50 protein-coding genes (1 of these 50 running past the window's edge) are annotated in these 57,671 nt (G+C 39.2%); 26 read left to right on the top strand and 24 right to left on the bottom strand.

Features of this window, described 5'->3' with window-relative positions; all coding sequences use genetic code 11:
* Positions 1 to 33: 33 nt before the first annotated feature.
* On the top strand, positions 34 to 201 hold the full coding sequence (locus KCTC52924_RS10790) for a DUF6747 family protein (protein WP_353057502.1): 168 nt from the start codon (positions 34 to 36) through the stop codon (positions 199 to 201).
* A 109-nt stretch (positions 202 to 310) separates the two neighbouring features.
* On the opposite strand, the gene KCTC52924_RS10785 is transcribed toward KCTC52924_RS10790, so the two are convergent.
* On the bottom strand, positions 311 to 706 hold the full coding sequence (locus KCTC52924_RS10785; protein WP_251808232.1) for an ankyrin repeat domain-containing protein: 396 nt from the start codon (positions 704 to 706) through the stop codon (positions 311 to 313).
* Positions 707 to 933: 227 nt separating this feature from the next.
* Here KCTC52924_RS10785 and gpmI point away from each other — a divergent pair, with 227 nt between their 5' ends.
* The 3 genes from gpmI to KCTC52924_RS10770 all read left to right on the top strand — a co-directional run bounded on the left by gpmI (position 934) and on the right by KCTC52924_RS10770 (position 4,285).
* Positions 934 to 2,451 carry a 2,3-bisphosphoglycerate-independent phosphoglycerate mutase gene (gene gpmI / locus KCTC52924_RS10780; protein WP_251808231.1) on the top strand — a complete coding sequence of 506 codons (1,518 nt, stop codon included), beginning with the start codon at positions 934 to 936 and terminating at the stop codon, positions 2,449 to 2,451.
* A 78-nt stretch (positions 2,452 to 2,529) separates the two neighbouring features.
* A complete protein-coding gene (gene map, locus KCTC52924_RS10775) occupies positions 2,530 to 3,348 on the top strand; it encodes a type I methionyl aminopeptidase (RefSeq protein ID WP_251808230.1) in 819 nt (272 codons plus the stop codon).
* Positions 3,349 to 3,517: 169 nt separating this feature from the next.
* Positions 3,518 to 4,285, top strand: coding sequence for a class I SAM-dependent methyltransferase (locus KCTC52924_RS10770; protein WP_251808241.1), 768 nt, complete (start codon positions 3,518 to 3,520; stop codon positions 4,283 to 4,285).
* Here the strand turns inward: KCTC52924_RS10770 and KCTC52924_RS10765 are convergent, their stop codons facing one another.
* The 8 genes from KCTC52924_RS10765 to KCTC52924_RS10730 all read right to left on the bottom strand — a co-directional run bounded on the left by KCTC52924_RS10765 (position 4,286) and on the right by KCTC52924_RS10730 (position 11,864).
* Positions 4,286 to 5,317, bottom strand: a complete 1,032-nt coding sequence (locus tag KCTC52924_RS10765) for an FAD:protein FMN transferase (protein WP_251808229.1) — start codon at positions 5,315 to 5,317, stop codon at positions 4,286 to 4,288.
* Positions 5,295 to 5,654: a Na(+)-translocating NADH-quinone reductase subunit F gene (locus KCTC52924_RS10760; protein ID WP_251808228.1), complete on the bottom strand. Its 360-nt coding sequence runs from the start codon at positions 5,652 to 5,654 to the stop codon at positions 5,295 to 5,297. The genes KCTC52924_RS10765 and KCTC52924_RS10760 overlap by 23 nt, the downstream gene beginning before the upstream one ends.
* Before the next feature lie 105 nt (positions 5,655 to 5,759).
* The gene (gene nqrF, locus KCTC52924_RS10755) at positions 5,760 to 7,067 is read right to left on the bottom strand and encodes an NADH:ubiquinone reductase (Na(+)-transporting) subunit F (RefSeq protein WP_251808227.1); all 1,308 of its coding nucleotides are present in this window, start codon (positions 7,065 to 7,067) and stop codon (positions 5,760 to 5,762) included.
* Between the two features lie 2 nt (positions 7,068 to 7,069).
* The gene (gene nqrE, locus KCTC52924_RS10750) at positions 7,070 to 7,810 is read right to left on the bottom strand and encodes an NADH:ubiquinone reductase (Na(+)-transporting) subunit E (protein WP_251808226.1); all 741 of its coding nucleotides are present in this window, start codon (positions 7,808 to 7,810) and stop codon (positions 7,070 to 7,072) included.
* A 24-nt stretch (positions 7,811 to 7,834) separates the two neighbouring features.
* Positions 7,835 to 8,482: an NADH:ubiquinone reductase (Na(+)-transporting) subunit D gene (locus tag KCTC52924_RS10745; RefSeq protein WP_251808225.1), complete on the bottom strand. Its 648-nt coding sequence runs from the start codon at positions 8,480 to 8,482 to the stop codon at positions 7,835 to 7,837.
* A 3-nt stretch (positions 8,483 to 8,485) separates the two neighbouring features.
* Positions 8,486 to 9,238, bottom strand: a complete 753-nt coding sequence (locus tag KCTC52924_RS10740; RefSeq protein ID WP_251808224.1) for a Na(+)-translocating NADH-quinone reductase subunit C — start codon at positions 9,236 to 9,238, stop codon at positions 8,486 to 8,488.
* 2 nt (positions 9,239 to 9,240) lie between these two features.
* On the bottom strand, positions 9,241 to 10,509 hold the full coding sequence (locus KCTC52924_RS10735; protein ID WP_251808223.1) for an NADH:ubiquinone reductase (Na(+)-transporting) subunit B: 1,269 nt from the start codon (positions 10,507 to 10,509) through the stop codon (positions 9,241 to 9,243).
* A gap of 2 nt (positions 10,510 to 10,511) precedes the next feature.
* Positions 10,512 to 11,864, bottom strand: coding sequence for a Na(+)-translocating NADH-quinone reductase subunit A (locus tag KCTC52924_RS10730; RefSeq protein WP_251808222.1), 1,353 nt, complete (start codon positions 11,862 to 11,864; stop codon positions 10,512 to 10,514).
* Positions 11,865 to 12,013: 149 nt separating this feature from the next.
* Between KCTC52924_RS10730 and KCTC52924_RS10725 the strand changes: the two genes are divergently transcribed.
* The 4 genes from KCTC52924_RS10725 (at position 12,014) to KCTC52924_RS10710 (ending at position 16,180) form a co-directional block, all read left to right on the top strand.
* Positions 12,014 to 13,258, top strand: coding sequence for a DUF5103 domain-containing protein (locus KCTC52924_RS10725; protein ID WP_251808221.1), 1,245 nt, complete (start codon positions 12,014 to 12,016; stop codon positions 13,256 to 13,258).
* A gap of 415 nt (positions 13,259 to 13,673) precedes the next feature.
* On the top strand, positions 13,674 to 14,060 hold the full coding sequence (apaG, locus tag KCTC52924_RS10720; RefSeq protein WP_251808220.1) for a Co2+/Mg2+ efflux protein ApaG: 387 nt from the start codon (positions 13,674 to 13,676) through the stop codon (positions 14,058 to 14,060).
* 193 nt (positions 14,061 to 14,253) lie between these two features.
* A complete protein-coding gene (pruA, locus tag KCTC52924_RS10715; protein WP_251808219.1) occupies positions 14,254 to 15,882 on the top strand; it encodes an L-glutamate gamma-semialdehyde dehydrogenase in 1,629 nt (542 codons plus the stop codon).
* A gap of 169 nt (positions 15,883 to 16,051) precedes the next feature.
* Positions 16,052 to 16,180: a hypothetical protein gene (locus tag KCTC52924_RS10710; protein WP_285903393.1), complete on the top strand. Its 129-nt coding sequence runs from the start codon at positions 16,052 to 16,054 to the stop codon at positions 16,178 to 16,180.
* Here KCTC52924_RS10710 and rsmG read toward each other — a convergent pair.
* Complete coding sequence (gene rsmG / locus KCTC52924_RS10705; protein ID WP_251808240.1) at positions 16,177 to 16,812, bottom strand: 16S rRNA (guanine(527)-N(7))-methyltransferase RsmG; 636 nt, start codon at positions 16,810 to 16,812, stop codon at positions 16,177 to 16,179. The genes KCTC52924_RS10710 and rsmG overlap by 4 nt on opposite strands.
* Before the next feature lie 116 nt (positions 16,813 to 16,928).
* On the opposite strand from rsmG, the gene KCTC52924_RS10700 reads away from it, so the two are divergent.
* Together KCTC52924_RS10700 and KCTC52924_RS10695 are read left to right on the top strand one after the other, a co-directional pair.
* Entirely contained in the window at positions 16,929 to 18,032 is a 1,104-nt protein-coding gene (locus tag KCTC52924_RS10700; RefSeq protein ID WP_251808218.1) for an acyl-CoA desaturase, read from the top strand.
* A 13-nt stretch (positions 18,033 to 18,045) separates the two neighbouring features.
* Positions 18,046 to 19,230 carry a pyridoxal phosphate-dependent aminotransferase gene (locus tag KCTC52924_RS10695; protein WP_251808217.1) on the top strand — a complete coding sequence of 395 codons (1,185 nt, stop codon included), beginning with the start codon at positions 18,046 to 18,048 and terminating at the stop codon, positions 19,228 to 19,230.
* 129 nt (positions 19,231 to 19,359) lie between these two features.
* Here the strand turns inward: KCTC52924_RS10695 and KCTC52924_RS10690 are convergent, their stop codons facing one another.
* Both KCTC52924_RS10690 and trkA read right to left on the bottom strand, forming a co-directional pair.
* Positions 19,360 to 20,850, bottom strand: a complete 1,491-nt coding sequence (locus KCTC52924_RS10690) for a TrkH family potassium uptake protein (RefSeq protein ID WP_251808216.1) — start codon at positions 20,848 to 20,850, stop codon at positions 19,360 to 19,362.
* 1 nt (position 20,851) lies between these two features.
* Positions 20,852 to 22,201: a Trk system potassium transporter TrkA gene (gene trkA, locus KCTC52924_RS10685; RefSeq protein ID WP_251808215.1), complete on the bottom strand. Its 1,350-nt coding sequence runs from the start codon at positions 22,199 to 22,201 to the stop codon at positions 20,852 to 20,854.
* A gap of 324 nt (positions 22,202 to 22,525) precedes the next feature.
* On the opposite strand from trkA, the gene ubiE reads away from it, so the two are divergent.
* Together ubiE and KCTC52924_RS10675 are read left to right on the top strand one after the other, a co-directional pair.
* Complete coding sequence (ubiE, locus tag KCTC52924_RS10680) at positions 22,526 to 23,254, top strand: bifunctional demethylmenaquinone methyltransferase/2-methoxy-6-polyprenyl-1,4-benzoquinol methylase UbiE (protein ID WP_251808214.1); 729 nt, start codon at positions 22,526 to 22,528, stop codon at positions 23,252 to 23,254.
* Positions 23,255 to 23,351: 97 nt separating this feature from the next.
* Positions 23,352 to 24,053 carry a porin family protein gene (locus KCTC52924_RS10675; RefSeq protein ID WP_251808213.1) on the top strand — a complete coding sequence of 234 codons (702 nt, stop codon included), beginning with the start codon at positions 23,352 to 23,354 and terminating at the stop codon, positions 24,051 to 24,053.
* Here KCTC52924_RS10675 and KCTC52924_RS10670 read toward each other — a convergent pair.
* Positions 24,027 to 24,782 (bottom strand): RNA methyltransferase, encoded by a 756-nt coding sequence (locus KCTC52924_RS10670; protein ID WP_251808212.1) that lies wholly within the window; start codon positions 24,780 to 24,782, stop codon positions 24,027 to 24,029. The genes KCTC52924_RS10675 and KCTC52924_RS10670 overlap by 27 nt on opposite strands.
* Positions 24,783 to 24,857: 75 nt before the next feature.
* Between KCTC52924_RS10670 and KCTC52924_RS10665 the strand changes: the two genes are divergently transcribed.
* The 10 genes from KCTC52924_RS10665 (at position 24,858) to KCTC52924_RS10620 (ending at position 37,747) form a co-directional block, all read left to right on the top strand.
* Positions 24,858 to 27,401, top strand: a complete 2,544-nt coding sequence (locus KCTC52924_RS10665; protein WP_353057501.1) for a BamA/TamA family outer membrane protein — start codon at positions 24,858 to 24,860, stop codon at positions 27,399 to 27,401.
* 60 nt (positions 27,402 to 27,461) lie between these two features.
* A complete protein-coding gene (gene fbaA / locus KCTC52924_RS10660; protein WP_251808210.1) occupies positions 27,462 to 28,529 on the top strand; it encodes a class II fructose-bisphosphate aldolase in 1,068 nt (355 codons plus the stop codon).
* A 23-nt stretch (positions 28,530 to 28,552) separates the two neighbouring features.
* Entirely contained in the window at positions 28,553 to 29,413 is an 861-nt protein-coding gene (gene accD, locus KCTC52924_RS10655; protein WP_251808209.1) for an acetyl-CoA carboxylase, carboxyltransferase subunit beta, read from the top strand.
* A gap of 95 nt (positions 29,414 to 29,508) precedes the next feature.
* A complete protein-coding gene (gene rpsO, locus KCTC52924_RS10650) occupies positions 29,509 to 29,778 on the top strand; it encodes a 30S ribosomal protein S15 (protein ID WP_251808208.1) in 270 nt (89 codons plus the stop codon).
* A 230-nt stretch (positions 29,779 to 30,008) separates the two neighbouring features.
* The gene (locus KCTC52924_RS10645) at positions 30,009 to 32,228 is read left to right on the top strand and encodes a polyribonucleotide nucleotidyltransferase (RefSeq protein ID WP_251808207.1); all 2,220 of its coding nucleotides are present in this window, start codon (positions 30,009 to 30,011) and stop codon (positions 32,226 to 32,228) included.
* A 184-nt stretch (positions 32,229 to 32,412) separates the two neighbouring features.
* Entirely contained in the window at positions 32,413 to 33,276 is an 864-nt protein-coding gene (locus tag KCTC52924_RS10640; protein ID WP_103440424.1) for an RNA polymerase sigma factor RpoD/SigA, read from the top strand.
* Between the two features lie 630 nt (positions 33,277 to 33,906).
* Positions 33,907 to 35,142, top strand: a complete 1,236-nt coding sequence (locus KCTC52924_RS10635; protein WP_251808206.1) for a DEAD/DEAH box helicase — start codon at positions 33,907 to 33,909, stop codon at positions 35,140 to 35,142.
* A gap of 139 nt (positions 35,143 to 35,281) precedes the next feature.
* Positions 35,282 to 35,941, top strand: a complete 660-nt coding sequence (gene rpe, locus KCTC52924_RS10630; RefSeq protein WP_251808205.1) for a ribulose-phosphate 3-epimerase — start codon at positions 35,282 to 35,284, stop codon at positions 35,939 to 35,941.
* On the top strand, positions 35,941 to 36,933 hold the full coding sequence (locus KCTC52924_RS10625; protein ID WP_251808204.1) for a YpdA family putative bacillithiol disulfide reductase: 993 nt from the start codon (positions 35,941 to 35,943) through the stop codon (positions 36,931 to 36,933). Before rpe ends, KCTC52924_RS10625 begins: the two co-directional genes overlap by 1 nt.
* Positions 36,934 to 37,180: 247 nt before the next feature.
* Positions 37,181 to 37,747 carry a hypothetical protein gene (locus KCTC52924_RS10620; RefSeq protein WP_251808203.1) on the top strand — a complete coding sequence of 189 codons (567 nt, stop codon included), beginning with the start codon at positions 37,181 to 37,183 and terminating at the stop codon, positions 37,745 to 37,747.
* A 66-nt stretch (positions 37,748 to 37,813) separates the two neighbouring features.
* On the opposite strand, the gene KCTC52924_RS10615 is transcribed toward KCTC52924_RS10620, so the two are convergent.
* Both KCTC52924_RS10615 and KCTC52924_RS10610 read right to left on the bottom strand, forming a co-directional pair.
* Complete coding sequence (locus tag KCTC52924_RS10615; RefSeq protein WP_251808202.1) at positions 37,814 to 39,340, bottom strand: GH3 auxin-responsive promoter family protein; 1,527 nt, start codon at positions 39,338 to 39,340, stop codon at positions 37,814 to 37,816.
* 231 nt (positions 39,341 to 39,571) lie between these two features.
* Positions 39,572 to 40,321 (bottom strand): glycerophosphodiester phosphodiesterase, encoded by a 750-nt coding sequence (locus KCTC52924_RS10610; RefSeq protein ID WP_251808201.1) that lies wholly within the window; start codon positions 40,319 to 40,321, stop codon positions 39,572 to 39,574.
* A 42-nt stretch (positions 40,322 to 40,363) separates the two neighbouring features.
* Between KCTC52924_RS10610 and KCTC52924_RS10605 the strand changes: the two genes are divergently transcribed.
* Positions 40,364 to 41,335 (top strand): glycerophosphodiester phosphodiesterase family protein, encoded by a 972-nt coding sequence (locus KCTC52924_RS10605; protein WP_251808200.1) that lies wholly within the window; start codon positions 40,364 to 40,366, stop codon positions 41,333 to 41,335.
* Between the two features lie 57 nt (positions 41,336 to 41,392).
* Here the strand turns inward: KCTC52924_RS10605 and KCTC52924_RS10600 are convergent, their stop codons facing one another.
* On the bottom strand, positions 41,393 to 42,847 hold the full coding sequence (locus tag KCTC52924_RS10600) for a PHP domain-containing protein (RefSeq protein WP_251808199.1): 1,455 nt from the start codon (positions 42,845 to 42,847) through the stop codon (positions 41,393 to 41,395).
* A 107-nt stretch (positions 42,848 to 42,954) separates the two neighbouring features.
* Positions 42,955 to 43,878 (bottom strand): dihydrodipicolinate synthase family protein, encoded by a 924-nt coding sequence (locus KCTC52924_RS10595; RefSeq protein ID WP_251808198.1) that lies wholly within the window; start codon positions 43,876 to 43,878, stop codon positions 42,955 to 42,957.
* A 234-nt stretch (positions 43,879 to 44,112) separates the two neighbouring features.
* On the opposite strand from KCTC52924_RS10595, the gene KCTC52924_RS10590 reads away from it, so the two are divergent.
* Complete coding sequence (locus KCTC52924_RS10590) at positions 44,113 to 44,961, top strand: AraC family transcriptional regulator (RefSeq protein ID WP_251808197.1); 849 nt, start codon at positions 44,113 to 44,115, stop codon at positions 44,959 to 44,961.
* Positions 44,962 to 45,007: 46 nt separating this feature from the next.
* On the opposite strand, the gene KCTC52924_RS10585 is transcribed toward KCTC52924_RS10590, so the two are convergent.
* From KCTC52924_RS10585 to KCTC52924_RS10555, 7 genes are all read right to left on the bottom strand, one after another.
* A complete protein-coding gene (locus KCTC52924_RS10585) occupies positions 45,008 to 45,646 on the bottom strand; it encodes a hypothetical protein (protein ID WP_251808196.1) in 639 nt (212 codons plus the stop codon).
* Between the two features lie 4 nt (positions 45,647 to 45,650).
* Positions 45,651 to 46,922 carry a hypothetical protein gene (locus KCTC52924_RS10580; protein ID WP_251808195.1) on the bottom strand — a complete coding sequence of 424 codons (1,272 nt, stop codon included), beginning with the start codon at positions 46,920 to 46,922 and terminating at the stop codon, positions 45,651 to 45,653.
* A 187-nt stretch (positions 46,923 to 47,109) separates the two neighbouring features.
* Entirely contained in the window at positions 47,110 to 48,231 is a 1,122-nt protein-coding gene (locus tag KCTC52924_RS10575; protein WP_251808194.1) for a metallophosphoesterase, read from the bottom strand.
* Positions 48,232 to 48,298: 67 nt separating this feature from the next.
* Positions 48,299 to 49,504 carry an exo-alpha-sialidase gene (locus KCTC52924_RS10570; RefSeq protein ID WP_251808193.1) on the bottom strand — a complete coding sequence of 402 codons (1,206 nt, stop codon included), beginning with the start codon at positions 49,502 to 49,504 and terminating at the stop codon, positions 48,299 to 48,301.
* A gap of 351 nt (positions 49,505 to 49,855) precedes the next feature.
* Positions 49,856 to 51,508 (bottom strand): SusD/RagB family nutrient-binding outer membrane lipoprotein, encoded by a 1,653-nt coding sequence (locus tag KCTC52924_RS10565; protein WP_251808192.1) that lies wholly within the window; start codon positions 51,506 to 51,508, stop codon positions 49,856 to 49,858.
* 18 nt (positions 51,509 to 51,526) lie between these two features.
* Positions 51,527 to 54,919: a SusC/RagA family TonB-linked outer membrane protein gene (locus KCTC52924_RS10560; protein WP_251808191.1), complete on the bottom strand. Its 3,393-nt coding sequence runs from the start codon at positions 54,917 to 54,919 to the stop codon at positions 51,527 to 51,529.
* A gap of 62 nt (positions 54,920 to 54,981) precedes the next feature.
* Positions 54,982 to 55,932, bottom strand: a complete 951-nt coding sequence (locus KCTC52924_RS10555) for a PKD domain-containing protein (RefSeq protein ID WP_251808190.1) — start codon at positions 55,930 to 55,932, stop codon at positions 54,982 to 54,984.
* 305 nt (positions 55,933 to 56,237) lie between these two features.
* Here KCTC52924_RS10555 and KCTC52924_RS10550 point away from each other — a divergent pair, with 305 nt between their 5' ends.
* Together KCTC52924_RS10550 and KCTC52924_RS10545 are read left to right on the top strand one after the other, a co-directional pair.
* Positions 56,238 to 57,554, top strand: a complete 1,317-nt coding sequence (locus tag KCTC52924_RS10550; protein ID WP_251808189.1) for a hypothetical protein — start codon at positions 56,238 to 56,240, stop codon at positions 57,552 to 57,554.
* Between the two features lie 11 nt (positions 57,555 to 57,565).
* Positions 57,566 to 57,671: the 5' portion of a PhoPQ-activated pathogenicity-related family protein gene (locus KCTC52924_RS10545; RefSeq protein WP_251808188.1), read on the top strand. Its footprint extends 1,277 nt past the window's final position; 106 of the gene's 1,383 nt are visible here — the first part of the coding sequence; its start codon is at positions 57,566 to 57,568; its stop codon lies off the right edge, out of view.

Below are 57,671 nucleotides of genomic sequence, written 5' to 3'. Positions count from 1 at the left end.
AGCTTTGATTACTATTAATCTAAACAAGACTATATGGCAACACTATTACATTTTAAACACATTTACTTAGAAGCATTTGAAAATTGCAAACCGGAAATTGTCGTTTTTCTTTTAAAGATATATTCCGTTTTTTGTTTGGTAATGCTGTCTATGACACTTTATGCTTTTTTGTATAGGGTCTTTACTGGATTTGATTTTTAAAAAAAGTAAATCGGTCCTTCTCCTAGACCTGAACACTATGGTAGAAAACAATATTACAAACCTATCGAGTTTAGCTCGATAGGTTTTTGATTTTTAAATCAGGGGTCAACTATTTACTGAGGTAGGCATTGATCACTGCCAATGCCTCATTGGCATGGGAAAGTTCTGCATGCCTTTTTGGAGTGAAACCACTGTCACATCTTATGGTAAGATCTGCACCATTATCCAACAATAGCGATAAAATGTCAGCCTTATTGTAACGCGCGGCAAAAATTACTGGAGTTTTTCCCAAGGATTTTTCATTTACATCCTCCCCCAATTCTATTAATCGCTTTACAGTTTCGATATCCCCTTTTACAATTGCCTTGCAAAAAGAATTTAATACGCGAGCGTCTTTCATAAATAGGGCCTTTTCTGCCATATTATTGTCAATTAATTTTTCGGCACTAAAGCCAGAAGCCATGGATAAAAATCCAATGGCAACGATTAAAATTGTTTTTCTCATGATGAATAAGATTTAATTAATGAATTTTTGATTGTACTTAACAGACCCACTAATTCCTGTTTTGTTTCATGATTAGCTGTTAAATAACATAACTTTAACAGTATGGGCCTCCAGAGTTTTATTCTAATCATCCTTTAAATGGAATGAGAATTTTTTAAAATTCCTCTTGCAAATCTTAGCAATCCATAGGCAATAGTTTTATTTTTGACATCTACAACAATAACATTATGAACAAAAAAGTAATCCTCATGATTTTGGATGGCTGGGGAAAATCCCCTGACCCCAAAGTATCTGCAATAGAAAATGCCAATACTCCATTTATAGATTCCCTTTACACCCAATATGCCAATGCCAATTTATTGACTGACGGTATGAATGTAGGCTTGCCTGAAGGGCAGATGGGAAACAGTGAGGTAGGGCATATGAATTTAGGTGCCGGAAGAATTGTTTATCAGGATCTGGCAAAAATTAACCTTGCTATAGAACAGGACACTCTAAAGGACGAACCCACTTTAAAAGAGGCGCTATTACACGCCAAAACCAACAATAAACCAGTACATTTTTTAGGGTTGTTGAGCGATGGAGGTGTACATAGTCACACTTCCCATTTAAGGGGCCTTATAGATGCCTGCGAAAGCTACGATATTAAGAATAGCTTTATTCACGCATTTACTGACGGCAGGGACGTAGACCCTAAAAGCGGCATTGGATACTTAACTGATTTAAATGAATACTGCGCCGATAAAAATGCGAAATTAGCTAGTGTTATAGGGCGCTATTATGCCATGGACCGCGATAAAAGATGGGAGCGAGTAAAAATGGCTTACGATCTTTTAGTGAATGGGACAGGTACAAAGACACAGGACATAGAAGCATCCGTATTAAATAGTTATGAAGCAGGAATAACCGACGAATTCTTAAAACCCTTGTTGATTACCGATGAACATGAAGTTCCACTTTCTACCATAAAAAATGGAGACGTAGTCATATTTTTCAACTTTAGGACTGATCGAGGTCGGGAATTAACCCAAGTATTGAGTCAGGTAGACATGCACGAACACAATATGCACAAACTTGATCTTTACTATGTAACCATGACCAATTATGACGACTCCTATACCGGGGTAAAAGTAATATACGACAAGGACAACATTGAAGAGACTTTGGGAGAAACCTTGGCCAATGCCCATAAGACACAGATTCGTATCGCAGAAACCGAAAAATACCCACATGTTACCTTCTTTTTCAATGGCGGTAGGGAGATTCCTTTTGATGGCGAACGAAGAATTCTTTGTCCTTCGCCAAAAGTGGCCACCTACGATTTAAAACCGGAAATGAGCGCCTATGAAATACGGGACGCCATAATTCCAGAGTTGGAAAAGGGGGAGGTAGACTTTGTATGTCTAAATTTTGCTAATCCAGATATGGTAGGCCATACAGGAGACATGCAAGCGGCTATTAAGGCCTGTGAAACGGTGGATAGTTGTGCCAATTCGGTTATTTCAGCCGGACTAAAAAATGGGTACACCACTTTGGTAATTGCAGATCATGGAAATTGTGAAACCATGATGAACCCAGATGGCAGCCCCAATACCGCACATACTACCAACCCTGTTCCCTTAATTTTAGTGGACAAGGAATTAAAAAATATTAAGGATGGGGTACTGGGTGATATCGCACCTACCATCTTAACCCTATTAAATATACCCCAGCCAAAAGCCATGACAGGAAAAAGCTTGGTATAGATAGAAATTATTAGGGAAGTATAAAATCTAATAAGACGTATTCCCAGTTTTAAATGTATTGTTTTACCTTTGTAGACTATGATTATAACTAAAACACCAGAACAGATAGAATTAATGCGCGAAAGTGCATTAATCGTTAGCAAGACCTTAGGAATGCTGGCCAGCGAAGTGAAACCTGGAGTAACGACCTTGCAATTGGATAAATTGGCAGAAGCTTTTATTCGAGATCATGGGGGAGTACCAGGATTTCTTGGTTTATACGATTTTCCAAATTCACTGTGTATGAGTCCGAACGCACAGGTGGTTCATGGAATCCCGAACGATACTCCCTTACTAGAAGGGGATATTATATCGATCGATTGTGGAGTATTAAAAAATGATTTTTATGGAGATCATGCCTATACCTTTGCAGTGGGCGAAGTTTCCACGGAAGTGAAAAAACTATTGGAGGTAACGAAAGAATCACTTTATATAGGAATTAGAGAGTTTAAGGTCGGCAATCGTGTGGGCGATGTAGGATTTGCAATTCAAAAATTCACTGAAGACCACGGGTATGGTGTAGTACGGGAATTAGTTGGCCACGGTTTAGGTCGTAAAATGCACGAAGACCCAGAAATGCCCAATTATGGAAAACGCGGTAGGGGCAAGAAATTTATAGAGGGAATGGTGGTGGCCATAGAACCAATGACCAATTTGGGAACACGTCATATCAACCAATTAAATGACGGGTGGACCATATTGACCAAAGATGGTAAGCCAAGTGCCCATTTTGAGCACAATGTAGCCATTGTAAATGGCAAACCTGAAATACTATCTACCTTTGCCTATATATATGAAGCCTTAGGCATTACCAGTGATGAAGAGAATGAATTCCGGCAAAAGGAATTGGTACTATAACAAACACTAACCTCCCTTTTAATTAAAAAGGGGGGTTTTTAATTTTAAAACAGTTTATTGCGGATCATGCAAATCCGTTTACAGCTAATTAACGTATACCCTATATATCGGTGCACAACACAAATGCTCCACACCTTTTTATTAGCGCATCCAAATAGCAGTTATGGCATTGAAAAATATATTTAAACTAGTTCTTAACACCATCCCAAGGCCACTGCTTATAAAATTGAGCTATGTTGCCAGGCCTATATTAGCATTTACTATGCGAGGTGATCGTTACACTGACCCTATAGATGGTAAAACGTTTAAACAATTCCTTCCTTATGGTTATGAGCGTCCTCGGGAAAATGTACTGTCCCCCTCTACCTTATCTTTAGAGCGACATAGATTGTTGTGGTTATACCTACAAAACGAGACAAATTTCTTTAAAAAGCGACTTAAAGTTTTACATTTCGCTCCAGAACAAGCATTTTATAAACGCTTCGGGGCACTGGAAAATTTGGATTACACTACTACCGATTTAAATTCTCCCTTGGCCGACGTTACCGCGGACATTTGCGAGCTACCCTTCCAAGACAATACCTACGATGTAATATTCTGTAATCATGTGTTAGAGCATATCCCAGATGACACCAAAGCCATGCAAGAGCTGTTCCGAATCCTGAAACCCGGGGGTTGGGGTGTTTTTCAGATTCCACAGGATTTAAACAGGCCCAATACTTTTGAGGACAATAGTATAACCGATAAAAAGGAAAGAGCAAAAATATTCGGTCAATACGACCACGTTCGTATTTATGGTAGGGACTATTTTGAAAAACTCCGGAAAATTGGATTTAAGGTTACGGAAGTGGATTACACCAATACAAAATTATCTCCTGAAGAAGTAGACCGGTATCGCTTAGCCCCTGGAGAACTAATTCCCTTGGTGTCCAAATAGCTATTGTAGCAATATCATTTTAAATCCATCCGTCATATATTCCATTACGTTACCGGCATCATCCAGATATATAATATACCCCTCCAAAATTAAATTTGAATTTAGGATTTCTTGAGAGTGCCCCAAGTCCATCGCCATGAAAGCGGTAGCATAGGCATCCGCAGTGGCACAGTCATTAGCCACCACTGTTACGGCAAGAATATTGGAAGTTTTGGTAAATCCGGTTAAGGGATCTATGGTATGTACATATTTGGCTCCTGTTTCTGGGTCTATCTTAAATTTCCTGTAGTTACCAGAAGACGCCATTGCATTATCTTTCAGGTTAACGGTCCGTTTTGAGGTCCTTTCCCCATCCATTTGCGGATCATCTATAGCTACTACCCACCGTTTTTCCTTGATCTTATTTTCACCTTTTGCCACAAGCTCTCCCCCTACTTCAATTAAGTAATCCCCAATTCCTTTAGCATCTAAGAAGACCCCAATTCGATCTACCGAGTATCCTTTGGCAATGGCATTAAAATCGAAATAGATATTGGGATCCGATTTTATTATTCTATTATCTGGGGTGATCTTTACTTTATTAAAACCAACATACTGCAAAAGACTATCCACGCGCCCTTTGTTCATCTCCAACTCCTTTCCGGGACCAAATCCCCATGCGTTGACCAAAATCCCCACAGTAGGGTCAAAATAGCCCTGAGTGGCATTGTATATCTCGTTAGATAACTGAAACACGTCCCTAAACATATGATCTACAACCACAGTAGAATCTCCTCGGTTTATTCTAGAGATATCGGAGTTAGGAATATAAGTGGACATAGACTGGTTAATGCCCTTAAAAATAGAATCTATCTCTGGTTGATAGTCTAATTCATTTTCCGACAAATAGATAATGCTATAGGAAGTACCTAACGCCTCACCTACATTGACATTCTTAATCCATTTGTCATTCTTTTCTCCACATCCGAAAACCAATGCGAAAAGCAAAAGGACTACTAATTGCGAGTAATTAAATCTTAACAAGTCCTTCATACTCCAATATATAATCTTCATTTAAATAAATAGGAAAGCTTCTATCCACTGCGTTATACAGCCCTACTCCTGCATAATAGGCTTCTGCTTCGTGTTTCTGCGCGTGATCTTTCATCTTTTGCATGAATTCCTCATCATACGCTTTAGGATCCAATGGATAGGGAACATTCCGCACTACAATAAAATGTAATTTCTTATCCTTTAAGCATACAAACTGTGGGTTCTTTTTAGGTTTGCTGTTGATCCCCATAAATTCGTAGCCTTGGGCCTCCAGTTCTTTCCCAACAATATTCATCGCTAGATTATGCAATTCCTGACTGGTTAATTCTTTGCTCATTCTTAAAATAGTAAAGTAAAAATATAATACAAAAAAAAATAGACCTGTCTTGTTTTGGAAACAGGACAGGTCTATTAAATAACTTAGATTAAAATCAACCTCGGTTTATCCACCAAAATCATCAAATCTAATATGCTCATCCGGGATACCAAAATCTTCACCCATTTTTTGTACCGCCTTGTTCATCAAAGGAGGTCCACAGAAATAAAGTTCAATATCTTCTGGAGATTCGTGATGATCTAGATAGTTTTCAATAACACAATTGTGTATAAATCCAACAAAACCGTCACCTGGCGCATCTATGTTTTCCTTTACTTTCCAGTTATCTTCTGGTAAAGGCTCAGAAAGTGCCAAGTAAAATTTAAAGTTCGGGAATTCTTTCTCTAAACTATAGAAATGGTCTAGATAGAACAACTCACGTTTAGACCTACCACCATACCAATAAGTAACCTTTCTGTTGGTTTTCAGGGTATTGAAGAGGTGATACAAATGCGAACGCATTGGGGCCATCCCGGCACCACCACCAACATATAACATCTCAGACTCCGACTCATTGATAAAGAATTCGCCGTAAGGTCCTGAAATAACACACTTATCGCCTTTCTTCAAATTAAAGATATAAGATGATGCAATTCCTGGGTTTACATCCATCCAACCGTTCTTAGCCCTATCCCATGGCGGGGTGGCAATACGAACGTTCAACATAATCTCTTTTCCTTCTGCAGGATAGGAGGCCATTGAATAGGCTCTTTCTACCGTTTCTGCGTTCTTCATCACTAAAGGCCACAGATTAAATTTATCCCATTCTGCCTGAAACTTATCTGGAGTGTCATGCTCTTCCGGATGCGCGGTAATATCCATCTCAGAAAATTTGATCTCACATTGAGGAATCTCAATCTGGATGTATCCTCCGGCCTTATAACCCATATCTTCCGGAATCTCTACTACAAATTCCTTAATAAACGAAGCCACGTTATAATTACGGACAACCACTGCATCCCATTTCTTAATTCCAAAGACCTCTTCAGGAATGGTAATCACCATATTCTGCTTTACCTTTACCTGACAAGACAAACGCATCCCCTCACTTAATTCCTTTCTAGAGAAATGTGGCGTTTCTGTAGGTAAGGCTTCCCCTCCTCCAGAAAGGACATGGCATTCACATTGAATACAGGTCCCACCTCCACCACAGGCCGAGGGTAGAAATATTTTCTGACTACTTAAAGTTGTCAATAAGGAATTTCCGGATCCCACTTCAATTTCTCTTTCTCCATTTATTGTAATGGTCACAGGTCCTGACGGGGAAAGTTTTTCTTTGGTGAACAGCAAAAGTGCCACCAACAATAACAACAGTATTAAAAACGCAATTACTGTTATCAGAATAGTTCCAAGTGTGCTTGTAGCTAATATCATCTCTAGTTGTTGTTTTTTATTGCGTTGTTAAAGGAAACGGTATTGTCTTTAGCCTCTTCCGAAATTTTATCTACATTCTCTTTTTGGACGGTAGTCTTTACCTCTTCTGCAGGAACTTCATCCCCACCGGTCAACATACCACCAAAGCTCATAAACCCAATAGCCATAAGACCTGTGATTATAAAGGTAATACCAAGCCCACGTAAAGGTGCCGGCACATTAGAATATCTAATTTTCTCTCTAATGGCAGCAATAGCCAAAATAGCAAGGAACCATCCTATTCCGGAACTTAGTCCATAATTAAAGGCCAATCCCAAGGTTTGGATATCCCTAGATTGCATAAACAAAGACCCTCCTAAGATGGCACAGTTCACTGCAATAAGGGGTAAAAATATCCCCAAAGAATTGTATAAGGCCGGGGAGAATTTCTCTACAACGATCTCTACCAATTGCACCATAGTCGCTATTGTAGCGATAAAGAGTATAAAGGAAAGAAATCCAAGGTTATAGTCTGCATACTCCGGTCCCAACCATGCCAATGCCCCATCCCTTAGGATGTACTGGTCCAATAACCAGTTTAAAGGAACCGTTACAGCCAAAACAAAGATTACTGCAGCTCCAAGACCTACCGCTGTTGCAACCCTTTTGGATACCGCAAGATAGGAACACATTCCCAAGAAGGTGGCAAATACCATATTATCTATAAATATGGATTTAAAAAATAACTCTACATGTTCTAACATAACATTCTATTATTTTGGTAACTACTAGTTTTCTTCTATTAAGGCTTTGTTTCTGGAACGTTGCACCCAAATAATGAGTCCAACCACAATCAACGCCATTGGTGACAACAACATAAATCCATTGTTCTCATACCCTATTGCATAAAGTCCGGTTTTGGTGATGGGATCCCCCAACACTTTATAGCCCAGCAAAGTCCCGGAGCCCAAAAGCTCTCTAAAGAATCCAATGATAATTAGAATAACGCCATATCCGGCGGCATTTCCAATTCCATCTAAGAAGGACCTCCAAGTTCCGTTAGCCAAAGCAAAAGCCTCAAAACGTCCCATGATTATACAGTTGGTAATGATAAGCCCCACGAAAACGGATAGGGTTTTACTCAGTTCGTAGGCAAACGCCTTTAACACCTGATCTACCATAATTACTAGGGCCGCCACAACGATTAATTGTACTATAATTCTAATCTTTGAGGGTATAATGTTACGCATAAGGGAAATAACAACGTTCCCCATTCCCATAACGAACAGTACCGAAATCGCCATCACAATCGAGGCCTTTAATTCGGCTGTAATTGCCAAGGCAGAACATATTCCCAAAACCTGAATAGTAATGGGGTTATTATCCGCTAGCGGATCTAATATTAGATTCGTATCTTTTTTTGAAAGTAGTGCCATAGTTTATTTTTTAGCTCTTATGGTTTCCAAGTAGGGTTTATATAGATTGACGGTTTGACGGATCATTGCCGAAACACCATCACCAGTAATAGTAGCACCGGCCAATGCATCAACAGCGTTATCGTCTTTCCTTTCATTGATTGGATCGTTGTTTCCTTTTGCAACGCTGATACCGACATACCTATTATTGTCTAGGATAGATTCTCCTGTAAAATCATCCATAAAATAACGTTGGTTGATGTTGGCGCCCAAACCTGGGGTCTCCCCCTTATGGTCAAAGAAAACTCCTTGAACTACCATATTATCATCTAAGGCCATAAAGCCCCAAACAGCATCCCAAAGACCTTTACCTCTCATTGGAATGATATAGTAGGTTTTCCCATCTTTCTCACCAACAAACAAAGGAAGTTTTCTCACATTTCCTGCCTTAGCTTCGGTTTCCTGCTTTTTAAGATCAATTAAATAAGCATTGTCATCCTTGGTGATCTTGTCGCCTTGAATAACCAATTGCTCCTTAATATATTTTTCAAATTCAGCGGCTACCTTATCGGTTGAGACAAAATTCACACTTCCTTCATCAACATTCTCATTAACCCCCATGGCATAGAGAATATTCTGCTGTTTCTCCAATCTTTGGTTTTCGCCAATCTTTTCACTTAACGATGATGCTATAAATGCCAAAAGCGACCCAACGATTACCACCATAATGGCAGCAAAAATAACCGTGTAACTATTCTTTTCTGTATTAATTGCCATGACTAAATTGTTTCTGCTTTTAATTCTTTTGCTTTACCTTCACTATCCGTAGGTAAAACCGTTGCGTTCTTAGCTCGCTTCAACCTTCTGTTTATATTTCCTTTAACCACATAATGATCAATTGTTGGCGCAAATACGTTCATCAACAAAATGGCTAAGAAAACGCCTTCTGGATATGCTGGGTTAAACACCCTAATCAAAACGGAGATAAATCCGATAAAAAATCCATAAATCCATTTCCCGCGATTGGTCTGCGACCCCGTTACCGGATCCGTGGCCATATACACAATACCGAAGGCCAATCCGCCGACGATTAAATGTTTCCAATATTCAAAACTCATCAATCCATAAAACGAACTGGTTTCCGTTATCCATCCTGCGGCCACGGTAGCGTTAAACATAATTCCCATAATTAAAGAACCTGCTACAGCACTGACCATAATCCTCCAACTGGCAATTTTACTGAATATCAGAAATAAACCACCTAATAGAATTAGCAAGGTAGAGGTCTCCCCTACCGAACCAGGTATAAAACCGAAAAACATATCCGAAACCGAGTATGATATTTCAGCCCCTTTCCCTTGGGCTAAAAATCCCAAAACTGTTTCTCCAGAAATAGCATCTGGACCACCAGCTCTTTCAACCGCTTGGTGCACCCAAACTTTATCACCACTCATCCATGTAGGATAGGCAAAGAACAAAAACGCTCTAATGGTAAGAGCCGGGTTTAGAATATTCATACCTGTACCACCAAATACCTCTTTTCCAATAACCACCCCAAAAACAACGGCTACTGCCAACATCCATAATGGAGTATCTATAGGAACAATCAACGGCACTAACATTCCTGTTACCAAGTACCCTTCTTCTACCTCATGTCCTTTTATAACGGCAAAAATGAATTCTACTGCGAGTCCAACCCCGTAAGAAATTATCACCAATGGCAGCACTGTCCAGGCTCCCATGATAAAATTCTCCCAAGTTATAAAGTTCCCGAACAGGGAAGCTTCCCTAATTACCCCATTTGCTGCATCTACAGCGGCATAATGCTGATAACCCGCGTTGAAGATTCCAAAGAACAATACGGGAACCAACGCCATAATCACCGTATTCATGGTCCGTTTTAAATCGTCCACCGCACGTATGTGCGAACCGGAATGGGTAGTTTCATTGGGCGAGTACAAAAAAGTATGTAACGCGTTAAACGCGGGGGCCATCTTTTTGCCCTTATACTTTTCCTTTAGTTTGTGTAAATTATTTTTTAAGCTCATCTTTATCCTATTTCTTTATATAATAAATCCAACCCTTCCCTAATAATCTGCTGGTGGGGCTGTTTAGAGACACAAATAAATTCAGTAAGTGAAAAATCTTCCGGAGCCACTTCGTAGAGACCTAATTGCTCCATCTCGTCAATATCTTTGATCATACAAGCTTTTAAAAGCTGTAACGGATAAATATCCATTGGAAATACCTCCTCATAAAAACCTGTAAGCACGAAGTTTCTATGCTCCCCATTCGTATTCGTATTTAAATCGTACTTCTTCTGAGGTTGCAACCACGAAAAGGTAAGGGATCTGGTAGAAGAAATTTTATCAAAAACCGGTTTATTCCAACCAAATAACTCATAATCGTCTCCTTCTGGGATTGCGGTCACGGTATTGTTATAATACCCTAAATGCCCCTCTGGCTTAGTTTTGACACCTGTAAGCACATCGCCATTTATAACCCTAAAATTTTCTGAATTCACGCCACTGGCATAAAGAAAGGTAGCAACCTCAGCCCCTATTTTAGTCGTATAATATTTAGGCGCCTTCACTGATGAACCCACCAAAGCAATAACTCGCTCAGCATTAAATTTGCCCGTAAGCAACAACTCCCCGATTATCACCAAATCGTGAGGAGCAAGGGTCCATACAACCTCGCCTTTATTAATAGGATCTATTTTATTGATCTGCGTCCCCACCAAACCTGCTGGATGCGGACCAGATACACTGTGTTTTTCAATTCCATCCATACCCGAGAAAAAGGACTCTCCGCTCTTAGCAATAGAAACATGCACCTTTCCAGGAGTCAATTTACTCAAAGCAGTCAATGCAGCCTGAATTTCTTTATCCTTACCTCTAAGGGAATAATTCAAATCTGCCGATAACGGGCTGGTTACATAGGCCGAAATAAAAATAGCCTTGGGCGTTTGCTGCGGATTCGCAATAACGTCATAAGGTCTTTGCTTGACAAAAGGCCAGCAACCCGACTTTAAAAGCAATGTTTTTATCTCCTCTGCCGAAGCATTACCCAATGAAATCACAGGATGCTCAATGCTTTCTTGGCTTTTATCGGCTAAAATTTTCAGCGACAATATTTTTCTTCTCGCACCTCTTACCACCTCTATTAATTCACCGCTAACTGGTGAGACAAAAAGCATATCCTCCATGTTTTTATTATAAAACAATGGTTCTCCTGCCTTTACCTCAGCACCCGGCTTAACTAACATCTTGGGAGTGATTCCGTGAAAATCCTGAAGATTGATTGCATAAACATTACTCAGTGCCGCTTTGGAAGTAGTCTTCTCCGCTTCGCCAATAAGTTTAATGTTCAAGCCTTTCTTTATTCGAATGTCTTTTGACATATTTAGTAGACCTTAAGTTATCAAAATTTCGTGCAAAATTAACACTAAATAGAAAGTTTTCATAATAAATACCTATAAATTTAGTGTTTCGACGTCACCCCTTATATCAGGGCGGCTTTTTGTTTACCTTTACCTGAAAAATCGGTCAGATGCGAAGTAGTATCAGCATTGCTTTCTTTATCATTCTCTCCCTTACTGGTGAAGCCCAAGTACAGGAGGAAATTAACCCTCCCAGCAATATTAAATCCATTATATTTAAAGGCAACACGGACGATCAATTCCCAGTAGTTACTTTGGGTGAACCCATTTTCCTGGAATTTGATGACCTATTTGCCAACGAACAGGATTACTACTACAAAATAGTACACTGCGATTACGACTGGACACCTTCGTCCCTATTAAAATCGCAGTATTTACAGGGAATGGACAATGAGCGGATCATGGATTACCAAAACAGCTATTCCACCCTTCAGGCCTATTCTAATTATAGACTAAGTATCCCCAATGAAAATACGAAGTTAAAGGTCAGTGGCAATTATGTTTTGGAAATTTATAATAATTATAATGAAATTCAGTTTTCTAGAAGATTTGTCGTTTATCAGGATCAGGTAAAAGTAGGTGGAGTTGTAAAACGCTCTAGGGATTTTAATTTTATCAACGAAAAACAAGTAGTCCACTTCAACATCAACACCACTAATTTCCCATTAACAAATCCAAACAGGGAAGTTAAAATAGCCATCATACAAAATTATCAATGGCCAACTGCCATAACCAACATAACCCCACAATTTATCCTTGGCAATGAACTGGTTTACAAATACGACAAGGAAACCAGTTTTTTTGGCGGCAACGAATACTTTAATTTCGACACCAAGGACCTAAGAGCTCCCAGCTCCTCTATATCAAGAATATCATTGACCGATCTTTACAACCACTACCTATTTACGGATTATTTTAGAGATGACAGACCTTACACTTTTTACCCAGACATTAATGGGGATTTCGTGATTAGGACCCTTCAAGGGGAGGATTCTTCTAGGGAAGCTGAATACACTTATGTGCATTTTACACTGCCGTATACGGAGAAAATAGGACTGAATGAGATCTATGTATATGGAAAATACAATAATTACGCCTTAAACGAAGACAACCAGATGACCTACAATGAGGAAACAGGCTATATGGAGGCAACCCTTAAAATAAAACAAGGCTTTTACAATTACAAATATGTAATGGTACAACAAGATGGTACCATAGACAAGAATGCAGTATCTGGAGATTTTCACTTCACCGAAAATAATTATTTAATTTTGGTGTATTATAGGAATTTCGGTGACCAGCACGATAGCATCATAGGCGTGGGGTCGGCAAACTCTAGAGATATCACCAACTAGACCCTAGAAAAAACCTCAAGATTCCGCTTAAACCTAAGCACACACTACCAAGTCTGAAATACTGTTTACAGCACCCGCCCTATTTCGATCCTTAATACCACTCCTGTGACCCACATCTTATGATGTTATAATTACACCGATTATTTGTTAATTAACTTTCAAATTTATTATATGTTAATTATCTTGCTGTTTTATAGCTATTTTCGAGATACCATTTACACACTTGACCATACCGCGATTTTATTTTGTATTTTTGCCGACTGATTGGCTTTAAAACGAAGAAAAAAAATGATGTGACAACCCTCCTTAAAATTACAAAAGAGCTATATCAATTTGATTTAAATTTAGACAAAGACACACTATAGTTTTGCCAACAATGCAAAGCTTAATTACAAATTAGTTTGAAGAAAATCCTATGATAACACAAGTAACCAAGGGCATTAAAATATCGGTAAACACTAGTTTTGAAGGAACCTTTTTCAAGAACTATAAGATGCACTTTGCCTTCGGGTATACTATTACGATAGAAAACCAAAGCAAAGCCCCAGTTCAACTTACTTCCCGTCACTGGCAAATTTACGATTCCTTAAACGATTTGGAAATTTTGGACGGTGAAGGCGTCATTGGAAAAAAACCAGTCATTAAACCTGGAGATTCACACACCTATAGCTCTGGTTGCTTACTAACTTCCACTATTGGTGCCATGAAGGGCCATTACAATATGGTAACCCTTACCAATTCCGAAAAGTTTAGGGTCTATATTCCAACCTTCAAATTTAGCGCACCTTTTGCACTGAACTAAGATCCAATTAGTTACACCTATTTCCCCTCTATACATGGCTTTGACCAAGTATAGGATCTTTTGCACCATACTTTTTGTTTTATCCCCTTAGACTTGTACTACCCAACTATCATATTGAAGCCCTTCAAGGTTTTATTATCGCAGATGCTTTTAGTACCTTTGTCTGGATTTTAATTTAATAAAACATATAATCATGGGTAAAGGTTTTTTTCAAGTCCCCACAGCATATAACGAACCTATAAAAGGTTACACACCCGGGTCTCCCGAGCGGGAAGAGGTATTAATACAATACAACAGCTACTTCACTAGCTCCATAGACGTCCCAATGTATATTGGAAACAAAGAAGTAAGAACTGGCAACACCAAGCCAATGTCTCCCCCACATGACCATAAGCATATTGTTGGTCATTACCACCTTGCAGAGAAGGAACATGTGTCCGACGCCATTTCGAACGCCTTGGAATCTAGGGAAAAATGGGCCAATTTACCTTGGGAACAACGTGCCGCTATTTTCTTAAAAGCTGCGGAATTAATCGCAGGACCGTATCGTGCCAAGATCAATGCAGCAACCATGATCGCCCAATCCAAGACCATACACCAAGCAGAAATTGATGCCGCCTGTGAATTTATAGACTTCCTTCGATTTAACGTGGAATATATGTCTCAGATCTATCAGGAGCAACCAGATTCCGCTGAAGGTATCTGGAACCGTGTAGAGTACAGACCTTTGGAAGGCTTTGTTTACGCCGTAACTCCATTCAACTTCACCGCCATTGCAGGAAATCTTCCCTCCAGTGCCGCCATGATGGGCAATGTTGTTCTATGGAAACCAAGTGACAGTCAAATATACTCAGCAAAGGTTATTGTTGACATTTTTAAAGAGGCAGGCCTCCCTGACGGCGTAATAAATGTAGTTTACGGCGATCCGGCTATGATCACAAAAATAGCCCTAGAAAGCCCTGACTTTGCAGGTATTCACTACACAGGATCTACACATGTATTTAAAGAACTTTGGAAACAGATAGGAAACAATATCCATAATTATAAGACGTATCCTAGGATAGTAGGCGAAACGGGGGGTAAGGATTTTATAATTGCGCATCCTACCGCAAACCCAAAACAGGTTTCCACTGCCATTGTAAGGGGAGCATTTGAATTTCAGGGTCAAAAATGTAGTGCCGCTTCCAGAGTATATCTTCCAAAATCTATTTCCAACGAAATATTGGAATTTGTAAAAGCAGATCTGGAATCCATTAACAAACCTGGTTCTCCAGAAAATATGGAGAATTTTGTAACGGCTGTTATCCACGAAGCATCTTTTGATAAATTGGCCAAGTATATAGATCAAGCCAAAAAAGACAAAAATGCAGAAATCTTCGCAGGTGGAAATTATGACAAAACCAAGGGATATTTTATTGAGCCTACGGTAATTGTCACTACAGATCCTAAGTACACCACTATGGAAACAGAACTTTTTGGTCCTGTAGTTACCATTTATGTGTATGAAGACAAGGACTGGTCCACGACCTTGAAATTAATAGATAGCACTTCGGAATACGCCCTTACAGGAGCCGTTATTTCTGGAGACCGTTATGCCATAGACGAAGCTACGAAAGCGCTACAAAACTGCGCCGGAAACTTCTATATCAATGACAAACCTACTGGCGCCGTTGTAGGGCAACAACCTTTTGGAGGAGCTAGGGCTTCGGGCACCAATGACAAAGCAGGCTCGGCCCAAAACTTATTGCGATGGGTATCCCCAAGATTGATTAAGGAAACTTTTGTAACCCCTGTGGATTATAGATATCCATTTTTAGGATAAATTAAATTACATTCTAGACAAAAGCCCGTATTGCCAATTGCAATACGGGCTTTTTATTTTTACAAAACAGCTCAAAACTGCCACATTCCGCTCCCTTAACGCAATATTACTGCAACTTTAACGTTACAATGCGAAGCCTATCCACAAGAAACTTTAAATCAATAGCATAATGAAAGCACCGACAAACAATAATAGAGCAAGCTTAGGAATGAATACTTGGAAAGTAAATTTCCCGAAACTACTTAAGGAATATGCCAAACGATGTAGAGAATCCTATTACTCCATGCAAAATCTTTAACCCTTAAATTTCACAGGCAGGTAAACCAATTTTTTGGTCTCAAAAAACTCCTCCTCAAAGAAATCCGACAGCGGATATACCTCTACGGTACGGTACTCTTTTAGCTCTTCCTCTAAATCGCCCCCTTTAAGATAAAGGATGCCATTTCTTCTGTCGTGAACTGAGTTCTTTTTTATCCTACCCTTTACCCAATGCACAAAAGTAGGCATGGCGGCTACAGCGCGACTGACAATAAAATCGAATTGCTGATCTATTTCCTCTACACGGGAATGGATGGCCGTAACATTAGTGATCCCCAAACCGTCTACCACCTCTTGTACCACCTTAATTTTCTTGCCAATAGCATCTACCAAGACAAATTGTGTCTCTGGAAAAATAATAGCTAGTGGAATCCCTGGAAATCCACCCCCAGTACCTACATCCAAAACGGTAGTCCCTGGAGCAAACTGCTGAAATTTAGCGATTCCTAACGAGTGCAATACATGACGAAGATACAACTCATCTATATCCCTTCTGGAAACGACATTAATCTTCATATTCCAATCTTGGTATAACTCTTGCAACATTATAAATTGTTCCTTTTGCAGATCCGTTAGATCGGGAAAGTATTTATAGATAATAGAAAGGTCCATATGTTTCATTAAATTATTGGCAAAAATAGCACTTTCACGGCCATTGGCTAAGTTTTAACTAGACGTATATTATAAAATAAGTGGCGTTTTGCCGTATATTTACAAAAAATTAAATCATGGACAATAAAACCATTAGATTTTCAAGAAAAGATTCAGCTCAGTTTTTTAAAATATTAAATAAAAGGGTCAACGATTATTTCAAGGAAAACAACTTAAAGAAAACAGGAAACTGGAAATTACACGTAAAGACAGCCATTATGTTTGCGCTGTTTTTAGCCCCCTATTTCCTCATATTAACCCTAGGCTTACCCAATTGGGCAAATTTACTCCTTACCATTGTTATGGGAATAGGTATGGCAGGCGTAGGCATGAATGTAATGCATGATGGTAACCACGGATCTTACTCCAATAAAAAATGGGTAAACAAAATTATGGGTGGCAGTATTTACATCCTCGCTGGGAATGTTTACAATTGGCAGGTGCAGCATAACGTACTTCACCACACCTACACCAATATACACGAACACGATGAAGATTTGGAAGCAGGAAGAATACTAAGGTTCTCCAAACATGCCAAATGGCATAAATTTCATAAATTCCAACATTTTTATTCTATACTCCTTTACGGTCTTTTAACCTTTAACTGGGCAATTACCACCGATTTCCAACAAATGTACCGTTACACTAAAAGAAAATTATCCTACGGTAAATTCCCAAGTCCAGCTTTAAACTGGAGCATGCTTGTGGTTACCAAACTTATTTACCTAACTATATGGATCGTTATTCCTATGGCATTCCTTAGCATTGCTTGGTGGAAAATTTTAATAGGATTCTTTATCATGCATTATGTTGCCGGAGTTATTTTAAGCGTTGTTTTTCAATTAGCACATGTGGTAGATGCTGCAGACACGCCCTTACCGGCAGAAGATGGCTCCATGAAAAACACTTGGGCCATTCACCAATTGTTCACCACCGTGAATTTCGGCACCAAAAACCGAATTGTAAACTGGTTCACTGGCGGACTTAATCATCAGGTGGAGCACCATATCTTCCCTAACATAAGCCATATTCATTACACAAATATTGCCAAAATTGTTAAAGAGACAGCAAATGAGTTTAATTTGCCATACCATGAATATAAAACTACGAGAAAAGCTATAATTTCGCACTTCAAACATTTGAAAAAGTTGGGCCAAAATCCAGAAGTACAATATCAGTAAACCTAATACAGAAATGAAGAACCACTTATCCGATAGGATTAACTCCATGTCCACTTCGGCCACTTTAGCTATGGCCGCAAAAGCAAGAGAATTAAAAAGCGAAGGCAAAGACATTATTGGCCTTAGCCTGGGAGAACCAGATTTCAACATTCCAGAATTCATTAAAGAGGCAGCGAAAGAAGCTATAGACCAGAACTACAGTAGCTACTCCCCGGTAGACGGGTACGTAGATCTGAAGCAAGCCGTAGCCAATAAGTTTAAAAGAGACAATGGCCTTACCTACGCGCTGAATCAGATAGTAGTATCTACAGGCGCTAAGCAATCTTTGGCCAACATTGCCATGGTAATGTTGAACCACGGTGACGAGGTTATTCTCCCAGCACCTTATTGGGTAAGTTATAGCGATATTGTAAAATTAGCGGAAGGAGTTCCTGTTGAAGTGCCAACGAGCATAGATACCGATTTTAAAATGACTCCTGAACAGTTAGAAAAAGCTATCACTCCAAAAACTAAAATGATGTGGTTTAGCTCCCCTTGTAATCCAAGTGGATCTGTATACAGTAAAGAGGAATTGGAAGGCTTGGCAGAAGTATTGCGCAAGCACCCGAATATTTTTGTGGTTTCTGACGAAATATATGAGCATATCAACTTTAGGGGAACCCACGTAAGTATTGCCAATATAGAAGGTATGTACGATCGTACGGTAACCGTAAACGGAGTATCTAAAGCGTTTGCCATGACTGGCTGGCGTATTGGATATATTGGCGGACCAGAGTGGATAGCAAAGGCCTGCAACAAATTTCAAGGACAAATTACCAGTGGTGCCAACTCAATTGCACAACGCGCCACTATTGCCGCTTTAAACGCCCCAGTATCATCTATAAAATTCATGATCGATGAATTTCACAAAAGACGTGACCTAGTTCTGGAACTGTTGGGCGAAATAAAAGGATTCAACTTAAACATACCAGAAGGCGCATTTTATGTATTCCCAGATATTTCCAGCTTCTTTGGGAAAACACTTAATGGGACCAAGATCAATACCGCCTCTGATTTCTCACTATACCTATTGGAAAAGGCCAATGTAGCCACCGTAACCGGCGAAGCCTTTGGAAATGACAATTGCATTAGAATTTCCTATGCAGCTTCCGAAAAGGAATTAAGGGAAGCAATAGCAAGGATAAAAGCGGTTTTATAAAACCTATCCAAAAGCAGAAAAAACAAAATGGACATCTAACCGATGTCCATTTTTTTATGTTTTAATAGTTTTATAGTATCCTTAGCAGATCTAATCCCTAACATCTATCGAATACCCCTACAGCTGACCTTAAACCTTTTTCCAAAAATAGGGAGTTATCAAAATCAGCACTGTAAAAAGTTCCAATCTTCCCAACAACATTAAGATCCCGCACCACCATTTCCCAAAAGCAGGTAAACTATTATAATTACTTAATGGATTTAGATCTCCAAAAGCAGGTCCCACATTTCCTAAGGAGGAAGCAGCACCACCTATAGCACTCACAAAATCGAGCCCAAGCGCTCCCAAGCCCAAAGAACCAATAATGAACAACAACATATAAAGGACAAAAAAGGCAATAACATTGTAGACTATATTTTCTTGAACGGTCTTATTGTTATAACGGACGGGAATAATAGCATTGATATGCATGGTGCGTTTAAATTCTAACAGCCCATTCTTAATGATCAGAATATGCCTCATCACTTTTATACCTCCTGAAGTAGACCCAGCAGATCCTCCTAAAAACATTAAGCCAAAGAATAAGATAGTCAAGAATGGGGTCCATGAAGTGAAATCTGCAGTAACGAATCCCGTGGTAGTTATTACCGATACTACCTGAAACAACGCATGTCTAAATACACTTTCAGCCTCCCCGAAAACCATCGGATCAATGTCCGAAACAATGACATTTGCCTTTAGGTAAATCACCAATGCAGCAATAAGGGCAAAACAAATCACGGAAATGGAGTAAAACTTAAACTCTTCGTCCTTAATAACTTTTTGGACCTTCCCCTTAAAGGCATAATAGCTCAACACAAAGTTGGTACCCGCCAGGAACATAAATAAAATAACTATATACTGTATCAACGGCTGGTCGTTCCAATACGCCATACTGGCATTTTTAGTAGAAAACCCACCTGTGGAAAGGGTTGCCATGGAATGATTAATCGCGTCAAAAAAGTTCATCCCTGCTAATTTCAACAAGAGGGTTTCGGCTAGGGTATACGTGACATAGATTAACCACAGCCTTTTAGCGGTATCTGTAATTCTAGGATGTAATTTATCTCCGCTTGGACCAGGTGCTTCCGCAGCAAACAATTGCATTCCCCCAATTCCTAAAAGCGGCAAAATTGCAATTGCCAATACTATGATCCCCATTCCACCTATCCAATGCGTTAGGCTTCTCCAAAAAAGAATTCCCTCTGGCAGAGCCTCAATATCATCTACTATGGACGCCCCAGTGGTAGTATAGCCCGACATAGTTTCAAAAAAAGCATTGGTCACACCAGGGATGGCATCGGAAAAAAGATAGGGCAACATTCCCGAAACCGACATTACGAGCCAACCAAAGGTAACTATGATATAGCCTTCGCGCCGCTTCACCTCTTTTTTATGTTCCCGGGTATAAAACATGGACAACACCCCAGTTAACATGGTAACGATTGCCGCAAGCGCTATATCCAAGGTTACACCATCATCGTAAATTCCACTAACTATGGCCGCTAAAATCATAAAACCACCATTGCACAGCAATAGAAGTCCCATAAGGTGAAAAATGATTTTCGAATTTAATCCCATGTTACAGGAAGAGCTTTTCTATTTTACGGATAGCACTTGGCAAACAACATACCACTACCCTATCACCTTCAGTGATCTTAAATCCGCCTAAGGCAATTATTCCTTTATCACCCCTAATGACCCCTCCAATGGTAGCTTCTTTTGGGAATTGAAGTTCTCTAATAAATTTACCATTAACTTCTGAGGTAGGTGTTACATTAAACTCCAAAATCTCTGCATTTAAATTATTTAATCTGGTCATCGCTACTACTTCCCCTTTCCGGACATGCCTGAAAATATGGTTAGCGGCAAGCAGTTTTTTATTGAGAAGTGTATCTATTCCAATAGAGTGCGATAATTGAAAATAGTCCATATTTTCTACCAGAGCAATGGTTTTCTTTACATTTTTAGATTTAGCGACCAAACAGGACATAATATTGGTTTCAGAATTTCCGGTCACTGCTACAAAGGCATCCATAGACTCCAAATTCTCCTCATCTAGAAGTTCAACATTTCTTCCATCCCCATTAATGATTAATGCATTGGGTAAATCGTCCGCTAAATCAAAGGCCCTTTCCTTGTTCTTTTCTATAAGTTTTACATTAAACTTATTATTACAAAGATCACGTGCAGTCTTAAAACCTACATTACTACCGCCAAGAATCATTACATTTTTTATTTGTTTTTTAACCTTCCCAGTAAGTTTGTAAAGATCATCCATTCCCTCCTTGTTGATCACAAAATAGACTTGATCCTTCTCTTTAAAAACGGTATCACCTCTTGGAACAATGGTAAATTGAGTCCCCATCCTTTGGATTGCAATGGGCATAAAATGAAGCTCAGGGAAGATCTTAGCAGCTTCTTGCACAGATTTACCCACAAAAGGTGCTGCCGCTGGAAGAGATACCCCAACCATTATCAACAAGCCTTCCTCAAACTCGTAAGTGTTATTAAATGCAGATTGATTTAACAATAATTGTATTTCCGTTGCCGCTAAGGCTTCGGGGGAAATAAGCTCATCTATACCTAATTCCGAAAAATTAATAAGTCCATTATTATTTATGAATTCTGCGTTGGAGATTCGAGCAATGGTACGTTTACAACCCAATTGCTTAGCCAACATGCACAAGGTTATATTAGTCGTCTCCGAGGAAGTTACCCCTATCATAAGATCGGAACGTTCCACATGAGCATCCCTCAATACGGAAATTGAAGTAGCATCACCCTTTAAAACCCTGATATCCAAATGACTATCTGCATAGGAAAGACTATCTTTATTACAATCTATTAGGGTGATATCCTGAGATTCGTAAGATAGCAATTTGGCCAAATGAAAACCTACTTCACCAGCACCTGCAATAATAATTTTCATTGGTTTATTAAATTAATTAACGACGATTCAAAGGTAGTCTAAATATCTGCCAACCTATAAAATTACGGTCCACCTATTACCCTTAAACTTACCGAATTATCCTTCCCCTTGCGTAAAAAACAAATTATTATTCAATCATAATCTTAACGTACATAGTAAGATGAATTTAATTTAATTACACTTAAAGCGTAGCAAAACTACATAATATTATCCGGCTGCCTTCCATATTCACCAACTTAAGGAAGACTTCGGAGGACGAATACAAAAAAAATTAAACCCATAACTTTCTCACGATATAGTATATTTACCAAAAATTTCACAATTATGAATAAGAAAGTTACCCCATACAAAGATTCCAATCTTGGAAAAAAGGAGCAGGTAACAAAGATGTTCGATACCATTTCAGGTAAGTACGACGACTTGAATAGAATTATCTCTTTTGGAATCGATATAAAGTGGCGGAAACGCGTGGTAGCCATCATCGGCAAAAAAAATCCTGAATCTATTTTAGATATCGCGACAGGCACTGGGGACCTAGCCATAAACATGGTAGAGACCGGGGCCAAAGAAATTATTGGATTGGACATTTCTCCAGGGATGTTGGAGGTAGGGCGTAAGAAAATTGCGGCGAAAAAAATGGGAAATACTATCAAAATGATAGTCGGAGATAGTGAAAATCTGCCTTTTGAAGACAATTCCTTTGATGCCATCACAGTAGCCTTTGGAGTTAGAAACTTTGATAATCTTGAAAAGGGCCTTTCCGAAATACATAGGGTCCTTAAACAAAACGGCACCTTTGTTATTTTGGAGACTTCCAACCCCACCAAAACACCTTACAAACAAGGCTATAAAATTTACACCAAATATATTTTACCCGCCATAGGAAGACTATTTTCTAAAGACCGAAGTGCCTATACTTATCTTTCAGAATCTGCATCTGTTTTCCCCCATGGAGAAGAGTTCAACAATATTTTGAAAAAAATTGGGTTTATAGATATAGAGAATAGACCCCAAACCTTTGGAGTAGCATCTATATACATTGCATCCAAATAATCAACAAGTGCAACCATAGGTCTTTTCTTTATCACAATCTCAAATAATAGATACGCAACTAATTGTGGATTTACAATAACCCTACATTGCTAAGCTGATGAAAAAAAATCTTATCCTAATTATAGGTTTTATGCTTATGGGCAACACAATGTCCGCACAATTTAATGAAAGTCCCGTTCTAAATTTAGAAAACGAGGATAAGCCCCTACTTAATTGGGGTTATTTCTTAGGCTTTAACCAATACGACTTCAAATTTAAATACCACGATAACGTAGATAATACGGATATTTTAGTTGACAAAACTTTTGGCTTTAATGTAGGATTAATTAGCGAACTGCGCATCAACAACCATTTAGACCTTCGTTTTGAACCAGGCCTGCATTACAATCAAAGAAATATGGGATTTCCTGGTTTGAACAATGAAAGGGATGCCATGAGGGAAGTAAAATCGACCTATATTAATTTCCCTTTACTTCTAAAAGTAAGTGCCAAGCGATTGGGGAACTGGAAACCATTTATTATTGGTGGGGCGTCTACTTCCTTAAACCTGGGCAGCAACGAACAAAGTTTGGACGATAATAGCAGTGGCAAGTTTCGGATGAAAAAAAACACCTATTATTATGAAATGGGTTTTGGGATCGATTTTTACTTGGAATATTTTAAGTTTTCCCCATCTATACGAGGGGTTTTTGCCATTAACGATGAACTGGTTCGTGACAAGGACCCCAACAGCCCTTGGACGGGTAATATTGATGCAATGATGACACGGGGACTATTTGTCAATTTCACGTTTGAATAAATCCATACCCGATCTTCTCACTTCGCTCAATAGGATTGCTGTAGCTGTTGCCACATTTAAACTATCGGTTGTTTTTTGCCCAAATTGGGGGATACTAATCCGCTTATCTACTATAGTTTCAATTTCCTTGGAAATTCCGTTAGCCTCGTTGCCCATAATCAGTACGCCAGACTTTGGTAAAGGCGAGCTATATACCACCTCACCATCCATAAAGGTACCGTAAACAGGGGATTTAGATTCCCTAACAACCGTCATAAGCTCTTTATATACAATATTCACTCGGCTGATAGACCCCATGGTTGCTTGGAGGGTTTTAGGATTATAACAATCCACCGTATTAGGAGAGCAGATCAGGTCCGATATACCAAACCAATCACACAATCTAATTATAGTACCTAAATTACCGGGATCGCGAACATCGTCCAACGCAATTACCCATCCAGAATAGTCTATTGCCTTGGTCTCTGGAAAATGGAAGACCCCCAACGCCTTGTTAGGCGTGGCCAATCCACTCATTTTCTTTAAGTCCACTTCACTTATCACTTCCACATCCCTTGGATTCCCCGCAAAAATAGAGGCATCTGTAACATACACTTTGTGACATATAAGGGAAGAAGCTAATAGTTCTGTAACTGTTTTAATCCCCTCCGCCACAAATAAGCGATTTTGGGATCGGTGTTTTTTTTGCTGTAAACTTTTTATAAATTTTATTTGGCTTTTAACAACCATACAAATAATGTATTTTTGACCTCCATGGGGACGCTATCGTGTATAAATAAAAACGTTACGAAAATAAGCTTATTATTGCTAGCAATTGCTATCACCTCGTGCAACGCATTAAAAAGAGTGGGCGACAATGAGCTACTGCTCACCAAAAACATGGTTTTTGCAGACAGTGTGAAGGTTTCCAACGAGGATGTCCATAGCCTAATTTTCCAAAAACCCAACAGTACTCTTTTGGGCTATCCACTGCGACTGAACCTATATAACCTTGCCAAGAAGGATCCAGATTCCTCTTATAGGGCATGGCTTCACAAAAAAGATAAACGAGAGCAACGACTTATAAATTTACTATCCAAAAAACAGGTAGCAAGGTTGGGCGAATCCTTTATAGTAAAGGGGTCCAGCGTTTGGCTTAAAAATATTGGGGAGCCCCCTGTGGTAATTGATACATTAAAGGCCAGAAGATCGCTTCAAAGATTAAGTGCATACTACAAAAGCAAGGGCTATTTCAACAACAACACCACCTACGTTTTAGACAGTAATAGACGCAAACAAAGGGCTGCTATTAATTATAGAGTAGCGCTAGGTAAGCCCTACAAGATAGACTCACTACAGAAAAGCATAAGCTCTCCTCAACTAGACTCCATTCACCAATTAAACCTAACGGACTCCTTTTTAAAGTCTGGAAATCAGATAATCCTTCAAGATTTAAATGACGAAAGGGAACGGTTGACCGAACTATTTAGAAATACAGGAGTCTACAATTTCCAGGAGAGCTCCATATCGTTTGACTTAATTGGCGACACCACCAAAATTGGGACCAATCAAAAATTGGACATCCTTTTAAACATAGAGGATTTAAAGAAAAGAACGGACAATGCCCTTACCACTTCGGAATACAACGTGCATTCCTTTAAAAAAATTAACATCTATACCGACTATAACTTTAACAATGGAAATGACAGTCTAAAATCTGTTGACTACAAGAATTTCACCATTTATTACAAAAACAAATTACGCTTTAAACCCAAGGCGATAACCGATGCGATTTTCCTAAAAAAGGATAGTATTTACCGAGAATTGGACCGAATTAGGACCTACCGTCAAATTAATAACCTCAACACCTTTAAATATCCCAATATTGAATTTGTAGAGGACAGTACCAAGTCTAAATTAACCACCAATATATACCTGACGCCTCGCCCAAAATATTCTTTGGGAACCGATTTTGATATAACGCATTCCAATATCCAATTCTTGGGCCTGGCTTTTAGCCCATCGTTACAGGCAAGAAATTTATTTAAAGGTGCAGAAAACTTAAGTATTTCAGGAAGAATTAATCTGGGAGCTTCAAAGGACCCAAGCATAGCTGACAATCGGTTTTTCAATATCCTAGAATTTGGAGGGGACATCAACCTAAATTTACCGCGAATTTGGATGCCCCTATTCAGCACATCCAAGCTGATTCCCAACTATATGCTCCCACAAACCAAAATATCCATGGGAACCAGTTTTCAACAAAACATTGGTCTGGACAAAGAAACTTTTAATGCCATATTGGGCTATAATTGGTCGCCTACAGATTTTAAAAAGAATACGATCGAACTACTAAATGTCCAGTTTGTACGGAACGTTAATCCCAATAGATTTTTCACGGTCTACCAAAACACTTACAATAAACTGGACAGGATAGCCAACAACTATCAAAACAATACCGCGCTATCTGAGTTTTATGAAATCCCTGGGGGAAGCACGGAGCCCAAACTAATTATTCCCGAGGGAACAACAGGTTTTACAAATGCCATTTTAGCTAGAGAGGTCCCCGTCACCACTTTTGATTATAACGAAATAAGCAGTATTGAGGAACGCAGGAAACGACTTTCAGAGAACAACCTGATCTTTACAAGCAATTATACCTACAACAAAAACAACAAAATAGGTCTCACCGACAACGATTTTTATCAATTCCGGTTTAAATTGGAAAGTGCGGGTAACCTCCTGTCTGGCGCTTCCAATATCATCAATTTTAATAAGAGCGATAACAATAGGAAATTGGTGTTTGGGGTACCCTACTCCCAATATATAAAAACAGAATTCGACTATATACAGCATTGGAGTTTTTCCAGAACTACGGTGCTGGCCTTTAGAAGTTTTTTCGGAATCGCCATACCTTATGGGAACTCGGACAACATCCCCTTTGCCAGAAGTTACTTTGCAGGAGGATCTAACGACAACCGCGCCTGGCTCCCTTATTCTTTGGGACCTGGGCGTACCCAGGACGTGAACGATTTTAACGAGGCAAACTTAAAAATAGCCTTAAATGTAGAATACCGTTTTCCCATTTTGGGGAATATTAAAGGCGCCCTATTTGCCGATGCAGGAAATATATGGAATGCACTGGATAATGTTAATGATGAGAAGGCCACTTTTAACAATTTTGGCTCCCTTGCCGATATAGCATTAGGCACCGGCTTAGGAATACGTTACGATTTTTCGTATTTCGTTTTCCGATTAGATATGGGCTTTAAAACCTACAATCCGGCCGAAGAAACCTCCAAAAGATGGTTCAGAGACTACAATTTAGCGAACGGGGTATTCAACATCGGTATAAATTATCCTTTTTAAGCCTGATAATTTTATTTACTTTTGTACCATATTTTTTAATCAATTACACAACATAAGATTATGGCACACAATATTAAACCAGGAGTTGCAACTGGCGATGACGTTCAGAAAATTTTTAATTACGCAAAGGAGAAAGGCTTTGCACTACCTGCTGTCAATGTTATTGGTTCTGACACAATAAACGGAGTTTTGGAAACGGCGGCAAGTCTTAACGCCCCAGTAATTATTCAATTCTCTAATGGTGGCGCTCAATTTAACGCGGGTAAAGCACTATCCAACGATAATCAACAAGCTGCTATTTTAGGAGCGGTTGCAGGTGCCAAGCACGTACATGAACTAGCAGAAGCCTATGGCGCTACCGTTATATTACACACAGACCACTGTGCCAAGAAATTATTGCCTTGGATAGACGGCCTTTTGGATGCCAGTGAAAAACATTTCGAAGAAACAGGAAAACCTTTGTACAGTTCGCATATGATTGACCTATCGGAAGAGCCGTTGGAAGAAAATATTGAGATCTGTAAAAAATATCTTGCCAGAATGAGCAAGATGGGAATGACCTTGGAGATAGAACTTGGTATTACTGGTGGAGAAGAAGATGGTGTTGACAATAGCGATGTGGACGACTCCAAATTATACACCCAACCAGAAGAGGTGGCATATGCCTATGAAGAGCTATTAAAAGTAAGCCCAAGATTTACCATTGCAGCTGCGTTTGGTAACGTACATGGAGTTTATAAGCCAGGAAATGTAAAATTGACGCCGAAAATTCTAAAAAATTCTCAGGAGTTTGTATCTAAAAAATACGGAGTGGGACACAACCATATCGATTTTGTATTCCATGGTGGATCAGGATCCTCAGTTGAAGAAATTCGCGAGGCAATTGGTTATGGAGTAATTAAAATGAATATAGACACCGATTTACAATATGCCTTTTTGGAAGGAATCAGGGACTATATCCAAGGTAAAAAAGAGTACCTACAAACGCAGATCGGAAACCCAGATGGATCGGATGAGCCTAACAAAAAGCATTATGACCCACGTGTATGGCTTAGAGAAGGCGAGAAAACTTTTGTTGCACGTTTAAAAAAGGCCTTCGAGGATCTTAATAACGTGAACACCCTATAATCGCCAACCCTAAATAGAAACATATGTCATCTTGGTTCAAAAGAAAGGAAAAAGGAATTCAGACCGCTACGGATCAGAAAAAGGATACCCCAAAAGGACTTTGGTACAAATCACCCACGGGAAAAATTGTGGAATCCGATGAATTGGCGAAAAACTTTTACGTTAGCCCAGAGGATGATTACCATGTGCGTATTGGCAGTAAGGAATATTTTGAAATTCTGTTCGACAACAACAAGTTTACCGAAATGGATGCCAAGCTTTCTTCTAAAGATCCCCTAAAATTTGAGGATACCAAAAAGTATGTAGATCGTTTGGAGGCCGCAGAGAAAAAAACAGGTTTAAAAGATGCTGTTCGGACTGCGGTTGGAAAATCACAGGGGAAAGACCTAGTGATTGCCTGTATGGACTTTAGTTTTATCGGCGGTTCTATGGGGAGTGTGGTAGGAGAAAAGATTGCTAGGGGAATAGATTATTCTATAAAAAAGAAAATTCCCTTTGTAATGATTTCTAAATCTGGTGGTGCCAGAATGATGGAGGCCGCTCTATCCCTAATGCAGCTGGCTAAAACATCAGCCAAATTAGCGCAACTTGCGGATGCCGGCATTCCTTACATTTCCCTCTGTACAGATCCAACTACTGGAGGAACAACCGCATCTTACGCCATGCTTGGGGATATTAATATCTCCGAACCAGGGGCCTTGATCGGTTTTGCAGGACCACGGGTAGTAAAAGAGGCAACCGGAAAAGAATTGCCGGTAGGATTCCAGACCGCTGAATTCCTTCAAGAGCACGGCTTTTTAGATTTTATCGTCCACAGAAGGGACCTTAAAAAGAAAATCAACCTCTATATCGATTTAATAGAAAACAATCCCGTAAGGAAATAACAACAATCTTACGCGAGGAATCTAAAAATTAGTTTATCTTTGCGCCCTGATTGAAAAACAATCATATACATAAAAATCATTAAACAAATATTGGAATGTATTTAAGCAAAGAAGTAAAAGCAGAGATTTTTAAGAAGCACAATGGTGATGTAAAGAACACAGGTTCTTCTGAAGGGCAAATAGCTCTATTCACTTACAGGATAAACCACTTAACTGAACACTTGAAGAATAATCGTAAAGATTTCAACACTGAGCGTTCTTTGGTAATGTTGGTTGGTAAGAGAAGATCTCTTTTAGATTATTTAATTAAGACCGATATTGTGAGATATCGTGAAATAATCAAAGAATTAGGAATTAGGAAATAAATTTAAAAAGGGGAATTGTTTAACTTTTCCCCTTTTTTTATACAGTACCAATACTATTTATCTACGTATTGTTTTATTACAAAGTCCCTTATTTTATTGGAGGGCAAAATAAAAAGCTTACACATAGTTTTTCATTGGTCAACAACAACTACAACACAACAACGTCGTCTTAAACAGACGAAAGACCATTGTTTAACAAACCTACCAATGGTGGGTTTAAAATCGTATTTATGATACCAAAAGTATTTAGGGAGGTCATAGACCTTGGTGACGGTAGGGAAATTTCTATCGAAACCGGAAAATTGGCAAAGCAGGCCCATGGTTCTGTTGTTGTACAGTCAGGAAAATGTATGTTATTATGTACAGTTGTTTCCAATTACAAACAAAGTGATGTGGATTTTCTTCCACTTACCGTGGATTACCGTGAAAAATTTGCGGCATCCGGACGTTACCCAGGCGGTTTCTTTAAAAGAGAAGCAAGACCTAGTGATGGCGAAGTATTGACCATGAGATTGGTAGACCGTGTTTTGCGTCCACTTTTCCCAAAGGATTATCATGCTGAAACTCAGGTAATGATCCAATTAATGTCACATGACGATGACGTTATGCCAGATGCAATGGCAGGTTTAGCCGCATCTGCAGCTATTCAATTATCAGATTTACCTTTCGAATGCCCTATTTCTGAAGCACGAGTTGCTAGAGTAAATGGCGAATTCGTAATCAATCCAACACGTACGCAATTAGCAGAATCTGACATCGATATGATGATTGGTGCTTCTGCCGATTCAGTAATGATGGTGGAAGGGGAAATGGATGAGATTTCTGAAGAAGAAATGGCTGAGGCCATTAAGTTTGCTCACGAAGCAATTAAAGTTCAATGTGCTGCTCAAGTAAAATTAGCAGAAGCATTTGGAAAAAAAGAAGTTCGTGAATACGACGCAGAAAGAACTGACGAAGATTTAGCGAAGAAGATCCATGAAATGGCCTATGACAAGGTATACGCCATAGCCAAAGCTGGTTCTTCCAAACAAGAAAGAACTGCTGCCTTTGACGCAATTAAGGAAGAAATTAAAGCTTCTTTTCCCGAAGAAGAATTAGCAGATTTAGGAGGAATGATCTCCAAGTATTACTACAAAGCAGAAAAAGCCGCAGTGAGGGACCTTACCCTAAACGAAGGCCTGCGTTTGGATGGTAGAAAAACAGATGAAATTAGACCGATCTGGTGTGAGGTAGATTACTTACCTTCTACACACGGTTCTGCAATCTTTACTCGTGGAGAAACCCAAGCCTTGGCAACGGTTACTTTAGGAACATCTAGAGATGCCAACCAAATAGATATGCCCTCGTTTGAAGGTGAAGAGCGGTTTTACCTACACTATAACTTCCCTCCTTTCTCTACAGGTGAAGCAAGACCAATTCGTGGAACATCTCGTAGAGAAGTAGGCCATGGTAATTTAGCACAACGCGCCTTAAAAGGAATGATTCCTGCAGACTGTCCTTATACCGTTCGTGTAGTAGCGGAAGTATTGGAATCTAACGGTTCTTCTTCTATGGCTACAGTTTGTTCAGGTACAATGGCACTAATGGACGCTGGTGTTCAATTGATAAAGCCAGTTTCTGGTATCGCCATGGGATTGATTTCTGATGCTGATTCTGGAAAATACGCAGTACTTTCTGATATTTTAGGTGATGAAGATCACTTAGGAGATATGGACTTTAAAGTCACAGGAACTGCTGATGGTATTACAGCTTGTCAAATGGACATTAAAGTAAAAGGTTTATCCTACGAAATTTTAGTGAATGCACTAAAACAAGCACGTACTGGCCGTTTACACATCTTAGAGAAGATCACCGAAACAATTGCCGCTCCAGCTGCTGATGTGAAGGCACATTCTCCAAAAATGGTTACTAGACGTATCCCTAATGAATTCATTGGTGCGTTAATTGGACCTGGTGGAAAAGTGATTCAGGAAATGCAAAAAGAAACTGGAACTACTATTGTAATCAATGAAGATCCAGTTACTGAAGAAGGAATCGTAGAAATTTTAGGAGTAGGACAAGAAGGTATTAATGCTGTTTTAGCAAAAATAGATTCTATTTTATTTAAGCCTGAAGTGGGTAGCATATACGAAGTAAAAGTTATCAAAATGTTAGATTTTGGTGCCGTGGTTGAATACGCAGATGCTCCTGGCAACGAAGTATTGCTTCACGTGTCAGAATTGGCATGGGAACGAACCGAAAATGTTTCCGATGTAGTTAACATGGGTGATGTATTCGATGTTAAATACTTTGGGGTAGATCCAAGGACTAGAAAGGAAAAGGTATCTAGAAAAGCTATTTTACCTAAACCAGAAGGTTTTGTGGAAAGACCACCGCGAGAAGATCGTGGTAGAAATGATAGGGGAAACGATAGAAATAGAGATAGAGATCGTAAACCAAGAAGAGACTAATTTTAAAATAGTCCCACTATTACAAGCCACGTTTTCCAAATATTTTGTGAAAACGTGGCTTTTTTTATTCAGTTTGACTAAAAATCAAAAATAAAGTCCTGCTATTGTAACATTTCTAACTTATATACGTATAACCTATTGCAGCTTATGCTTAATGCACATAATTTAGAAACGAAATATTTCGATGAGACAGCTTAAAATTACAAAACAGGTTACCAATAGGGAAACAGCTTCGTTGGACAAGTACCTACAAGAAATTGGAAAGGTAGACTTGATTACTGCAGACGAGGAAGTGGAACTGGCACAACGGATCAAGGCAGGGGATCAACTTGCTCTTGAAAAACTGACCAAGGCCAACTTACGATTTGTGGTATCTGTGGCAAAGCAATACCAAAACCAAGGATTAACCCTACCCGATTTAATTAACGAAGGTAACCTTGGCTTAATTAAGGCTGCCCAACGTTTTGATGAAACACGTGGATTTAAATTTATATCTTATGCCGTTTGGTGGATCCGTCAGTCCATCTTACAAGCGCTTGCAGAACAATCCCGTATTGTAAGGTTGCCATTGAACAAGATTGGCTCCATCAATAAAATCAACAAGACTTTTGCATTCTTAGAGCAAGCCCATGAAAGACAACCTTCAGCGGAAGAAATTGCCAAAGAATTGGATATGACCGTTGAGGATGTTAAGCAATCTCTTAAAAATTCAGGTCGCCATGTATCCATGGATGCTCCCTTAATAGACGGGGAAGATTCTAACCTATACGATGTATTGCGCAGTGGGGAGTCTCCAAATCCAGACAGGGAATTGTTGCATGAATCCTTAAGGACCGAAATAGAAAGAGCTTTGGAAACGTTAACCCCTAGGGAAGCCGATGTAATTCGATTATATTTTGGCCTTGCGGGACAACATTCCATGACTTTAGAAGAAATAGGGGAAACCTTTGACCTTACCAGGGAAAGGGTTCGTCAAATTAAGGAAAAAGCTATTAGAAGATTAAAACACACTTCTAGGAGTAAAATACTTAAGACGTATCTTGGGTAACCCAATCAATTTTAATTTTCACGCAAATGCATTTCCAAGTTGGAAATATGTAGTAAAAATCGTAAATTGTAAACATTAACAACAGTTATCATGACTGTTCGTTTTTTGATTGATGAATAAACTCCGGCTGATTACCGGAGTTTTTCCATTTATATAGTCAAGCAAAAACTGCATTAAGCCCAGTATTCATTGAGTTTTAAGGAATATCCTAAACAGTCACCACACTATTTACCACACTTTTTAGTTTAGAATGATGACAATGAATTAAAGATAAATAATACTATATAAGTAAACAAAAACAATCCAAAGCAGGAATAAAAAAACGGCATATAAGTTGGTCTTATCGTAATCCAAACTTAGGAAGAATTGTAAGGCAATTGGACCTCCACTGATCAACAAACAGTTATCACTCTTATAGGGAAATAAGTAAGGCAAATAGCTATCCTCTTCTGAATTCACTTAAACCTACAAAGGCGCTATGCCGTGAATACCCATTGCTGCAACTTTATCTATTAGATTTCACCCAATACAAACCAATACTATATTAACCCCCAAAGCAAAAATTATAGGTTTAAAAAATAAACAAGGATTTAGACGTACCTTTGTATCCATATTTTTCAATTAAAATACATGAATTTTAAGGAATTAGGGCTTAATAAACCGCTTTTAAGAGCAGTTGCCGAAAAGAATTATAACGCACCCACCCCTGTTCAGGAAATGACCATTCCGCTAGTTTTGGAAGGGAAAGACGTAATTGTATCTGCGCAGACAGGGACGGGCAAAACTGCTGCCTATGCCCTTCCCATCCTTCAACTGTTGTTCAACAGACAGGAAGCCTCTAAAAAAGGAAAGAAAATAAGGGCTTTAGTAATAAGTCCCACTAGGGAATTGGCCGTACAGATCCAAGAAAATTTTAAAGAGTACAGCCTATATACGGAGCTGACCTCTACAGTAGTTTATGGGGGCACCGCTATGGAGCCACAGATCGCTGAGCTAAAAAAAGGAGTGGATATCCTTGTCGCCACTCCAGGGAGGCTACTAGACCTCCACAAACAGGATGTCATAAATTTAGATTATGTAGAAACACTGGTCTTGGATGAGGCAGACCTAATGCTGGATATGGGTTTTATTGATGATGTTAAAAAGATAGAGCGACTCTGTCCCTCTGGAAAACAGACCCTGCTATTTTCCGCTACCATTCCGTATAAGGTGGTACAATTGACGAACAGCATTTTAAAGAATGCCTCGAAAGTTAATGTAACCCCTACATCCTTGGCGGCGGCCAGGGTATACCAGCTACTCTATTTTACCCCAAAGCCAAATAAAATAGAGCTTTGCCTACACCTCTTAAGAAACACCATAAAGGGCAATATCCTAATCTTTAGGAGAACCAAACACGGGGTGGATAAATTGGAAGAGACGCTCTTAAAAAATAATTATAAGGTAGAAAGTATTCATGGCGACAAATCGCAGGACGATAGACAGGATGCCTTAAGCAGGTTTAAGAACAAAGAGGCCAATATTCTAATAGCAACAGACGTTGCTGCAAGGGGAATAGACATTGACAATTTAGACAATGTATTAAATTTTGATCTTCCCAATATCCCTGAAACCTATGTGCACCGAATTGGTAGGACCGGGAGAGCAGGACAAAGTGGAACAGCATACTCATTGTGTTCCGCAGATGAAAAAGAATATGTGATTAGCATACAAAAGTTAATGCAAAAGCATATCGATGTTGTAGAGGACCATCCTTTCCCTCTGGACCCCAAAGCCAAACCAGAAGTACATAAAAGAAAGGGCAGCAAGCATAAAAAAGGCAGAAAATCCGAAGCTTCAAAAAAGAAAAAGAAACGTTGGTATTAATGCTGTTCTATAGAAATCTACGATACGTTATTTTGAAGGGTGACTAGCCATTTACGCCTTCAAAATAGCACAAACAGAGCTTTTCTCCAGAACCTATTAAAATTATTATCTTTATAAAATAAATTTTCAGACCTCTAAAATGGATTCAAAACTTATTGCTCCTTCCTTACTGGCAGCCGATTTCGCCAACTTACAGAGAGACATTGAAATGGTAAATAATAGCGATGCTGATTGGTTTCATATCGATATTATGGATGGTGTTTTTGTACCTAACATCTCCTTTGGCATGCCGGTATTAAAGGCAATAACCGCCCACGCCACTAAAACTATAGATGTACACCTAATGATTGTGGACCCAGACCGTTATATAAAGACATTTGCCAAGCTGGGAGCCAATAACCTAACGGTGCACTATGAAGCCTGCACCCATCTACACAGAACTTTAGAGGCTATAAAGGAAGAAGGCATGGCAGCTGGAGTGGCGATCAACCCACATACCAATATTAGCCTCTTGGAAGATACTATAAACGATATCGATCTGGTACTGATCATGAGTGTAAACCCTGGATTTGGGGGACAATCTTTTATAGAGAACACCTATGACAAGATTAAAGCTTTAAAGGAACTGATCAACCGGAAAGAGGCACATACCCTAATTGAAATCGATGGAGGGGTTACTTCCGAAAATGCCAAACAGCTCATTGACGCCGGTGCAGATGTTTTAGTTGCAGGGAGTTTTATTTTTAGCAGTGAGAACCCTGCCAAAACAATAAAAGAACTAAAAGAATTAGTAGGATAATGAAGGAATTTGATATTATAATTATCGGTGGTGGACCTATAGGTATCGCATGTGGACTGGAAGCCAAAAAAAAAGGGCTGTCTTATGCAATTCTAGAGAAGGGATGCATAGTAAACTCCCTTTACAACTATCCTTTGAATATGCAGTTTTTTTCTTCTTCGGAAAAGTTGGAAATAGACAACATTCCCTTTATCAGTATTGAGGCCAAACCTAAAAGAAATGAGGCCTTGGAATACTATCGCCGAATTGTTACCAGCAATCATTTAAACATTCAATTGTTTGAAACGGTAGAATCCGTTAAGAAAGTGGATGGTCATTTTCATATTTCCTCTTCAAAAAACAACTATCGCGCAGCCAATATCATTGTGGCTACTGGGTTTTATGACATCCCCAACAAAATGGGTGTACCGGGGGAAGATCTAGTAAAAGTATCCCATTATTACAAGGATCCCCACTATTATTCCAGTCAGAAAGTGGCAGTAATAGGCGCCAGTAACTCTTCCGTTGATGCAGCCTTGGAATGCTACCGCAAAGGAGCCGAGGTTACTTTAATTGTCCGTGGTCCAGAGATTGGAGAGCGTGTTAAATATTGGGTAAGACCCGATATTATCAACAGAATTAACGAAGGCAGCATAAAAGTATATTACAACAGTACCGTAAAAGAGATTAAAGAGGAGGAAATCCTTATACAGACACCTAAAGGAGCGGTAAGCATACAAAACGATTATGTACTGGCTCTTACCGGTTATAAGCCAAACTTCGGTTTTTTGGAAAAATTGAACATACACCTATCCGAAGACAAAAAAAGACTCCCACAATACGATCCAGAGACTATGGAAACTAATGTAAAAGGAATTTATTTGGCTGGGGTGATATGTGGTGGAATGGAAACCCACAAATGGTTTATAGAAAATTCTAGGATCCACGCTCCCATGATCATCGATCATATTGAAAAGAAAATAAGGGAACAAAAAACAACTACCGTAAGCTAATACCAACTCGGATTCTGTATTTTCTATTTTATTACCCCAAATCCCGATTCACTTCCACGCTATTGGGTTAAAAGTAAATCTGAAAGAATCAGCCATTCTTGTTTCCATTTAAGTCGTCCAAATTTATTCTAATGCAATAGCAAATATTGCGGCATCCTCGTAATTTTTTTTTATCTTATACTATATTCGAATCAGGACGATAATCATTGGGGGCTATATGAGGAATTGGTTAATTTTTACACTATTTATGACGTTTATTTCAATAAATGCCCAGCACACTACCCCTGAAATTATAAAAAATGAGGTAGCTGAGGCACTTTCTTATTATCCGGAACTAGATGCAATCCCCATTTCCGTAAAATTCAAAAAAAATATTAAAAAATCCACTATGATGGCCCAACCCAAGTTTTGGAGTCTTTTTGGATCTAGAAAGAACAGAAAATATGTTATCCTGATAAGTGAAAAAATTAAAATTTCCGGAAAAGAGTTTTACACCAAATCGATCTCCAATGACATTATGATCGGATGGCTTGGACACGAATTGGGACATATAATGGATTATAAGGATCGGAGCGGTTTAAACCTATTTTGGTTCGGAATTAAATATTATCTATCCGGTTCCTATATAAAAGAGGCAGAGCGTGCCGCAGATATAAATGCCGTATCCCATGGTATGGGAAGCTATATCCTAGATACCAAAAACTTTATATTGGACCATGCAGATATTCAGCAAGATTACAAAGATCGCATCAAAAAATATTATCTATCCCCCGAGGAAATTATGGTATTAGTGGAGGAAATGGAAAGTAAATAAATTAGTATTCCAGTAGTACCAAATACGGAAAATACGCATTGTATAACACAACAATCTTGAGGTTGCCTATGATATCTTTTTCTGTGCAAAATGCTCCCATTCCTGAAACTTACCCTCATCCATTACCCGTTCCATCTTAACTTGCCCACCTTTATTTTTATTGTAGGCTGACCAATCGTGGAAGATAGATATGGGTACAAGGGTTGCTTTCACTCCCTTTAATGCCTTTGACCGAGCTACCTTGTAGTTCTTATTGGCACTTTTTAAGTAACTGTCCAGACAATCCACTATTTCCCCCTCAGCTGCGCTTCCATCCGTTCCCAAATACCAGCAGTGGTAAAACTCTCCTTCAATTTTTTTAGCGCAGATTGTATATTCTGGTATTTTAATGGAGAACTGGTCCTCCAAATGATTTACGGCATCGTCCATTTTATTGACCGATAATTGGGATCCCACTACGTTGAGGAAAAATTTGGTGCGCCCAGTGATCTTGATCTCTGCCCGCTCTACGTCCGTAAATTCTATCGTATCCCCTATTATGTAGCGCCAGGCACCAGAGACCGTACTGATAATCAACACATAATCTTGATGCAATTTTACTTCCGATAAAGGGACAGAAGGGGCATCTTTTACTAAGGCGCCATTTTGGTCGATATACTCCGGTTTAAAAGGGACAAATTCGAAATAAATGCCACCATTGGTCACTAATTGCATGGCATTGGTTTCCGGTCTCGCCTGAAATGCGATAAACCCTTCCGAGGCCAAATAAGTATCTATGACGGTAATAGGTTTGCCTAACAATGCATTAAAGCTCCTTTTATAAGGCGAAAATGCTACTCCGCCAGAGGTGTAAACTTGCAGATTAGGCCAAAGGTCATGAATGTTTTTAAGGTTGTGCCGTTCAATTACCTGCTTCAACATAAGTTCCATCCATGAAGGGATGCCGCTTAGTGCTCCGATATCCCATTCGGTGGCTTTTTCTACAATCCGATCTATCCTTTCATCCCAATCGTCTATTTCTGAAATCTCTTCTCCCGGCTTGTAATATCCCCTAAACCAAGCGGGAATTTTACTGGCACTTATTCCGCTAATCTCACCTTCCATATGTTCATCTACATTATCCAAGGCAGTAGAACTGCCCAACATCATAATATCTTTTTCGAAGAAATCTGCAGGTAGGTCAAAATTACTCAAGGCATACACTTGCTCCAACCCCGCTTCCTGTATGGCTTTTATCATCTGGTTGGTGACTGGGATTCGTTTACTGGTCTTCCCAGTAGTACCAGAACTCAGCGCAAAATAATCTGGATTACCAGGCCAACTAACATCATTGCTCCCTTCATGGATCTTACTCCACCACTCGGCATCCATCTTATCATAATCAAAATAAGGAATTCTTTCGGAAAAGGTTTTTTCCAATTCGGAGGACTCCAAAATTTCAGTAAAATTATAATGCATACCAAAAGCAGTGTTCTTGGCTTTTTCCAAAAGCATCTGCAACACCTCCTTTTGAGAATCTACTGGATTTTTATCGCTCACCAATTGCCCCCTCAAATCCAAGAACCCTTTAACTATACTTCCTACTATTGGCATTTTTTTTCTATAAAAATACAAGACCGCACTATTTAAATTGAATGCAGACCATAATTATATTGATGCAAATAAAAACTAAGGAACACTAGAAGTATCTATAACGTTTTGACCCATTTTACCTCGATTGCAATTTTCTGGGTTTCGTTACCCTATCCATGGCCTACTCCTACCATAGCACCGGTATTCTAAGTTGTAATTCCTAAGTTTATTGGTAGCCAAGTCATTCCTTGATCACTTAACCCGATTGGGATAATTGGTGATAATTCCATCTACCCCCATTCTCGCCATTCTTTTAATTTGCAGATACCCATTTACGGTATAAGGATAAATTTTAAAGCCTTCCTCATGGAGGATTCTAACGTTCTTCTTGGTCAGCTTCTTATAGTTAGGGATAATGACCATCGCCTTAAGTTCATGACCAATAGGGATAGCGTCTAAGGGGTCTTTCTGGATCAGCACTGCAATGGGGATTTTTCCATTCAACTCCCGTATTCTTTTTAATTCGTCCCATTTATAACTTGAAATTAAAAAATCCTTCAGCTCCCAATTCCCTTTATTAATATAATGATTGATTATTTCATTTACGGATTCGGCTGTGTGGGCACCCTTAAGTTCTATATTGAGCATGGTTTCGCCCTTCATCAAGTCCAACACTTCTTTTAGGGTTGGAATCTTAGTGTTTCGTGCAAGCGTTAATGCCTTCACTGCTTTAAGATCTAGCTCCTCAATATTCCCTGGTTGCCCTGTAAGTCGTTTTAAACTGGAATCGTGAAAAACCACAATTTCCCCATCTCTTGTTTTAAATACATCAATTTCCAACATATCTACCCCCAGGTCCATCGCTGTTTGGATAGATTCCAAGGTATTTTCAGTGGCATGCCCCATTGCCCCTCTATGCCCTATTACCAATGGTTTGTTTAATTGCTTACATCCACTAAATACTATAAGCATCAAAAAAACACCTGACAATTTCCTTTTCACCTGTTTTAACTTTAGGTATTTTAGTAATTGAAGTAAAAAGGTATGTCAAATTTTTATTACCACAAGGATAAATCCCATATCTTAGGGATATTTTTAATTGACATACATACTAGACCATCATCAAATTTTAGTTTCGAAATGAACCACTTCACATCCCTAATGCCTAAAAGATTTCTTTTTGTTATATCTTTTTTTCTAACTGTTGGTCTATCTGCCCAGGAATCGAACTTGGACAGTATTTTATACGACTTCAATAACAAACCTCAGCGAGTGTTGGTTGCTGCCCACAGGGCCACTAATGAACATTTTCCGGAAAACTCTTTAGCAGCCATAGAAGAGAGTATTCGCATTGGCGTGGATATTGTTGAATTGGATATAAGGCAAAGTAAGGACGGAGAGCTGGTAATAATGCACGACCGCACCTTGGACAGGACCACCAACAGCAGCGGGAAAGTTGAAGATTACACCCTGAAGGAATTAAAAGGATTTCAACTTATTATTCGGGATAGTATCACCGAGGAGCGTATCCCTACTTTTGAAGAAGTGCTTAAATTAACCAAGGGAAAGATTCTTATTGATATCGATTTTAAATTGGAGGATATGCCCTCTATTGAGAAGACCTATGCCCTTATTCAAAAATACGGGATGGAAAATCAGATTCTATTTTTTCTATACGACTATCAGGAAACGCCCACATTACAACAATTGGATAGCAACATCCGGATTATGCCAAGGGCCTATTCCAAGAAAGAGGTTAGGGCCATTTTAAAAATGGACCATATTGATATTATACATGTAGATGAAAGCTACTATAAAGACCGTACCATGCGCCGAATCACCAACTCTGGGGCAAGGATTTGGATCAATGCCCTAGGTAAATATGATGAAATGGAACGTTTAGAAAAAGATTCCGGATTTAATACCTTGTTGCGCAAGAAGCACGTTAATGTAATTCAGACTGATCTACCGGAAGCCCTTTTAAAGTACCTAAGGGCACATAATCTTCACCGATAAGCTAATAAAAGAGAATCCTCTTAAATTTGTTAATAGAGATGGGAAAGCCCTATGGTTTTATTCTTTTCTCCCTATTTTTTGCTGCGCGAAAAATCGACTGTAAATCACCATTGCCGAATAAACCGCTAAAACTCCTCCTATAATAAACAAGAGCGAGCTGTACTCATCATATAAATCACTATATCCTTCTATAACTTGGCCCCTTAAAAAGTATAACACTCCCAAGACCAGTAAAAATAAGGCATTTGCCCCTCCTGCTATTGCTAAAGTTTTGTCCCAGCCCATAACATTAGCTTTTTTAAATTTCAAAAATAACTGTAAAACACCCCACCATAATATCCAAGAAACCACCTGAAAGCTATTGAGAGTCCTAAAATAATTGACCACCGTGACAATAGGACCAAATAAAGGGCTCAGTCCTTCATTTAAAGGCCTGTCTCTGTACATTAGCACCTTTAGCTTGCTCTGATCCCTTTCCCTTAAAATTTGGAGTATGGCGCTCTCTTTATGATCTGGGTCCATCCCTGACCAATTGGGAATGGTAAAGGCATTCCAAATAGCACAAACCCTCCCGTAACCGTGGTAGTCTAGCCCACCCACCATAATCAAACCATTTTCTTCACAGTATTTTTTAAGTTCCCTAAATTGTGATCGATCGTAGTACAACTCCTTGCCAACATTTTCAATTTCAAAACCATCTACTCCCAAAGCCTTATAAAATTCCTTTTCTTTTCCCTTGCCATCAAACCAATGATTTACAATAACAGCTCCGCCATATTTGTGGGTTAACTTAACGATACTGGAATCTGGTTTATCTTTGGTAACGAAACTTCCGTCCAACCCCAGAAGACTCATGTGGTTAGAGCCCGAATGTTCTTGTCCTACAAGGACCAAAGGCTTTAGAGGAAATTTATTATTCCGCTGTTGCTCAGAAAATTCCAACGTTTTTTTATGATTGGCATGATCGGTAATAAAAAAGGCATCGAACCCATTTCTTTTATGCCATTTCCACATATTTTTTTGGGAGGTAAGTCCATCATGACTGTATTCCGTATGTGTATGGGTGGTCACTAAAATATCATTTTGGGAATTATTGACTATCGTATTATTGGGTAATGGGATAAACAGAAGTATTACAAAAATGCCAAATCCGATTCCGACCAATAACGGAAGGTTCCCCAATATTCTTAAAAGCTTCTTTCTTCTTAGCAGAATAGATTGAAGGGGTTTAAGCTGCATCAACCCATAAACCAAATAGAGGACCAAAATCCACATAACAGCAATTGGCAGCTCCTGAAGTGGATTAATAGCTCTATTAAAATAGAGTAAAGGCCCCAAAAATGGCTCGAACACAATTCTCCAAAAATGTATATGGATACCGTATTCGGCTAGGGGCTGTACTGTTAGGGCATCAATAATAGCTATTTGGTACGGAAAAAACAGGACAATGACAAAAAGGGCAAAAGGAGGGATAACCCCCATAAACGCCCTTGTCCATCTCTTGTTCTCCATGTTCCAAATTTATTCTTGCAATTTGGCCTTTCTTTTGTTGAGCAGCACAAATATTGAAGAGACAGCATTAATTATGGCTGTAGATGCCGCTGCCTTTATTATAGGATTCATATTGCTGTATTATAGTTGGTGCTTTGTTTAAACTGTCCAATATACTCCTTAATTAGATTTCGTTGATCCTCATTAAATCTCTGAAGAGGTTCAGCTACATAATCCTGACAAATGTTCATTGCAGACAAGGCAGATTTGGTACCCTTGATATGTCGAGATGAATGTTTACCCACTTCATAGATCGTGTTATGGATCATAATGACCTCTTGCCGTAAAGCTTTTACTCTATCAAAATCCCTTTCCTGCATAGCTTCATAAAGATCTACAAATAATTTCGGAAAGAAATTTGCTCCTCCTGCAACGGCACCATGTCCTCCGTTCATTATAGTTTCGGGTAAGAATAATTCGGTCCCCGTAATAACGGAAAACAAAGGGTCGTTTTTAAATTCCTCGATCAACATATAGAGAAATGAAAGGTCACCAGAACTATCCTTTATCCCTATTGCACCCAGTTCCTTTCCCCTCTTTACTATTTTCATGGACATGCTCAATTTTGTACAACTGGGCATATTGTATAAAAGAAATGGCAACGGCAAAAGGGGCACCAAATTTTCTAGGTAATCAATCATTTCTTGTTGGGATATGGGAAGGTAATAGGGCGGCGCTACTACCAGGGCATCGGCCCCCTCTTTCTTTGCATGGGTGGCTATTTCTAGCGCACCTTTAAAGGAAGTATCGGTGATCCCTACAAGAACGGGCACCTTACCGCCCACTATTTTACAGGTCTCTGTGATCAACTGTTTTCGGGTTTCATAGCTTAAACTGGGTCCCTCTCCCGAGGTCCCGAGCAAAAAAATACCGTGTACACCACCCTCTAATAAATGATGTATCAATTTCTGTAATCCGTTAAGATCCAATTCTAAATTCTCCGACAACGGGGTAATCATTGGAGGAATAATTCCTTTTATAGGTAAATTCATTTGCTTGTTTTTTAAAAGACCTCCGTTTCTTAGTTAAATTTGATAAAAGTCTGCACAGCAGGGGCAGCTGATAGTGCCTTTCAAAAATCTATTTTCAAAACAATTAAGTCTTTAACAAAATAAAATCAATTTCACTCCCTACACCACTACAATATTGTTTTAATTACATTATATTTTACCTTTTATTTTAAAATAATTAATTATATTGGTAAAAAATTGTCAATATATATAAATATGGAGTTTATTTTTGAGAAGATCTATGTCCCTACAAAGCATTCATTTATTTCTAGAAAATTGCCCTTGGCATCTAATGCCAGAATTCATTCTCATAGGAATTTTGAATTAAATTTTATAACCTCAGGATCGGGTAGAAGAATTGTAGGAGACAATATTTCTGGATTTGAAAAAGGCGACCTAGTACTCCTAGGGCCAAATTTACCGCACTGTTGGGAAGCCTTGGATTCCGAAAAGGGAAAAGACCCCTTCTGCATTGTAACCCATTTTTCGGAAGACATCATCAACTCGGATTTTTTTAAAATGCCCGAATTGGAAAAGGTTGTGGATTTGCTAAAGCAGTCCAACACAGGGCTTCGATTTAAGGTGGAAAATGATATCCATATACGATCTATACTGGAAAAAATGACGTTATTGACAGGTTTGGATTACTATATTCAATTATTAACTGTATTTAATTATCTGATACAATTGGAGGAAAGGGAAAACCTTTCTAACCCCCATAGCAACTCCCATATTTTTTCAAAAAATTTAGATAAAATAAACAAGGTTTACGAATATGTTTTTCAAAACATCCAAGAAGGAGTAAAATTGGAAGAGGCCGCAGCGGTATTAAATATGGCCCCCAGTAGTTTTTGCAGGTATTTTAAGAAAAAGACCAGCCATACCTTTATGGAGTATGTAAAAACTGTTAGAGTAGGTATAGCGGCTAAATTATTGGCGGAGACCGATAAACAGATTACCCAAATCTGCTTTGAAAGTGGTTATAACAATCTTGCCAACTTTAATCATTATTTTAAATTTATAATGGGCAAGACCCCATCAGATTATCGAAAAACATTTAGGTAGAAGTACAAGTCAACCCTATATTATAGTTCCAATCGGACATGAATTGCTACCGTCCAGAAATATTTATTCCCAATCCCAAGAAAACTACAACAAAAGAAATTAAACTGATAGGAGGCAATCCACCTTGCCAATTGGAGGGTAGCATCCAGTTAGAATACCCCATAAAAAAAAGGTGTAGCCCAAACAACAACAATAATCCCAAAATAAACTTTTTGGAGGTTACTATTTTTATCAGTTTTTCCTTACCCGCACGGACACCCCCAAAACAGTGATGATATATTATCACTAGCATAAAGCCAACAACCCCTGCAAGCAAACTTAATGACCCCTTGGAGGACAATGTTCCATCCTCCTCAAAAAAAACACTAAAATAACTTGGGTTAAAAATCAAAAAACTTAACAATACATGGGCAATGGTCAACAAAAGACCAGAGATTCCCAAAACCTTCTTGGCCTGTCTGGAAGAAAAGAGCTGAACACCTAAATTAGACAACGGCCTTATAGATATACATAAAGACAAAAGGGTTATCGCGGCAAGGGAAATTCCCTTGTTAAGGATAAATACAGGGAGGTCTTTCCAGGGAACATCGCCCTTTATTTGATATCTTAAAATGGCATATCCAATAGAGATCGCAACCACAAGAATAATGAAATTAACACCATTTTTTTCTTTCTTAACACTCATAGACCTAATCTAAAGGGAATCTATTATGTCCTCCTATATCGCCATGCAAACTGCTGGCTAAAAGCGCCAAAAAAGCCATAAATAATATAGCGCCCATTAGAAGGTAAATCCATTTTTTTACTGGCACCTTATCCAAGTCCCCAAATGAAATGGGGGCATTTTTAATTCGACCCAATATAATTATTATCAATACATTTAACAAATACAAGTGATGGGTAATTTCCATTACTCCCCCAAAAAGCCCCTTTACAATATAACTGACCAATATATAGGGAATCCATAAGATAAATAAAGCATGTAGTACATCTTTTTTTTCTATGCGCTCTTTTTTCATTTTCCAATACAATAAACACATCATCATCAAGAGTATTATCGCTGCCACTATTGTACTTGTGGTAGCTAGGGATGCTACATTTGGCAAATCTTTAAAACGCCGAACCAGATGTTCGAAACTCAAGGATTCCCTATAAACGATCAGGGGTATAAACAGCCCAACGATGATGTAGGAACTCCAGTTTTCCCATTTTTTTGGTCCAGGAATATCTTGGGGCCATTTGGAGCTAAATACGCCGTAGGCCATCCCTAGGCCTCCGAAAAATCCGATACTATATTCCATAACGTTCCACATATTAAAGGAAACCTGCCCTATTTTCCCCATCACTTGTAAAAAATTACCGAACCCAAACCCTATACCGGCTCCCAGCATGGAAAAAAATGCCACTCTCATAGCAGAATTTCTCTTTCCCCTTGCCAAATGCCACAACATCGCCAATCCGGCTCCCAAACAGACCGCCCAGGCTTCTGAACGTGGCGGGGTCATTTTAATTCCTATTTGTTCTACCAAAAAATAATACCCAATGAGTCCGCCTACTGCCATTTCTGTTATTAGCGAACCCCATTTCACCCTATTTTCGCGGGTGGAATCCAAGGTAAGTCCCACCAGTCCACCTCCCAACAATCCGAAAAGTCCGCCTATGACGAACAACATCCCTAAACCGTAAAATGCATTGGGAAAATTATCTGCATTCCCATAACCAACCACCATTCCATAACTGATCATACCACCAGCTCCCCAACCTACTGCCGAGGCCAAGGCAACAAGCATCATTTTACGGTACCAATCCCGTCGTTGCGACACAAGTACCAACGCCAATCCTCCAATTCCTCCTGCCCATGCAGCTCCTTGTTCATGTCCAAACTGACCTCGTATTGCCCAAGCTGTTGCCAAAGACATCGCGACAATAAGCATGGGAATTCTCCAATTGGATGTTTTCATATATAGCTATTTAGCATTTTTTATCGATCCTATTTCGGCTGCTCCAAGGGGTCAACTCAGGAAATAGTTCTAAAAATTTGTTGGCATCATGAAGCCGACAAATGGATCACTTTTTTTTATTCAGCTGCTAAACTGATGCTTATTGGCCGCGAGGGATATCTGTCAGGTTTAAACACTAGGGACCCTGTTATTTTCGTCTTTTTACTTCTACTGTTTCTATCTCGTTTCCATTTATATCGGTCACTAAAAGCACTGCTTTGTTCTTTTGGATCTGCACGTTTACAAAATGCTCTATTTTACTAGATTTTTTTGTTTCGGGAAGCACCAGATCGATATCATATAGTGGTGCTCCGGCTCCAGCGGAGGTAATATAATGGACTCCATTTTTTGTAGCTCTATGGTAATGATGATCATGACCATTAAAGAACACCTGAACGTTATGCCTTTCAAAAATATCGCCCCAGAATTTTCTAGTTTTCTCTGCTTCGGCTTTTCTATTTTTCATGGCACTGTAAAGGGGTTTATGTTGAAAAATAAAAACAAAGCCTGCCTCCTTATTAAGTTCTAACACTTTTTCCAACCATTTTTTTTGAGTGATGAAATATTCTGAGAATGCTTCTTGCCAAAAGGCATCACTATTTTTATCGGAAACAAATTCGGGTTGGGAGATCTGTTTTCCTTCACTGTCCAACACGATCATCAGGGCGTCTCCAACCGTGAAGTAATAATATTTCTCATTATTGGGAAGGTCAAACAAATCGTAATAATAGGGAGAATCCTTCTCGTGATTACCTAGCACCGGATAGTATGGTGTATTTCGCATCAAATCTTTGTTTACCTCAAAAAACGCTTCCCAATCCTCTATTGAGCGACCGTTGGAAACCAAATCTCCTGAATTGACAATGAACTTTGGATTGGTTTCCATTATTTTGGCTACCACCTTGGCATGTACATCATGCCTACTTCTAGAATCGCCGGTCACCACAAAATTAAATGGGATTCTTTCTTCTGGATAGGTCGTTAATGTTCCTTTCCCCTCATCGGTTCCATCGTTAAGCACATCATAATTATATTCCGTATTGGGCTTTAATCTGCCTAAATGGATTGTATGGTGTTTGTATTCAGTTATGGTTTTCACATTTCCTTCAGGATCAGTCAAGGTGGGCTCACTTTCTTTGGTGGACCAGTTTATGGTGGCCTCCTTGGTTCCCATTTGCTGAATATAGGGCCCGAAGGCAATTTTTTGGTTTTCTTGTGCCATACCAATAACACTGATCAATAGGTAGGATAAGAACAATACTTTTTTCATGTTTTAAATTTTAAATATTTATGCTACTATTTTAACTGCTTTGCCATTTTCTCTTATGACGTTATTTTTATTCCTTTATCCATTTCGATGGAAAGGCTACATGCTTTATGGTTTTATTCCCCTTTATGTGATAGGAGTAGGTAATATGGACCAATCCATCACTGGATTGAATCATGGACGGATAGGAAAACGACCCGTCTTTATTGCTTTCCATTTCAAGAGACCGACTCCATTTCCAAGTTTTTCCTTCATCATCCGATAGGCTTACGGCCAAACTGTATCTCCCCGATTCCAAATCGTTGTAGACCATAATCCAATCGCCATTATTAAGCACCAAGGTTTCTACACTGGTGCCTGGATTTGGAATATTGGATTCGGTTGCTGCTGTCCAAGAATAGCCTTCGTCCGTGGAAGTACTTTCCAAAATCCTTCCTGGTGCATCCCCATTATCGCGCATATAAGCTATTAGACTTCCGTCTTTCTTTTGCACAATACTAGGCTGAATATTGCCATAGCCCACAATAGGCAAACTAGGTTGCCAAGTGGCACCATCATCATCAGATATACCGATCAGGGAAAGATTATAACCATCCGAATAAAGTGGCAATAGGATTCGCCCAGAGGGGAGTACAATGGGATGGATCCGCGTCATCCATCCAGTTTCTTTTTTAGTCTTATCCTTTGCGGCCTCTAGGATCATATTTTCGTATTTTGGCGCATATTCTGCCCATGTAAGGCCTCTAGAACCCATTTTATTAAACTGTTCCTCTATGGTCTTTTCAAAAGATTCATCGGGTTTTAAAAGGATAACATCCTGCCATTCCCATTTCGGGATATCCGATTGCATATAATCTGAAGCTACCTTATATTTTAATATAGACCGCTCCCATTGATTGGCCTGAACCACAATCCAGAACAGGTATAATTTCCCTTTCGCATCCAAAAAAAGCACAGGGTTACAATCTGGTTGGCCAGGCGTGTCGGCCAATAAGAAAGGTTCACTCCATGTCTTGCTTCCTTTTTTTAATTTGGAACCATTTATGACTACATCATTGGAATTGCGTTCACCAGAACCTTGAAACCAGCACGACATAAGGTCACCGTTTGGAAGTTCTACGATAGAACTAGAGTGCACATGTTGCCCTTGAAAAGGAAAGATGTACTCCTCTCCATACTGCTGTTTTTGTGCAAAAAGAGTAACGGATATAAAAAATAAAACTAAATAACAAAGGTAGGTTCTGTACCTATTTTGGATGGCAATCAATCTATTCATATTTAAAAATTTGTTTTGGTTCTACTTCAATTGCCATAATTATATCATAGCCATTTAAAGCGGTTGTTTTTGCGGTTTTAATCACTGATTCTATTTACACTGGATAAAAGTGGAACAGATTAAGGGAGGTTAATTAGTTAATACCTACTAAAATAATTCATTTTCCTTCCCGTTATCACCGGGTTGTGATGAAATACATTGAAAAAGAGGATGTCTAAAAACAGTCTGATTTTCCTGTCGAGCGAAATTGCATACTTGCTAACATTACGCCATTACAAGTTTTCTACTGCGCTAAAATGAACCTCAAAATCTATTTTTTAAACTTCCTCTTTTATTTAATTGAAAAAATTATTAATACGGTTTTCCCGTACCCTGCAGCAACCACATTTTGGACCATGCGCTGTTATTACTATCTGGTGCGGTAAATTGTGTTGGCTCCAACTTATCAATGGCATCATTAGCATTTTCAGTATTGCTATTAATTTCATCGATATTATAATAAAATCTCAGTGGAATTGCAGCACGTTTGCTTGATGGCCCTGTGGTAAGGTTAGGCAAGCCCGTCCTTCTGTAATCGAACCAAGATTGGGTCGCAGAAGTCCAACTAGCTATCCATTTTTGCTCCATAATATCCCCCAAGCCTCCAAAGCTTATTCCTGCCATATAATTGGCATACTCATCTCCAATACCCCAAGCCTCAAAAGACTGCTTAATACCCTCGTTATAGTAATTCTCTGCACTTCCGGACACCCAACCTTTAAGTGCTGCCTCCGCCAAAATAAAGTTAACCTCGGCTGCAGAAATCAATCTCGACTTTAACAAGGGGCCCTTAGCTTCCTTATAAATATCATTTAACTGGGAAACAGAAGGATTATAAGTTCCTTGGGCCGGATTTACCCTTAAGTTAAATGAGCCTCCGAAAGGAATGGCAGTTGGCAATCCCACATAATCTTTATTATAGTTTACAGGTACCCCTACAATCTCCAAATGATCATCAACCAATTTTTGGCCAACATATCTTTCCCCGTTGCGAATTTGATCCGTATTCTCAGGCTCTCCTGTAGCTAAAACCAAAGGTATTTCTATCTTATTGGCCCAAACCCCCAATCTAGGGTCATCCAAAGCCAGCAAAGCATCTACCAAGGTTGCCGACATTTTAATTCTAAAATAGTTTCCAGCTGGATCACTACTAAATTTGGTTGTTGATGGCCATGAATCGGCTCCACTTGAACCAACATAATCTACATTAGCATCATCGGAAGCGTTCATGATCAATGGATATTGACTTGGATTAGAAGTAATATTTTTAATTCCTGCTTCTGCTATCCCTGGCTCCTTTTCTGATAGTCGCATGTAATAGCGAAGTGCTAATGAATTGGCAAATTTCCTCCATTTAGCAACATCGCCACTATAAAGGATATCCTGATTTTCTAGAATACTAAAATAAGCATCTTGATTTTTGGACAATAAACTATTCGCCCTATCCAAATCCGATAAGATACCCGTATAGATTACCTTTTGGTTATCAAAGGCGGTATCAAAAAACTCAACCCCTTCATCCCCTCTTAGCGCATTGGTATATGGTGCATCACCATAGAGGTCGGAAATCATTCCGAATAAATAGGCCTTCATAACCAATCCCACTCCGATATGAAACTCCAAATTATCTACTTCAGCTTTCTTTAGCAGGGTTTTATCATTTGTCAAAAGGCTATAATAGCCGTTCCAATTAAAGGATCCATTGCTCCAATCGTAGGAATTATGTCCTCCGGACCAACCATCTTTTTGGGTATGCTGCATCACCCCAGCAATATCCCCGAATCCCAAATCAACCACATTCTTGGCCGTTCCTGAAATTACAGTGGCAATCAAAAGATTGGGATCCACATTGTCCGATCCTATTTGATTAGGATTTTCATTTAAGTCCTCTAAGCCGTGGCAGGACACTAAAACGATGAGTCCCAAAACCAATATGGCTATTTTATTTATTATCTGATACATCATGATCTAAGTTTTATTTTATTAAAATGTTATACCAATTTTAAAACCAACTGGGACAACCCATGGATCCACATTATAGCGCTCAACACCCTGCTTAAACTGAGTGCCTCTTTTATCTTTACCCGTTTCGGCCTGAAATGCCCTTTCTGGATCTATTCCGAAAGCCGAATCCTTGGTCCACAACATAATATTTCTACTGTAAACAGATACACTAACATTATCCAAGCCTGTTCTAGATAAAAGCTTTTTAGGAAGATCATAGCCTATAGATACTTCCCTAAGTTTTATATAATCTGCATCGAACATATGCTGTGTTCCAAATGCCCATGGATGGGAATAGGAAAATGGCATAAATAAGGTACCCACATTTCCAAGGTTTTCACTGACCAATACAAAGTTGCCGTTTCCATCATAAGTCCCAATAACTCCTGCATCAAAAACACCGTCGTAAACTACAGAACCCCCAAAAGATTCGGGAAGACCCCCGTTACCTGGTGTACCACCTATAGACCTAAGATCTTCACTGAAAATAAATTCCCCTGCATTGTCTAATACCCACTGTTTAAGTTCAGGTCCTGGCTGGGCAATACCCGGGTTTACCATTTCCAAAAGTTGTCCCCCAAAACCATCTTCTGTCATATATCTGGAGGTTTGAGACATATACTGTCCGCCAGAACGCCAATCGAAGGTCATGTTCAATGTAAAGTTCTTGTACGAAAAACTGGATTGCAGTCCCAAAATAAAATCTGGATTGTAGTTTCCCACTTTAACCAATTCTTCTTGAGGCAACCATTCTCCTTCATCGGGATCTATCAAAGGATATCCAAAATAGGGGGAATTTGCATCGGTAACTCTTAATTTTTCCAAGGAATATATATTTCCAAGCAAGCCATCTTCTCCGGTGGCTGGGTTAGCCACATAACCTCGTGACTTACTTTTGTTTTCACTCCAAAATTCAATATAATCTACACCGTCAGACAATTCCAAAATTTTAGATTCATTCTTAGTGAAATTAAAATTCAAATCCCAATTAAAGTTCTCCGTTCTAATGGGAGTTACACCTAGAGAGAGTTCCCAACCCTTACTTTCCAGGGCTCCAGCATTAATACTCACACTACTATATCCTGAAGATCCAGGGATGGTAATATTGGGTACAATTTGATTTCTGTTTTCAACCGTATAGTAAGTTCCTTCAAATCGAAACCTATTGTTGAACATGGTCAAATCCACACCAAATTCTTTTGAGGTGGCTTCCTCTGGTTCCAATGTAGGTGTACTTAAACCTCCAGAAGCGCTATATAGCACTGCATTGTCCCATACCCCGGCATTATTGTAATACGCCCCCAACTGATAGGGGCTGGTGTCATTACCCGCTCTCGCCCAACCTCCTCTAAGTTTAAAAAGATCCACCTTAGGAATATCCACGACCTCGCTTAGCAAGAAACTCAAGGAGGCGGAAGGATAAAAATAAGACCTGTTGTCTATGGGCAAGGTACTTGCCCAGTCGTTCCGCGCACCCACATCTAAATAAAGCATATCCCAAAATCCGAAATTGGCCAAGGCATACACACTATTAATTCCTCGTTCACTAAAGAAACTAGAGTAGTTCAAAGCCGTAGGAGCAATATTCTTTACCGTAAACAAGTTTGGAACAATAAGTCCAACCCCAGAGAATGCAGAATTACTAAGCCCCGTGTTCTTTTGGTACATTAAGTTTCCACCACCGGAAAGACTAAAATCGAAATTACCAAAATCCTTTGTATAGGTTGCCAATACATCGATGTTAGTCTCCAGACCTTCACTTTTAGCAATACCATAGGTTCCATTATTGGTCTCCCTGCTATACCCTGGAGCCATTTTAGTTTCTTGAGTCTGATTAAAACTATTCATATTATAACTAGTCCTCAATTTAAAAGCGGGAGAAACAACCCAATCCAAGGCCACATTCCCAAAGATCCTAAATCTGGAATAACTATTATTTATCTCATTTGCCAAAAAGTAGGGATTATCATAACCTGGTAAAATCGTCAATACATCCGTACCTGGTAAATCATAATCCCTTAATATCCCAAGATCTATATTACTAGGAGTACTATATGCATATTGTAAGGGGTTAGCACCTCTGTTGGACGCTGGCCTATTATCGGCATAACTATGTACCACATTTACATTAGTACTTAGAATCAGCTTATGATCCATGTTAGAAGATGCCGATAATGAAAAACTGTTTCTATTTACGTCAGAATTGGGAACCAAACCCGTATTGGACATATTAGTTACCCCCATTCTATAGTTCATGACATCCGTGCTATTCGTAACCGAAAGACTATTATTGGTAGTTATCCCTGTTTGCACAAAATTTTTAACGTTATTGGGATAAGACCTTAATTCGGTGGGTATGGGAACTCCGTTGGCATCCAAAGGCGCCCTCCATTGCACGGCATAATACCCCTTATCCAATTCCGGACCGCCGACACCACCAAACGAAATATCTGGCATTAAATAACTACCCCCTTGAGATTCTGGGGAATACGAAAATTGACCAGAGGCAAACCTAGTGTTCTGATTTAAAAATTTATAGGGTACATCAAAAACGGTACTCGACGAAAAGGAAACCTTCATTTTCTCCTTATTCTTAGCCTTTTTAGTGGTAATCAATACCACCCCGTTACCAGCCCGAGAACCATAAAGCGCTGCAGCACTGGGTCCTTTTAAAATAGTGACATCTTCAATACTATTGGGGTCCAAATCCGAAATAGCGTTTCCGTAATCCACAGCATTCCTATCTCCAAATCCACCAATATTATTTAGGGAATTGGATATGGGAACCCCATCGATTACAAAGAGTGGCTGATTGTCCGAACTCAAGGAAATGGCTCCACGAATTACCATACTTACAGAAGAACCTGTGCCTCCCGTAGAATTAAGGGTAACACCGGCCACCTTTCCTGACAGGGAATTCAATACATTCTCCTGAGCTACTCGGGTCAGTTCCTCCCCTGCTACATTTTCAACAGAATACCCCAAAGACTTATCTTCCCTTTTGATACCTAAAGCGGTCACCACTACCTCATCCAAGGCTTCTGCACTTGGAGCCATAGCAATGTTAATGGAAGTCCTACCATTAACGGCAGTTTCCTGTACCTCAAATCCCAAAGAAGTAAAGACTAAAACACCATTCCCATTGGGTATGTTAATACTATAATTACCATCAAAATCAGAAGACACTCCTTGGGTGGTTCCTTTTAGTACGATACTTACACCAGGTAATGGCATACCGTCTTCTAAAGACGTAACATTACCCGTAACTGTATGTTGCCCTGATTGCGCCGATAGCAAGGCCGTGCAAAATAACAGCAGCAGCAAACACATTTGTTGAACTATCGGTTTTATATAATTTATGTAATTGTTCATAAAATTGTATTGTGGTTGGTTAATTTATTCTGAATATCCCTATCTCCCATTGTTTAGATGAATTATTTCACAGCCTCAAAAGTAAGTACAAGTGCATGGGTACTGAGTGGCGCATAATCCGGAGAAGCAGATATAAACATGATTGCTTTCAATGAATTATCCTTAACTTCCTTAATAATCACCTTTCGCTCGTAATCTAACAATCCAAAAAACATGGTCCCCGAAAACTCCAAGGTACTTACTCCGTTATAAGTCAAAGCCCCTCCAGGCCCATATACAGATGATACAGTTAAATCAGCATTTTCCTTATAAGTAAAAGTAGCATTGGGCTCTGGGGCAAATAAGCCAGTACACAAACCAAAATCTTGATTACTACTGGGGTTTTTTATTCCCGCACCGCCAGTTGTCAAAAACTGATAGACCAAACCACTTAATGCGGCCCCATCCTTTAAATCCATCGAATAATCCCCATTAAAATTAAAGGTATACTCATCCTGATACACTTCGCTCAGTCCTAACCCACCTCCTAATATACCCGCTGGAAGAGGGTTTGGAGCTGCATTAAAAGGGGTCAAACCTGCATTTGAATTGGCGAAATAATCCCCAGCAGAATGGGCGCTTGAAATTCTCCAAGTTTTACCACTGGTAGCTGTAGGGCCACCTGTAAGTAATATATAAGGCGTTAAATCCACCGCCAAATTAAATTCCTTACTCACAGAACTTCCATCTGAAGATGTTGCGGTCAACTTCCCAGAATAATATCCTCCATCAGAGAAGACATGAACCGGGTTCTTTTCCGTACTGGTAGACCCATCACCAAAATCCCACAGCCATGAGGTCGCGTTATTGGTCAACCCCTGGAAGGCTACTTTCTTTCCAACGGTACTCTGAAAAACATCTACGGTAAGAGGAATATCTTCCAAACCACTGCTATCATCTGAGCTACAAGAAGACAATGATAGCATGATCGAAAATAAAATTCCATACAACAGTATTAGATTTTTTTGAATCATAAATAGTAGTTTTAAGTTAGTTTTTTTTGTAATGCCTAAGATCGAATAATATTAATCACCAAAATCCTATTCGCAACTTGATGTCCATAAGTTAACGATATGTTAATATTAAGGCTAATTAAATGCACTTGCATCAAAAATATATTTAAAATCTTCAATACTATTCAGTTATATTATTAAATACACATTAAATATTAACCCTCGATTTAATAAATTAAATATATTTTTGTTAAATAAGTCAATATTCTTATTAAGTTTTATGCATGCATAATAAGAGCATTTTTAACATTTAAATGTGAAGATTTATGAATATAAAATCTTACAGCGCATCTGAGTCAAGTTTGAGCTTTTTACTCATTACATTCTTCTTATTAGCATCTCTTACTATCTATTCCCAGCAACTAAAGGTGGGAGCAGCTATGCGTAATATTACCCCAGACCCTCTTATTGCTGTTTCGGGGGGAGTAGGGATTCCAAAACCTGCAAGTGTCAAAAAAGGTGATTTGACCGTAAGGGCCATGGTCTTGGAAAAGGCTGGGGAGAGAATTGCAATTGTCAATATAGATAACCTTGGATGGCCCGCTGCACTTGGCAACAGAACCAAGGCCTTAATTAAAGGCATTCCCCCAGAAAATATTATGATTGGCGCCACCCACACCCATAGTGCCCCTGATGCATACGCCTTTCCAGATGAAACTGGAAAATCTTCCGCAGACCTCGCGTATTTAGATTGGTGTGTTACTGAGATGGCAGATGCCATAAACGAAGCTATAGAAGGTTTAGAGCCCGCTTATCTGAAAATTGCAGTTGGAGAAGCTAAAGGAAAAATTGCCTACAACTATTATGCTCCTAATCTGTACGACCCAAGATGTGGAGTGATCCAGGCCCTTGGGACCGGAGGAAAAAATAAGGACAAGCCTATAGTTACTCTGGTAAACTATGCCATTCATCCAGAGGTAATTGGTAATGGTCAAGGAATATTGAGTCCAGATCTAGTAGGTCCATTATATGACCGTATAGCCACTAAAACCCAAGGGATGGCTATATTTATGAACGGGGCCCAGGGAGGAATGGTCACTGCAGACAACAGATTGGACCAAAACAAAGAGGCAAACGACTGGGAGGAATGTATTAGAATAGGCAATTTGTTGGCAGACGAAGCCCTGCGTCTGTTATCCGATGCAAAACCACAGCGCAATCCACAACTTTTCATACAGAGTCAACAAGTAACTTTCCCAATCGAGTCAGAAATGATGCGATCTATTCTGAATAACTCTCCTTTAAGTCTGGGAACTACCGAAGATGGGAAGATCTCAACCACAATTAACCTTTTAAATATAGGCACCGCCCAGATACTTACTATTCCAGGGGAGGCCCTTCCCAATATTGGCTATTTTCTTAAGCGAAAAATGCCAACTGACCATCCATTTCTATTTGGGCTGACCAACGATGCCTTTGGTTATATCTTAACTAAGGAGGATTACAACAGTTTTAAACGGTACGAATATATTACCAAGACCAGTTTAGGAGAAAGGACTGGGGAAATCATGGTCACGGAACTATTAAATCTCGTTAAACGTAGTCCAGAACCAGACAAAACCATAACACCATTATCACATTAATATAAGAAGCAATGAAAAAATACCTATTCCTATTTCTATTGATGTCCTTAACACTGGTTTCTGCCTGTAAGGAAGGTCCAACCAAATTGGCAGACAACAAGGACATCTCAGATCCAA

The organism is Arenibacter antarcticus, from assembly GCF_041320605.1.
In the GTDB taxonomy this organism is placed as follows: domain Bacteria; phylum Bacteroidota; class Bacteroidia; order Flavobacteriales; family Flavobacteriaceae; genus Arenibacter; species Arenibacter antarcticus.
Note: the sequence above shows the minus strand (reverse complement) of the source record. Positions and strands in the feature narration are given on the sequence as shown.

Excerpts from the sequence above, each read along its gene's own strand:
- trkA (WP_251808215.1), bottom strand. The coding sequence starts at position 22,201 with ATGAAAATTATTATTGCAGGTGCTGGTGAAGTAGGTTTTCATTTGGCC.
- rpsO (WP_251808208.1), top strand. The coding sequence starts at position 29,509 with ATGTATTTAAGCAAAGAAGTAAAAGCAGAGATTTTTAAGAAGCACAAT.
- KCTC52924_RS10790 (WP_353057502.1), top strand. The coding sequence starts at position 34 with ATGGCAACACTATTACATTTTAAACACATTTACTTAGAAGCATTTGAA.
- KCTC52924_RS10765 (WP_251808229.1), bottom strand. The coding sequence starts at position 5,317 with ATGAAGGACTTGTTAAGATTTAATTACTCGCAATTAGTAGTCCTTTTG.
- map (WP_251808230.1), top strand. The coding sequence starts at position 2,530 with ATGATTATAACTAAAACACCAGAACAGATAGAATTAATGCGCGAAAGT.
- KCTC52924_RS10730 (WP_251808222.1), bottom strand. The coding sequence starts at position 11,864 with ATGTCAAAAGACATTCGAATAAAGAAAGGCTTGAACATTAAACTTATT.
- gpmI (WP_251808231.1), top strand. The coding sequence starts at position 934 with ATGAACAAAAAAGTAATCCTCATGATTTTGGATGGCTGGGGAAAATCC.
- rpe (WP_251808205.1), top strand. The coding sequence starts at position 35,282 with ATGGATTCAAAACTTATTGCTCCTTCCTTACTGGCAGCCGATTTCGCC.
- rsmG (WP_251808240.1), bottom strand. The coding sequence starts at position 16,812 with ATGGACCTTTCTATTATCTATAAATACTTTCCCGATCTAACGGATCTG.
- nqrF (WP_251808227.1), bottom strand. The coding sequence starts at position 7,067 with ATGATATTAGCTACAAGCACACTTGGAACTATTCTGATAACAGTAATT.
- KCTC52924_RS10675 (WP_251808213.1), top strand. The coding sequence starts at position 23,352 with ATGAAAAAAAATCTTATCCTAATTATAGGTTTTATGCTTATGGGCAAC.
- KCTC52924_RS10735 (WP_251808223.1), bottom strand. The coding sequence starts at position 10,509 with ATGAGCTTAAAAAATAATTTACACAAACTAAAGGAAAAGTATAAGGGC.
- KCTC52924_RS10710 (WP_285903393.1), top strand. The coding sequence starts at position 16,052 with ATGAAAGCACCGACAAACAATAATAGAGCAAGCTTAGGAATGAATACT.
- KCTC52924_RS10690 (WP_251808216.1), bottom strand. The coding sequence starts at position 20,850 with ATGGGATTAAATTCGAAAATCATTTTTCACCTTATGGGACTTCTATTG.
- KCTC52924_RS10740 (WP_251808224.1), bottom strand. The coding sequence starts at position 9,238 with ATGGCAATTAATACAGAAAAGAATAGTTACACGGTTATTTTTGCTGCC.
- KCTC52924_RS10635 (WP_251808206.1), top strand. The coding sequence starts at position 33,907 with ATGAATTTTAAGGAATTAGGGCTTAATAAACCGCTTTTAAGAGCAGTT.
- KCTC52924_RS10600 (WP_251808199.1), bottom strand. The coding sequence starts at position 42,847 with ATGGAGAACAAGAGATGGACAAGGGCGTTTATGGGGGTTATCCCTCCT.
- KCTC52924_RS10785 (WP_251808232.1), bottom strand. The coding sequence starts at position 706 with ATGAGAAAAACAATTTTAATCGTTGCCATTGGATTTTTATCCATGGCT.
- fbaA (WP_251808210.1), top strand. The coding sequence starts at position 27,462 with ATGGCACACAATATTAAACCAGGAGTTGCAACTGGCGATGACGTTCAG.
- KCTC52924_RS10570 (WP_251808193.1), bottom strand. The coding sequence starts at position 49,504 with ATGAATAGATTGATTGCCATCCAAAATAGGTACAGAACCTACCTTTGT.
- KCTC52924_RS10640 (WP_103440424.1), top strand. The coding sequence starts at position 32,413 with ATGAGACAGCTTAAAATTACAAAACAGGTTACCAATAGGGAAACAGCT.
- KCTC52924_RS10595 (WP_251808198.1), bottom strand. The coding sequence starts at position 43,878 with ATGAATTTACCTATAAAAGGAATTATTCCTCCAATGATTACCCCGTTG.
- KCTC52924_RS10580 (WP_251808195.1), bottom strand. The coding sequence starts at position 46,922 with ATGAAAACATCCAATTGGAGAATTCCCATGCTTATTGTCGCGATGTCT.
- KCTC52924_RS10700 (WP_251808218.1), top strand. The coding sequence starts at position 16,929 with ATGGACAATAAAACCATTAGATTTTCAAGAAAAGATTCAGCTCAGTTT.
- ubiE (WP_251808214.1), top strand. The coding sequence starts at position 22,526 with ATGAATAAGAAAGTTACCCCATACAAAGATTCCAATCTTGGAAAAAAG.
- KCTC52924_RS10670 (WP_251808212.1), bottom strand. The coding sequence starts at position 24,782 with ATGGTTGTTAAAAGCCAAATAAAATTTATAAAAAGTTTACAGCAAAAA.
- KCTC52924_RS10725 (WP_251808221.1), top strand. The coding sequence starts at position 12,014 with ATGCGAAGTAGTATCAGCATTGCTTTCTTTATCATTCTCTCCCTTACT.
- KCTC52924_RS10605 (WP_251808200.1), top strand. The coding sequence starts at position 40,364 with ATGTCAAATTTTTATTACCACAAGGATAAATCCCATATCTTAGGGATA.
- pruA (WP_251808219.1), top strand. The coding sequence starts at position 14,254 with ATGGGTAAAGGTTTTTTTCAAGTCCCCACAGCATATAACGAACCTATA.
- KCTC52924_RS10695 (WP_251808217.1), top strand. The coding sequence starts at position 18,046 with ATGAAGAACCACTTATCCGATAGGATTAACTCCATGTCCACTTCGGCC.
- apaG (WP_251808220.1), top strand. The coding sequence starts at position 13,674 with ATGATAACACAAGTAACCAAGGGCATTAAAATATCGGTAAACACTAGT.
- KCTC52924_RS10560 (WP_251808191.1), bottom strand. The coding sequence starts at position 54,919 with ATGAACAATTACATAAATTATATAAAACCGATAGTTCAACAAATGTGT.
- KCTC52924_RS10625 (WP_251808204.1), top strand. The coding sequence starts at position 35,941 with ATGAAGGAATTTGATATTATAATTATCGGTGGTGGACCTATAGGTATC.
- KCTC52924_RS10745 (WP_251808225.1), bottom strand. The coding sequence starts at position 8,482 with ATGGCACTACTTTCAAAAAAAGATACGAATCTAATATTAGATCCGCTA.
- KCTC52924_RS10550 (WP_251808189.1), top strand. The coding sequence starts at position 56,238 with ATGAATATAAAATCTTACAGCGCATCTGAGTCAAGTTTGAGCTTTTTA.
- KCTC52924_RS10615 (WP_251808202.1), bottom strand. The coding sequence starts at position 39,340 with ATGCCAATAGTAGGAAGTATAGTTAAAGGGTTCTTGGATTTGAGGGGG.
- KCTC52924_RS10620 (WP_251808203.1), top strand. The coding sequence starts at position 37,181 with ATGACGTTTATTTCAATAAATGCCCAGCACACTACCCCTGAAATTATA.
- KCTC52924_RS10575 (WP_251808194.1), bottom strand. The coding sequence starts at position 48,231 with ATGAAAAAAGTATTGTTCTTATCCTACCTATTGATCAGTGTTATTGGT.
- KCTC52924_RS10645 (WP_251808207.1), top strand. The coding sequence starts at position 30,009 with ATGATACCAAAAGTATTTAGGGAGGTCATAGACCTTGGTGACGGTAGG.
- KCTC52924_RS10585 (WP_251808196.1), bottom strand. The coding sequence starts at position 45,646 with ATGAGTGTTAAGAAAGAAAAAAATGGTGTTAATTTCATTATTCTTGTG.
- accD (WP_251808209.1), top strand. The coding sequence starts at position 28,553 with ATGTCATCTTGGTTCAAAAGAAAGGAAAAAGGAATTCAGACCGCTACG.
- nqrE (WP_251808226.1), bottom strand. The coding sequence starts at position 7,810 with ATGTTAGAACATGTAGAGTTATTTTTTAAATCCATATTTATAGATAAT.
- KCTC52924_RS10555 (WP_251808190.1), bottom strand. The coding sequence starts at position 55,932 with ATGATTCAAAAAAATCTAATACTGTTGTATGGAATTTTATTTTCGATC.
- KCTC52924_RS10565 (WP_251808192.1), bottom strand. The coding sequence starts at position 51,508 with ATGATGTATCAGATAATAAATAAAATAGCCATATTGGTTTTGGGACTC.
- KCTC52924_RS10590 (WP_251808197.1), top strand. The coding sequence starts at position 44,113 with ATGGAGTTTATTTTTGAGAAGATCTATGTCCCTACAAAGCATTCATTT.
- KCTC52924_RS10760 (WP_251808228.1), bottom strand. The coding sequence starts at position 5,654 with ATGAGCAAAGAATTAACCAGTCAGGAATTGCATAATCTAGCGATGAAT.